The organism is Mesorhizobium sp. WSM4841, assembly GCF_055811515.1.
On record NZ_JBVVQC010000018.1, the window covers coordinates 1 to 42,041 of the forward strand.

At 62.6% G+C, this 42,041-nt stretch carries 42 protein-coding genes and 3 pseudogenes; 10 read left to right on the plus strand and 35 right to left on the minus strand.

Features of this window, described 5'->3' with window-relative positions:
• Positions 1 to 73: 73 nt before the first annotated feature.
• The 3 genes from AC0L14_RS20660 to AC0L14_RS20670 form a co-directional block, all read right to left on the minus strand.
• The gene (locus AC0L14_RS20660; protein ID WP_473488207.1) at positions 74 to 1,279 is read right to left on the minus strand and encodes an NAD-dependent formate dehydrogenase; all 1,206 of its coding nucleotides are present in this window, start codon (positions 1,277 to 1,279) and stop codon (positions 74 to 76) included.
• A 225-nt stretch (positions 1,280 to 1,504) separates the two neighbouring features.
• Positions 1,505 to 2,032 carry a hypothetical protein gene (locus AC0L14_RS20665; protein WP_473527824.1) on the minus strand — a complete coding sequence of 176 codons (528 nt, stop codon included), beginning with the start codon at positions 2,030 to 2,032 and terminating at the stop codon, positions 1,505 to 1,507.
• A 135-nt stretch (positions 2,033 to 2,167) separates the two neighbouring features.
• Positions 2,168 to 2,494 (minus strand): DUF1330 domain-containing protein, encoded by a 327-nt coding sequence (locus AC0L14_RS20670; protein WP_473488209.1) that lies wholly within the window; start codon positions 2,492 to 2,494, stop codon positions 2,168 to 2,170.
• A gap of 178 nt (positions 2,495 to 2,672) precedes the next feature.
• Here AC0L14_RS20670 and AC0L14_RS20675 point away from each other — a divergent pair, with 178 nt between their 5' ends.
• Complete coding sequence (locus tag AC0L14_RS20675) at positions 2,673 to 3,365, plus strand: winged helix-turn-helix transcriptional regulator (RefSeq protein ID WP_473527825.1); 693 nt, start codon at positions 2,673 to 2,675, stop codon at positions 3,363 to 3,365.
• A 75-nt stretch (positions 3,366 to 3,440) separates the two neighbouring features.
• Here AC0L14_RS20675 and AC0L14_RS20680 read toward each other — a convergent pair whose 3' ends face one another.
• Positions 3,441 to 4,040, minus strand: a complete 600-nt coding sequence (locus AC0L14_RS20680) for a YdeI/OmpD-associated family protein (RefSeq protein ID WP_473488231.1) — start codon at positions 4,038 to 4,040, stop codon at positions 3,441 to 3,443.
• A gap of 404 nt (positions 4,041 to 4,444) precedes the next feature.
• On the opposite strand from AC0L14_RS20680, the gene AC0L14_RS20685 reads away from it, so the two are divergent.
• On the plus strand, positions 4,445 to 5,056 hold the full coding sequence (locus tag AC0L14_RS20685) for a hypothetical protein (protein ID WP_473750571.1): 612 nt from the start codon (positions 4,445 to 4,447) through the stop codon (positions 5,054 to 5,056).
• 115 nt (positions 5,057 to 5,171) lie between these two features.
• Positions 5,172 to 5,903 carry an SDR family oxidoreductase gene (locus AC0L14_RS20690; protein WP_473488212.1) on the plus strand — a complete coding sequence of 244 codons (732 nt, stop codon included), beginning with the start codon at positions 5,172 to 5,174 and terminating at the stop codon, positions 5,901 to 5,903.
• Here AC0L14_RS20690 and AC0L14_RS20695 read toward each other — a convergent pair.
• Together AC0L14_RS20695 and AC0L14_RS20700 are read right to left on the minus strand one after the other, a co-directional pair.
• A complete protein-coding gene (locus tag AC0L14_RS20695; RefSeq protein WP_473750572.1) occupies positions 5,854 to 6,801 on the minus strand; it encodes a LysR family transcriptional regulator in 948 nt (315 codons plus the stop codon). The genes AC0L14_RS20690 and AC0L14_RS20695 overlap by 50 nt on opposite strands.
• Positions 6,802 to 6,823: 22 nt before the next feature.
• Complete coding sequence (locus AC0L14_RS20700) at positions 6,824 to 7,726, minus strand: S1C family serine protease (protein WP_095492299.1); 903 nt, start codon at positions 7,724 to 7,726, stop codon at positions 6,824 to 6,826.
• A 262-nt stretch (positions 7,727 to 7,988) separates the two neighbouring features.
• Between AC0L14_RS20700 and yghU the strand changes: the two genes are divergently transcribed.
• Positions 7,989 to 8,855 carry a glutathione-dependent disulfide-bond oxidoreductase gene (yghU, locus tag AC0L14_RS20705; protein WP_473750574.1) on the plus strand — a complete coding sequence of 289 codons (867 nt, stop codon included), beginning with the start codon at positions 7,989 to 7,991 and terminating at the stop codon, positions 8,853 to 8,855.
• Positions 8,856 to 9,525: 670 nt separating this feature from the next.
• Here yghU and AC0L14_RS20710 read toward each other — a convergent pair.
• Positions 9,526 to 9,756, minus strand: a complete 231-nt coding sequence (locus AC0L14_RS20710) for a hypothetical protein (protein ID WP_473750575.1) — start codon at positions 9,754 to 9,756, stop codon at positions 9,526 to 9,528.
• A gap of 285 nt (positions 9,757 to 10,041) precedes the next feature.
• Here AC0L14_RS20710 and AC0L14_RS20715 point away from each other — a divergent pair, with 285 nt between their 5' ends.
• Positions 10,042 to 10,893: a sulfotransferase family protein gene (locus AC0L14_RS20715; protein ID WP_473750576.1), complete on the plus strand. Its 852-nt coding sequence runs from the start codon at positions 10,042 to 10,044 to the stop codon at positions 10,891 to 10,893.
• 239 nt (positions 10,894 to 11,132) lie between these two features.
• Here AC0L14_RS20715 and minE read toward each other — a convergent pair whose 3' ends face one another.
• The 4 genes from minE to AC0L14_RS20735 all read right to left on the minus strand — a co-directional run bounded on the left by minE (position 11,133) and on the right by AC0L14_RS20735 (position 13,693).
• Positions 11,133 to 11,405: a cell division topological specificity factor MinE gene (gene minE / locus AC0L14_RS20720; protein WP_473750577.1), complete on the minus strand. Its 273-nt coding sequence runs from the start codon at positions 11,403 to 11,405 to the stop codon at positions 11,133 to 11,135.
• Positions 11,402 to 12,217 (minus strand): septum site-determining protein MinD, encoded by an 816-nt coding sequence (minD, locus tag AC0L14_RS20725; RefSeq protein WP_095492283.1) that lies wholly within the window; start codon positions 12,215 to 12,217, stop codon positions 11,402 to 11,404. Before minD ends, minE begins: the two co-directional genes overlap by 4 nt.
• 103 nt (positions 12,218 to 12,320) lie before the next feature.
• Positions 12,321 to 13,082, minus strand: coding sequence for a septum site-determining protein MinC (minC, locus tag AC0L14_RS20730; protein ID WP_473527830.1), 762 nt, complete (start codon positions 13,080 to 13,082; stop codon positions 12,321 to 12,323).
• Between the two features lie 167 nt (positions 13,083 to 13,249).
• Positions 13,250 to 13,693, minus strand: coding sequence for a hypothetical protein (locus AC0L14_RS20735; protein WP_473527831.1), 444 nt, complete (start codon positions 13,691 to 13,693; stop codon positions 13,250 to 13,252).
• Between the two features lie 259 nt (positions 13,694 to 13,952).
• Here AC0L14_RS20735 and AC0L14_RS20740 point away from each other — a divergent pair, with 259 nt between their 5' ends.
• Positions 13,953 to 14,666 (plus strand): SOS response-associated peptidase, encoded by a 714-nt coding sequence (locus AC0L14_RS20740; RefSeq protein ID WP_473527832.1) that lies wholly within the window; start codon positions 13,953 to 13,955, stop codon positions 14,664 to 14,666.
• Here the strand turns inward: AC0L14_RS20740 and AC0L14_RS20745 are convergent.
• Together AC0L14_RS20745 and AC0L14_RS20750 are read right to left on the minus strand one after the other, a co-directional pair.
• Positions 14,663 to 14,923: a hypothetical protein gene (locus tag AC0L14_RS20745; RefSeq protein ID WP_292210749.1), complete on the minus strand. Its 261-nt coding sequence runs from the start codon at positions 14,921 to 14,923 to the stop codon at positions 14,663 to 14,665. The genes AC0L14_RS20740 and AC0L14_RS20745 overlap by 4 nt on opposite strands.
• 3 nt (positions 14,924 to 14,926) lie before the next feature.
• A complete protein-coding gene (locus AC0L14_RS20750) occupies positions 14,927 to 15,187 on the minus strand; it encodes a hypothetical protein (protein WP_473750578.1) in 261 nt (86 codons plus the stop codon).
• A 137-nt stretch (positions 15,188 to 15,324) separates the two neighbouring features.
• On the opposite strand from AC0L14_RS20750, the gene AC0L14_RS20755 reads away from it, so the two are divergent.
• Both AC0L14_RS20755 and AC0L14_RS20760 read left to right on the plus strand, forming a co-directional pair.
• Positions 15,325 to 15,504 carry a hypothetical protein gene (locus AC0L14_RS20755; RefSeq protein ID WP_473750579.1) on the plus strand — a complete coding sequence of 60 codons (180 nt, stop codon included), beginning with the start codon at positions 15,325 to 15,327 and terminating at the stop codon, positions 15,502 to 15,504.
• A 272-nt stretch (positions 15,505 to 15,776) separates the two neighbouring features.
• Positions 15,777 to 16,199, plus strand: a complete 423-nt coding sequence (locus tag AC0L14_RS20760; RefSeq protein ID WP_473486091.1) for a VOC family protein — start codon at positions 15,777 to 15,779, stop codon at positions 16,197 to 16,199.
• Positions 16,200 to 16,429: 230 nt separating this feature from the next.
• Here AC0L14_RS20760 and AC0L14_RS20765 read toward each other — a convergent pair whose 3' ends face one another.
• The 14 genes and pseudogenes from AC0L14_RS20765 to AC0L14_RS20830 form a co-directional block, all read right to left on the minus strand.
• Entirely contained in the window at positions 16,430 to 16,870 is a 441-nt protein-coding gene (locus AC0L14_RS20765) for a hypothetical protein (protein WP_473527837.1), read from the minus strand.
• Between the two features lie 605 nt (positions 16,871 to 17,475).
• A pseudogene (locus tag AC0L14_RS20770) lies at positions 17,476 to 17,577 on the minus strand (BA14K family protein); the annotation flags it as partial.
• 402 nt (positions 17,578 to 17,979) lie between these two features.
• Positions 17,980 to 18,129 (minus strand): hypothetical protein, encoded by a 150-nt coding sequence (locus AC0L14_RS20775; protein WP_127204769.1) that lies wholly within the window; start codon positions 18,127 to 18,129, stop codon positions 17,980 to 17,982.
• Positions 18,130 to 18,132: 3 nt separating this feature from the next.
• The gene (locus AC0L14_RS20780; protein WP_473750581.1) at positions 18,133 to 18,462 is read right to left on the minus strand and encodes a DUF2934 domain-containing protein; all 330 of its coding nucleotides are present in this window, start codon (positions 18,460 to 18,462) and stop codon (positions 18,133 to 18,135) included.
• A gap of 124 nt (positions 18,463 to 18,586) precedes the next feature.
• The gene (locus AC0L14_RS20785) at positions 18,587 to 19,249 is read right to left on the minus strand and encodes a BA14K family protein (protein WP_473750582.1); all 663 of its coding nucleotides are present in this window, start codon (positions 19,247 to 19,249) and stop codon (positions 18,587 to 18,589) included.
• A 176-nt stretch (positions 19,250 to 19,425) separates the two neighbouring features.
• A complete protein-coding gene (locus AC0L14_RS20790) occupies positions 19,426 to 20,523 on the minus strand; it encodes a KamA family radical SAM protein (protein ID WP_473750629.1) in 1,098 nt (365 codons plus the stop codon).
• 866 nt (positions 20,524 to 21,389) lie between these two features.
• Positions 21,390 to 21,616: pseudogene (locus AC0L14_RS20795) on the minus strand (integrase); the annotation flags it as partial.
• A 45-nt stretch (positions 21,617 to 21,661) separates the two neighbouring features.
• Entirely contained in the window at positions 21,662 to 22,357 is a 696-nt protein-coding gene (locus AC0L14_RS20800; RefSeq protein ID WP_473750583.1) for a hypothetical protein, read from the minus strand.
• Positions 22,358 to 23,016: 659 nt separating this feature from the next.
• Positions 23,017 to 24,321 carry a mechanosensitive ion channel family protein gene (locus AC0L14_RS20805; protein ID WP_473750630.1) on the minus strand — a complete coding sequence of 435 codons (1,305 nt, stop codon included), beginning with the start codon at positions 24,319 to 24,321 and terminating at the stop codon, positions 23,017 to 23,019.
• A 418-nt stretch (positions 24,322 to 24,739) separates the two neighbouring features.
• The gene (locus AC0L14_RS20810) at positions 24,740 to 24,883 is read right to left on the minus strand and encodes a hypothetical protein (RefSeq protein WP_473750633.1); all 144 of its coding nucleotides are present in this window, start codon (positions 24,881 to 24,883) and stop codon (positions 24,740 to 24,742) included.
• A gap of 1 nt (position 24,884) precedes the next feature.
• A complete protein-coding gene (locus AC0L14_RS20815) occupies positions 24,885 to 25,490 on the minus strand; it encodes a mobile mystery protein B (RefSeq protein ID WP_473750584.1) in 606 nt (201 codons plus the stop codon).
• An 8-nt stretch (positions 25,491 to 25,498) separates the two neighbouring features.
• On the minus strand, positions 25,499 to 25,957 hold the full coding sequence (locus AC0L14_RS20820; protein WP_192360993.1) for a mobile mystery protein A: 459 nt from the start codon (positions 25,955 to 25,957) through the stop codon (positions 25,499 to 25,501).
• Between the two features lie 114 nt (positions 25,958 to 26,071).
• Positions 26,072 to 27,694 (minus strand): ABC-F family ATP-binding cassette domain-containing protein, encoded by a 1,623-nt coding sequence (locus AC0L14_RS20825; protein WP_473750585.1) that lies wholly within the window; start codon positions 27,692 to 27,694, stop codon positions 26,072 to 26,074.
• 264 nt (positions 27,695 to 27,958) lie between these two features.
• Positions 27,959 to 28,255: a hypothetical protein gene (locus AC0L14_RS20830; protein ID WP_473750586.1), complete on the minus strand. Its 297-nt coding sequence runs from the start codon at positions 28,253 to 28,255 to the stop codon at positions 27,959 to 27,961.
• 287 nt (positions 28,256 to 28,542) lie between these two features.
• On the opposite strand from AC0L14_RS20830, the gene AC0L14_RS20835 reads away from it, so the two are divergent.
• Entirely contained in the window at positions 28,543 to 28,872 is a 330-nt protein-coding gene (locus AC0L14_RS20835; protein ID WP_473750587.1) for a hypothetical protein, read from the plus strand.
• 634 nt (positions 28,873 to 29,506) lie between these two features.
• On the opposite strand, the gene AC0L14_RS20840 is transcribed toward AC0L14_RS20835, so the two are convergent.
• From AC0L14_RS20840 to AC0L14_RS20850, 3 genes are all read right to left on the minus strand, one after another.
• Entirely contained in the window at positions 29,507 to 31,522 is a 2,016-nt protein-coding gene (locus AC0L14_RS20840) for an amidase (protein ID WP_473750588.1), read from the minus strand.
• Positions 31,523 to 31,548: 26 nt separating this feature from the next.
• On the minus strand, positions 31,549 to 32,823 hold the full coding sequence (locus AC0L14_RS20845; RefSeq protein WP_473750589.1) for a tetratricopeptide repeat protein: 1,275 nt from the start codon (positions 32,821 to 32,823) through the stop codon (positions 31,549 to 31,551).
• Between the two features lie 81 nt (positions 32,824 to 32,904).
• Positions 32,905 to 34,398, minus strand: a complete 1,494-nt coding sequence (locus tag AC0L14_RS20850; RefSeq protein WP_473750590.1) for a WD40 repeat domain-containing protein — start codon at positions 34,396 to 34,398, stop codon at positions 32,905 to 32,907.
• A gap of 217 nt (positions 34,399 to 34,615) precedes the next feature.
• On the opposite strand from AC0L14_RS20850, the pseudogene AC0L14_RS20855 reads away from it, so the two are divergent.
• Positions 34,616 to 35,079, plus strand: a pseudogene (locus AC0L14_RS20855) (GFA family protein).
• Positions 35,080 to 35,532: 453 nt separating this feature from the next.
• Here the strand turns inward: AC0L14_RS20855 and AC0L14_RS20860 are convergent.
• The 5 genes from AC0L14_RS20860 to ligD all read right to left on the minus strand — a co-directional run bounded on the left by AC0L14_RS20860 (position 35,533) and on the right by ligD (position 41,750).
• Positions 35,533 to 36,303 (minus strand): exodeoxyribonuclease III, encoded by a 771-nt coding sequence (locus AC0L14_RS20860; protein ID WP_473750591.1) that lies wholly within the window; start codon positions 36,301 to 36,303, stop codon positions 35,533 to 35,535.
• A gap of 9 nt (positions 36,304 to 36,312) precedes the next feature.
• Positions 36,313 to 36,957 carry an alpha/beta hydrolase family protein gene (locus AC0L14_RS20865; RefSeq protein WP_473750592.1) on the minus strand — a complete coding sequence of 215 codons (645 nt, stop codon included), beginning with the start codon at positions 36,955 to 36,957 and terminating at the stop codon, positions 36,313 to 36,315.
• 214 nt (positions 36,958 to 37,171) lie between these two features.
• Complete coding sequence (locus AC0L14_RS20870; RefSeq protein ID WP_473750593.1) at positions 37,172 to 38,266, minus strand: tetratricopeptide repeat protein; 1,095 nt, start codon at positions 38,264 to 38,266, stop codon at positions 37,172 to 37,174.
• The gene (ku, locus tag AC0L14_RS20875; RefSeq protein WP_473550895.1) at positions 38,263 to 39,177 is read right to left on the minus strand and encodes a non-homologous end joining protein Ku; all 915 of its coding nucleotides are present in this window, start codon (positions 39,175 to 39,177) and stop codon (positions 38,263 to 38,265) included. The genes AC0L14_RS20870 and ku overlap by 4 nt, the downstream gene beginning before the upstream one ends.
• An 89-nt stretch (positions 39,178 to 39,266) precedes the next feature.
• Positions 39,267 to 41,750: a DNA ligase D gene (gene ligD / locus AC0L14_RS20880; protein ID WP_473750594.1), complete on the minus strand. Its 2,484-nt coding sequence runs from the start codon at positions 41,748 to 41,750 to the stop codon at positions 39,267 to 39,269.
• Positions 41,751 to 42,041: the final 291 nt, after the last annotated feature.

Below are 42,041 nucleotides of genomic sequence, written 5' to 3' on the forward strand. Positions count from 1 at the left end.
CTAACCCTCCCCCTTGTGGGGAGGGTTAGGGTGGGGGGTACGCGCCGGGCAAATGCCTCAAACTTCTGTCGGATCACGCCTTGGCCTTGAAGCGCGCCGCCTCTTCCGAACCGCTTGTGGCGTCGCCCGCACTATAGGAATGCGCGCCGGCACCGGCCAGCTTGCCGCCGTCGACGATCAGGTAGTCCTCGCGGATCGGCCGGCCTTCGAACCAGCACTCCAGGATTTCGCGCGTGCCGGCGGCATAGCGTGCCTGGGCCGAGAGCGACGATCCCGAGATATGCGGTGTCATGCCGTGATGTGGCATCGATCGCCACGGATGATCCTTGGGAGCCGGCTGCGGGAACCAGACATCGCCGGCATAGCCTGCGAGCTGGCCGCTCTCCAGCGCCCGGGCGACGGCGTCGCGATTGCAGATCTTGCCGCGCGCCGTGTTCACCAGATAGGCGCCGCGTTTCATCCTGGCGATCATCGCCTCGTCGAACAGGTTTTCCGTCTCCGGATGCAGCGGGGCATTGATTGTCACCACGTCGCAGATGCCGACCATGGACGCGGCGTCTGGGTGGAAGGTGACGCCGAGGTCCTTCTCGACTGCCTCGGGCAGGCGGTGGCGGTCGGTGTAGTGCAGTGTGACGTCGAACGGCCGCAGCCGGCGCAGCACCGCGCTGCCGATACGGCCGGCGCCGACGGTTCCGATCTGCATGCCTTCGACATCATAGGAGCGCGCGACACAGTCGGCGATATTCCAGCCGCCCTTGATGACCCACTGGTAGGAGGGGATGTAGTTTCGCACCAGCGCCAGGATCATCATCACCACATGCTCGGACACGCTGATCGAGTTGCAGTAGGTCACCTCGGCGACGGTGATGCCGCGGTCCATCGCGGCCTGCAGATCGACATGATCGGACCCGATGCCGGCGGTGATCGCAAGCTTCAGTTGGTTTGCCTTGGCGATCCGTTCCTTGGTCAGATAGGCCGGCCAGAACGGCTGCGAGATGACGATTTCGGCGTCACCGAGCTCGCGTTCGAAAACGCTGTCGGGACCGTCCTTGTCCGAGGTCACGACCAGGCTGTGCCCGGCGCTTTCCAGATATGGCCGCAGGCCGAGTTCGCCCGACACGCTGCCGAGCAGAACGCCCGGTTCGAAGTCGATGGCCTTCGGCGTGGGAAGCGTCTGGCCGCCGGGATAGCGGTCGAGCTTTGGCAGCCCATCCCGTGCGTAATTTGACGGGTAACCGTCAACCGGATCGTCATAGAGGACGCAAACGACCTTTGCCATTTTTGGTTCTCCCTTCGTCTGACAACGAGGAAGACGCTCGATTGTTAAGGCTGCCCGCCAAAACCGAACGGGCGGCCACTCTGGTTTGTCGGAGGCCAGCAACTCCTGGCGCTTCCTCGGAAAGTTGCGCTATTGCGAACTAAATGGAGGAGCCGGACGTGGCTTCAAGGCCAGCGGGAGGAGACCGAACGGCCAGGCGGCAGTAGCGCCGCCCGGCCTGACCGCCTACTGGCTTGGGGCGACCGTCGGGTCGCACGACACGTTCGGGTTCATGTCGGCGAAAGTGCCGGTCGGGTTGCCCTTCCAGGCCCAGACATGCAGTTCGTAGAAAGCACCCAGGCCGTAGCGATTGGGCGCGCCGTTGAAGTTGAACAGATGCCCGTCCAGCGAGGCCGGGCCTTTCGAGGTGATATACTCGACCGCCACCAGCTTCAGCGTTCCATCGGCCATCGGTTCGTACATGACGGCTTCAGGGCGGGCGAGATCGATCTTGTCGTTCTTCAAGTATTCGGCGTTGACATAGTGGATGCCCATGGCGCCGCCGGTGATGCCGCTGGCGCAGGGAATGGGCGAATAGCCCTCGGCGACGGCGACCGAAACATCGAGAAAACGGCTGTCGGCGGCACGCACCTTGTCGGCCAGCGGATTGGCGCCAGGCAACGTACCGGCCTCCTGATGAGCCTGCGCGAATGCGGTGCAGACCGACAGGACGGCGCCGGCCATGAGAAGCTTATTGCAAAGATAGTTTGTCATATTCATTCCGTTCTTGTGATCAAAGCACAGAGCCTGGCCTGAATTTGGCCGGAAAAACCTGCGACTTCTTCTTGCTGGTTGGTTCGGAATTCGACGCATCGAATGCCGGCAAAGCTCGTCGTCCCGCAAAGCTCGTCATCCCTTCGGCAGATAGGAAATCGTGCCAGCCAGATCGGTGTCGTCGATCAACTGGAAACGGCTGTCACTGCCGCGCTGACGGGCCGACACGAAGGACGCGTAGGCAGGATCGTTGGTGAAGGCGCGAGCCGCCGCCTCGGATGGAAACGCCATTAAGGCAATCAGGGTCGTGTCGAGCGGCTTGCCTTCGAGCGTCTTCACATTGCCGCTGCGCGACAGGTATCTGCCGCCATGATTGTGAACGAGGTCGTGGACTGAAGCGGCGTAGGCCGGCATCCACTGCGGGTCCTTCACCTTGATGTCTGCAATGATGTAAGCGGTCATGGGTCATGTCTCCTGGTTAGGCGCACAGGGCTATCCCGTGCACCGGCCAAAGGGCTCGCATGACAAGGCCCGCGCCAGCCAGTCCGCGAACTGAACTGGGCTGATACAGTTTCTGTACTCGCCGCGCTGTCAGGGAAGGCCTATGGTCCGGGCCTAGTTGGAGGGAGAGACCGCAATCATGGCCCAGTCCGGATACAAACAGTTCTGCCCGCTGTCGATGGCCGCCGAGGTGCTGTGCACCCGCTGGACCATGGTGCTGCTTCGCGAACTGGTGGCGGGATCGACCCGCTTCAACGACTTGCGCCGCGGCGTCCCCAAAATGTCGCCGACCCTTCTGTCGCAACGGCTCAAGGAACTCGAGCTGGCGGGGATCGTCGAGCGCAAGGAGGTGCGCAGCGAGAAGGGCATCTTCGAATACCAGATGACGGAGGCGGGCAGAGATTTGCGTTCCGTCGTCGATGCGATGGGTTTCTGGGGGCAGAAATGGGTCGAGTCCCGGCTATCCCTGAAAAACCTCGATCCTTCGCTGCTGATGTGGGATATGCGGCGCAATCTGAACCCCTCCCCGCTGCCAGACGGGCGAACAGTGATACAATTTCTGTATCAGGAGCTACCGGCGTCCAAGCGCTCGTGGTGGCTGATCATCGAAAAGCACGGCGAGGTCGATCTGTGCTGGTACGATCCGGGGTTCGATGTCGACCTGTACGTCTCGACCGACCTGCACACGATGACCGAAATCTGGATGGGGCTGATCACGGTCGAGCGGGCCGGAGCGAAGCTCGCCTTGACAGGCAACCAGGACATCGCAAGGAAGATGCAGGCCTGGCTGGGGCTCAGCCCGTTTGCGATCGAACCGAAGCGAGCGGCCTGACGGCGGCGATTGCTCCCCGGTGACCGTGCGCTATCAGGCGGTCCATCGGGCAGGCGGCGCCTAATCGCCAATAAGCTAGTTCTTCCCTTGCGGGTAGATCGTCTCGCCGCGCTTCAGCATCTCGACGAACGCTGCGATCTTCTTCTTGCGGCCGGCTTCGGTCTTCATGTTATGGATGCGGAAGGCGAGCGCGAAACGGTTTTGCGCGCTGAGCGTTGCCAGCATCGCCTTGGCCTTGGGCTCGCCGTCTATTGCCGCCTGGAGATCGTCGGGGATTTTCATGTCCTTGCCGCTTCCATAGGCGCGCGCCCAGCGGCCGTCGGCCTTCGCCGCCTCGACTTGTTTGAGCCCATGCTCGGTCATCCGGCCCTCCTCGATCAGCCGGGCGACGTTGTCGACGTTGATCTGGCTCCATGTGCTCTTCCTGCCGCGCGGCGTGTAGCGCTGCAAATAGCTCTTGTCGTCGAGCCCCTTGCGCACGGCATCGATCCAGCCCCAGCACAGCACGACGTCGATAGCCTCCTTGGGCGTGATCGAAGGCAGCCCCGAACCGACCTTGTGGATCTTGATCCAGACTTCTGTCTCGGTGTCGTGGTGCTGGCCGAGCCAGGTGTAGAAGCTTTCGGCATCCCCGAATTCGCGCACCTTGGCGGGATCGACCTTAACCGGCGCCATCAGCGGGCCTGCCTTTTTGCGGTCGTCATCGGTTTCCTCCTTGTCGCGCTCAGCTCCGATCGAATGGAGCAACAGTGGCCTTGTTGCAAGGCTGGCGGGACAGCGAAGCTGCCAATCTCCCCCCTTGTGGGGGAGATGTCCGGCAGGACAGAGGGGGGCGCGAAGGATCGCCATCGTCTCGTTACCTCATGACCAACCGAGAATTGACATGAGGTGCAGTTGCAAAGGGTTGAAGGCCGGCGGGACAGCGCCCCCCTCTGCCCTGCCGGGCATCTCCCCCACGAGGGGGGAGATTGGCAGCGTCGCTGTCCCGCGGCGCCCATGGCGGACCTTCGCATCGTGATGTAATAACCCGGCGACGGTCCCGCTCTAGACACGGCGGGCGTCAACTGGGGGATATTGCCATGCGAGCAATGATGTTCGGCCTGATGCTGCTGGCGCCAACCATGGCCCTGGCGGAACCGATCGAAACCCAGAAGGTCATCACCGCGCTGACCGGCGACTGGAATGGCGACGGCGCCGTCGATCTGGTGATGATCGTCGAGACCAAGCCCAGCGACCCGATGGACATGTACTTCTTCCTCAGGGACCGCGAGGCCAATTTTCTCAAACCTGCCGGCATCGTGCGTGAGCAGATCTACGGGGAGTGGAACGGTCACGACAGGCCGGGCTACGAGGCTTCCGACACCGAGCCGGAGCTGACCGCACTGCCCAACGGCTCGATCAAACTGTATCTGCCGGCAATGCCGGTCGGCAGCAAGCGGACCAACCAGACGCTGACGCTCACTTACCGCGACGGCGCCTTCATCGTCGCCGGCTTTGCCTATGACTATCACGACTACCTTGAGGACAATGTCGCAAGTGACTGCGACTACAATGTTTTGACCGGCAAGGGCAAAAGCAGCAAGATGCGGCCGGACGGCACCACCGAGCACGCGACGGTGTCTGTCGAAGGGAAAATCATCCCCTTCGCGGAGTGGAACCCCGGAACCGGCTTCAGCGCCTGCGGCGAGTGAGGCAGCGTCCCGTCGTGCATCGGATTTTCCGATGGCACTATCGATTTCTTCCGTTTCCACTTCGAGCCCAGGCCTGCGACTTACCCGCCGAAGTGGTCGTCTGTGGAAACGAAGGATGGCGGATATGACAAACAGCAAAGTTCTGGTCGTCGGCGGCAGCTCGGGAATGGGTCTGGCGCTGGCAAGGCGGTGTCTCGCGGCTGGCGCCAAGGTCGTCATCGCCGGGCGCAATGAGGACCGGCTGAAGTGCGCCCGCGAGGAGTTGGGCAACCCTGCCGCGCTGAACACCGTCGCGGTCGATATCGCCAGGGAGGACCAGGTCGCCGCTTTGTTCAGACGGATCGGCCGGCTCGACCATATCGTCAGCACCGCAGCCGATATCGAAGGCGCCTATGAGCTGTTGCCCGCGCTCGAGCTGAAGGCGGCCCAGAGGGTCGTTGAAAGCAAGTTCTACGGGCCGTTGCTCTTGGCCAAACATGGCGCGCCGATGCTCTCAGCCACGGGCTCCCTCACCTTCACGTCCGGCATTGCGGCCTACCGGCCGGCGGCGCGAGGCTCGGTCGTCGCCGCCGTCAACGCGGCGCTGGAGGGGCTCGTGCGGGCGCTCGCCATCGAACTGGCGCCCATCCGGGTCAACGCGGTGTCGCCTGGCTGGGTCGACACGCCGATCTGGAATTTCGTTGCCGGCGACAAGAAGGATGACACGCTGAGTGCGATGGCAGACCGGCTGCCGGTTGGGCGGGTCGGACAACCGGACGATATCGCCGACGCTATCTGCTTTTTGATAGGCAACGCTTTCACGACAGGGACGACACTGCATGTCGAGGGTGGGCACCGGCTGGTCTGATCGGCGCGAATTTGTCGCCCGCGGCCGCCAGCAGCAGTTTCAACGCTGGTGGCTGGACCCGCCTGCGGCGCCAGATCATGACGAGGCATGCCGTCCGGACCGCACCCGGCCAGGGCATTTCGATGATCTCGCCACGATCGAGCGCGTCGACCACCGCCAGACGAGGAACCAGACCAAGGCCAGCACCAGCCGACACCAGGCGCGCGATCGTGTCGATGCTGCCGACTTCGGCGGCAAGCTTTGGCGATGCAAGGCCTGCCTCGGCAAAAGCCTTGTCGAACAGGTGGCGATAGACGCATCCAGCTTCGGTGACCACGAAGCGCATGCTGCCGAGTGCCGCAAGGTCGCCTCTCATCGCTGCCTCCCCCGGTGGGACGACAAGGATCAATGGTTCCACCGAAATAGTCCGCCTGGCGAGGCGTTCGTCGAGGGCGCCCTTCTCGAAACCATCCCTGTCGAAGCAGAAGGCGACATCGATCTCGTCGTCTTCCAGCTTCCGCAGCAGATCGCCGCTGCCCGCGACCTTCAGCCGAAGATTGATGTCGGGATGTGAGGCCTGGAAATCCGGAAGCCATTGCGCAAGCTTCGCCGAGGCGATCGTCTCCAGCGCGCCGATCGTCATTGATCCGGCAGCGTGTCCGGCACTGGCGTCCACGGCAGCCCGTGCCTCTTCGGCCAGCATCAGAATCTCTTCGGCGTAGGGCTTCAGCGTGTCGCCTGCCAGCGTCAGTTGCAGGCCTTGCCTCGACCGCGTGAACAGGGCCGTGCCAAGCTCGGTTTCAAGCGTCTGGATCTGATCGCTCACGCTCGATTGCGCGAGGTGGATCTCCTCGGCCGCACGGGTGATGTTTCGACACCGCGCAACCGCGAGGAATGTCTTGAGCAGTCTTGGATGCATCAGGTGACCCGAATCGACTGCTTCACTGCAGCTGCGGTTTCTTGAGAAAGCTGTTGCGGTCGGCCGACTTGACGCGCAGCCAGGTTTCGCGGCCGTCGCGCACAACCCGCAACGGGATCTCGGCGCCCGCCGGGTTCTGCCACAACTTGCGGTAGAAATCGGCGAGCCCGTCGACTTCGCCGTCGCGGACATCCGAGATGATGTCGCCCTGGCGCAGGCCGGCTTCTGCGGCCGGGCTGCCTTCGGCGACGCTCATCACCACAACCTCGCCATTGCTTTCGGCGGAGAAGGCTCCGAGCCATGGGCGCGGTGGCTTGGCAACCTGGCCGCGTGTCAGGAGATCGTCGAGAATGGGCGGCAGAAGGTCGATCGGCACCACCATGTTGATATCGGCGATCTCGCCGGCGCGGCTCATCTGCAGGCGCAGCGAACCGATGCCGAGCAGCCTGCCATCCTGCCCGATAAGTGCCGCACCTCCCCATGACGGATGGGCGGGCGCGGTGAAGATCGCTTCGTCCAGGAGATACTCCCAATAGCCGGCGAATTCCTGCTTGGTGACGATATGCGCGCTGACCGCCTGGCCGATGCCGTCGGCGAGCACCACGGGGTCGCCGGCCATCGCCCTGGCCGCGTCGCCAAAGGCCACCGCAGGCAGGCCGAGCGGCGCCAGCGCCTGCACCAGGCCGAAGCCCGATTCCTGGTCGTAGGCGAGCGCGTGCGCGGGAACCACGCGCCCGTTGTGGTCGGTCAGCCAGACTTCTTCCGCCTCGGTGATGAGATAGCCGATGGTGAGCACCAGCCCGTTATCGCGAATGACCACGCCGCTGCCTTCCCGGCTCGTGCCCAGCGCATTGGCGGTGAAGGCATCGTCCGGGATCGAGGCGCGCACCGCCACGATGGACCGCAAAATCGTATCGATGGTCATGCTCTCAATCCCGGTAAGCGATGCGTGGGCCGGCAAAGGCCCGATATCCCTATAGGTATGGCGCACGTGACGAGGCGCAAGGGCATCGGTGAGCCCTTCTCCCCTGGGAGAATCGGCATGCGGCCTCGACAATAGTTCAATATAAGTTGAACTTCCTGCTGCCCGAACTACCTATATCTATGTGTAGATGAACCTGCCCGACGAATCTCCCGCTTCCATGCGCAAGCTGACCCTCCCCGCTGACATCACAAGGCCTCCCGAGATGAACCAATACACACCGCCGAAAGTATGGACCTGGAACAAGGAAAATGGCGGCGCCTTCGCCAGCATCAACCGGCCGATCGCGGGCCCGACGCATGACAGGGAGTTGCCGGTCGGCAAGCATCCGCTGCAGCTTTACTCGCAGGCGACACCGAACGGCGTCAAGGTGACGATCATGCTGGAGGAGCTCTTGGCGCTCGGCCACAAAGGCGCCGAATATGACGCCTGGCTGATCAGGATCAACGACGGCGACCAGTTCGGCAGCGGCTTCGTCGAGGTCAACCCCAACTCCAAGATCCCGGCGCTGATGGACCGCAGCGGGCCAAAGCCGATCCGCGTCTTCGAATCCGGCTCGATCCTGGTGCATCTGGCCGAAAAATTCGGCGAATTCCTGCCGGCCGAGCAGCCGGCGCGCGCAGAAACCCTGTCGTGGCTGTTCTGGCAGATGGGCTCGGCGCCCTATCTCGGCGGCGGCTTCGGCCATTTCTATACCTATGCGCCGGAAAAGATCGAATATGCCATCGACCGCTTCGCCATGGAGACCAAGCGCCAGATGGACGTGCTCGACCGGCGCCTCGCTGAAAGCGAATATCTCGGCGGCGACGCCTACACGATTGCCGATATCGCCGTGTGGCCCTGGTATGGCGGGCTGGCCAAGGGCCGCATGTATAACGATGCCGGCGAGTTCCTGTCGGTCACGGAGTACAGACACGTGCAGCGCTGGGCCGACGCGATCGACGCGCGGCCGGCGGTGCAGCGCGGGCGCATGGTCAACCGCACCTTCGGCGAGCCGGCGATGCAGCTGCACGAGCGCCACGACGCCAGCGATTTCGACACCAAGACGCAGGACAAGCTGGCGGCGGAGTGAGCTGAGCAGATGACGCGTGGCGCCGGAGGGTTCCGGCGTCCGGAGGGACGGTCACTTGCTGCGCTGCTGTTCAACTCGACCACTGTAACGGCATGGATCCTAGGGTCTCCGCCACGTCGCTTCGCTCCTGCTCCGCCCTAGGATGACGAAGGCATGGTGGCTTGAGGCCAATCGCTGATGGTGAAAATTGGCAATTGCGTCGCCGCGTAGCGGTGGCGGTTGATGCCAAGCGCAAACCTCTAGGATTGGCTGAAACGACACTCCCCGTTCGTCATCCTGGGGCGAAGCGAACGCGAAGCGGAGCGCAGACCTAGGATCCATGCCGTTACGGTGACCGAGAAGTGCAGCGATCCAGTGCTGGCCCCTACGGTCAGCCTGAATCTCAACAAACCTTAGCCTCAACCGAGCAGCATCGATAGAGGCAGGAAGCACTTGGGAGTTCAGGATTGCACAAGCCGCAGGCAGGCTTCCGCGCTGCCCAATCCAGGCATATGTATCCGCAAATATATACTGGTTGGCTAAAGTAACGGAACGTCCAATGCACATTCCCAGAACCGAACAAGTCCGCTTTCAAACGGCTTAGACCATGCTGTCTATCTTATAAACATTATGGTCTAGGCATGTTGATATTGGTGCTGGCCTGACCTGGATCTCGAAACCGCAGACCGTCTCAATGGTCCAGCACTCGCGGGTCGCGGATTACCTGTGTGTCTTTCGCCCGGTTCCATAGATCAGCCGGATGACCAACACAAAATATCCAACCTGCGAAACGATCAAGGTAAGAACCGTCCAGCCCAGCGCCTTCCAGATCGAACCCGTTGCCAAAAAAGTCGAGAGCGCCACGACGAGTGACGCGGTGGCCATCCCCACCAGGAACTGTGGAAAATTCATCGTTTTTCACGGCCGTCCCGGAGCTTCTAACAGCCGCGACGACCACCCTTGCCCATTTACCCCACACCAACGTTTTCACCCTTTCAATGGTTGCGCAAGTGGCAAATGGATCAGAAGTGTGTGCATGATTAATGCATCCTATGGTTGAGACGCTTCGTGGCTGATGCTGTCCATTCAAAAGAGCTGATCTGGTGAGGGAAGGCACGATGGAAATTTGTTGCGTGCCGGGCGCTCCGGGCGCAACGTAGGCGCTACGGACTGCGACAAAACAAGAAGATCAGTCCAGGGAGAATGCATGGCGCTCAAGGTAATCGGCGCGGGGTTCGGACGCACGGGCACATGGTCGACCTTTGCCGCGCTGAACAGGCTCGGCCTCCCCTGCTATCACATGCAGGAAGTGATCCTCAACAAGGCCAACAAGGGCCACCTCGACTTCTGGCGCAAGGTAGCGAACAGCAAGCCTGGCACGCCGCTCGACTGGGACCGGGTGTTTGCCAACTACACGGCGACGGTCGACAATCCCGGCTGCTGCGTGTGGCGGGAGCTGCTGGCCGAATACCCTGACGCCAAGGTGCTGCTGACGCTCCACCCGCGCGGTGCCGAAGGCTGGTACGACAGCACGATCGACACGATCTACTTCACCGAGAATCTCTGGCAGTTCAAGATTTTGGAGTGGCTGACGCCGTTCGGCCGAAAATTCGGCGACATGTCGCGCAAGCTGATCTGGGGCCGCGTGCTGGCCGGCGTGATGGACGACCGCGAGCGGGCGATCGCACGCTACAACGCCTACACCGAGGAGGTGAAGGCAGCCGTTCCGCCGGAAAAGCTCCTGGTGTTCAGGGTGACCGAAGGCTTGGGGCCGTTGTGCCGCTTTCTCGGCGTGGCGGAACCGCAGGAGCCGTTCCCGAACCTCAATGACCGCTCAAGCGTCAAGAAGGTGATCCGCGACGTCATCAAGGGATCCTACATCATGCTCGGGCTGTCGATCGCGGGGGGGTGGCGGTGCTGGGCGGGGTTTTGTGGTGGCTGGGGTAGTGGCCAGGAGATCACGCCAGGCAATCGCTTCAGACAAACCGGGTGTTGGGATGACCACTGTCGATGTCGGCGCCGCCCCTCATTGCCCTGCCGGGCATTTCTCCCCGTATAGTGACGGGGAGAAAGACACCTTCGGCGAGGATTTCGCCAGTCTCCAGCGTTGCAGAAAACGTGCCGAGGTTGCGGCCAGCATCTTCTCCCCGTCACTATACGGGGAGAAGATGCCGGCAGGCAGATGAGGGGCAGCGCAAAGCGGAAGGGATTGCCCTGGGTAAAACCCACCAGCGCTGGCCAGCCGCGCTCAACTCATGGAGCCAGTTTCCGGCGCTTCTCTGGCCGCAACACTGCCGCTCAGGCCGACATGGCCAGCGGCCTTGCGCTCTTGTTGGGGATCTGGATGTCGATTTCCAGCGTCGACATCGTCTCGCCGCGATCCATCGAGACCTGGAGAAAATCCTGGTCGATCTGCACATGCCTGGCGATGACGGCCATGATCTCCTCGCGCAGCACCGAGACGAGATCGGGCTGGCTGCGGTTGCGGCGCTCATAGGCGAGCAGCACCTGCAGCCGCTCGCGCGCCACCGGCGCGCTGCCGCGCCGCTTGAAGAGGTCTAACAGGCTCATGCTGCCCTCCTTCCAAAAAGCCGGTCGAGAAAGCCCTTGCGCTCGAACGGCACGACGACCGGCAGGTCCTCGCCCTCGAGCCGTTTGGCCGCCTCGATATAGGCGCGGGCGGCGGAATTCGTGGGATCGCTGAGCGTCACCGGCGACCCGAGGTTGGAGGCCTTGAGCACGTCCTGGCTCTCGGGAATGATCCCCAGCAGCGGCGTCGACAGGATCTCCAGAACGTCGTCGATCGAGAGCATTTCGCCGCGTGCCGCGCGCGCCGCATCATAGCGCGTCACCAGCACGTGCTTGGCGATCTGCTCGCCCCGCTCGGCCTTGACGGTCCTGGCATCGAGCAGGCCGATGATGCGATCGGAATCGCGCACCGAGCTGACTTCCGGGTTGGTGACGATGACCGCCTCGTCGGCAAAGCGCATGGCGAGCTGCGCGCCGCGCTCGATGCCGGCCGGGCTGTCGCAGAAGACGTAGTCGAACACCGAGCGCAGCTTGTCGATCACCTCGCCGACGCCCTCCTCGGTCAGCGCATCCTTGTCGCGCGTCTGCGAGGCCGGCAGCAGGAACAGCGTCTCGACCCGCTTGTCGCGGATCAGCGCCTGCGAGAGCTTGGCCGTTCCCTGGATGACGTTGACCAGATCGAACACCACCCGCCGCTCGGCGCCCATGATCAGATCGAGATTCCTTAAGCCGACGTCGAAGTCGACCAGAGCCACCTTCTTGCCGGTTCTCGCGACCGCAGCGCCAAGGGCGGCCGTCGAGGTCGTCTTGCCGACGCCCCCCTTGCCGGAGGTGACCACCACTACCTTGCCCATCTATGCCTCCATTATTGTTGGTATTGTTAAGCGTCTGAATTATGCGATGCGATTAAGTCTTTGTTTTTATTCAAAAACCGCTGCGTACTTTCGGGCGACTGCATTAGCTGAACGGCGCGATGCGCAGCGTGTCTTTTTCGAGAAATGCCTGGACGGCTTTTCCACGCAAGGACGGCTCCATCTCCTCGGCGGTGCAATACCAGCCGTCGACCGACAGCAGCTCGGCCTCGTTTTTGCGGCAGAAGATGCGCGCCGCCGAATGGCCGAGCACGCCGGCCGACGCCCGCCCGCGCAGCGTGCCGTAGACATGGATGGAGCCGGCGGCGACGATCTCGGAACCGGAGGCGACGGAGCCGAGCACGATGACGTCGCCATGCGCATGAAAGACCGACTGGCCCGAGCGGATCGGCGTCTTGACCATCAGTGTGGCCGGCGCGTCCGGCTGCCTGTCTTCTGGCTGCTTGCCCTGTTCCGCCTTGCCTTCTTCTGCCTTGCCCGCATCTTCTGGCCTGACCTTGGCGTCGGCCTGCATCAGCAGCCCGGCAGTGGCCTCCTTCGCGCCGATCAGCACCGGCGGCAGATTGGCCTCAAGCGCCGTGCTGCCGTCGAGTTCGATGGCATAAATGCGGATGCCTCGCAGGCCAAGCTCGGCGACCAGCGCTTCGATCTGACGGACCTCAGGCTTCAGCGTGTTGAGGTTAAGCACTACCGGCCGGCCGGCGAAATAGCCGGGAGAATTGCCGATCCAGCGATCGAGGCTCTCCAGCCACTCCGAAAGCGGCGCCTCCGGGGTGAGCGTGAAGGCGACAAAGGAGCGGGCGCGAAAACGAATGGATTTGGTCTCGACGGGGGCGGCGAAGGTCACGGACAGCGATTCCTTACTGATAGGTAAACGCTAGCCAGCCATGGTTAACGAAAGGTTAACGGAGGGGGTGTTCGCGACATTAGGAAGCCATTTACTGACAGGCTCGACGGTGTCAGCAGCCGAGCGGACAGCGCTGGAATTCCTGCCCTTCCTCGACACCTTGCTGGCTAAGTGCCCTTCGCTGCGTCCTCGATCAGTTCTGCAAGCAAGGCAGAGAACCGCTCGTCAGTCCTATCCCCTATGTTTCCCACGTCTCTCGCCACCATCCCGGGCGAAGAGACTGACACTTGCCCACTCAGCTGAACGTTGACCGTGAACGTCCTTCCGACTGGCTCCTTCTCCATTCCTCGCTTCCCGTAGACTTTGAACCGAATGGATGGTGTTGACGCTTTGGCTTGGCGGCGTGGCGCGGTGTCCATGTCGACAGTCACCTCGCCCGCCACCTCAGCCTTGGCCGCTTCCAACGAGGCAACAACGACGTCGTTTAGCCAGGCCCTGGCTTGCGCGCCGAAGTCCACCACACCTCCCTCGGCCTTCTCATTGCGGACCTTCCCCTCTTGCTCACGGGCTTCCTTCCCGCGCTCAAGGGCTTCTTTGAATTTAGACATCATGATTTGCCTCCGATTATAAGCGCATGAGACCAGCCGTCACATCGCTATGCTAATGGGTAGAACGCGCACAGTCGGCGTCCGTTGCGTAAGCGGAGCCCGCGAGTTCGCCGCTGCGCACGGTAGGTGTCCTTCCGCCGGGGTGGCGGCGGTGATCGCGCGCTGTGGTGGTGGCGGGGTAGCGTGTCAGCAGCCAGCCGGACAGCGCTGGAAATTACCTGCCCTTTCCCACAAGATGCCTGAACATCCCCCGGGGCTCGATATGTGCAACCTCTACAACATCACCACCAGCCAGGAGGCGATCCGCCAGTGGACCCGCGCCTTGCGCGATAGTCTCGGCAATCTCGAGCCCTCCATCGACATCTACCCCAACCAGCCCGGCCCGGTGGTGCGCAATGCGCCGGACGGTGAGCGGGAACTGGCCAACCTGCTGTGGGGCATGCCGACGCCGATTGAGCGGGTGAAGGGCAAGGCCGACTACGGCACCACCAACATCCGTAACCCGCAATACGGCCACTGGCAGCAATATCTCGGCGTCGAGAACCGCTGCGTGGTGCCGCTCACCAGTTTTGCCGAGCCGAGTCCGACGCCCGGCGACAAGGATCCGGATACCGGTATCCAGAAAAACTACTGGTTCGCGCTGAACGAGGAGCGGCCGCTGTTCTTCTTCGCCGGCCTGTGGACGCGCTGGCAAGGCGTGCGCAAGGTCAAGGACGGCCCCGGCGAGTTCGAGCTCTACGGTTTTCTGACCACCAGGCCAAACGCGCTGATCGCGCCGATCCATGAGAAGGCCATGCCCGTCATCCTGACAACCCAGGAGGAAACCGAGACCTGGCTGACCGCGCCGTGGTCGGAGGCCAGGCACCTGCAGCGCACGGCACCCGACGACGCGCTGGTGATCGTCGACAAGCCGGCGACGCAGATAAAGTTTCCGCCGCAGGCGCCACAGGCGCCGGTACAGGGTTCGCTGTTCTAAAGCTTGAACTTCTGCAGCACCCAGATGTAGCCCTTCGGCGGATGGTCCTGGTCGATGAACTGGGTCTTCACCGTCGTGTTCGTTCGGCTGCACCGCTTGCACTTGAACCGGATGGTCTCCAGCGGCTTGTTCCAGCCCACCACCTTGGCCACGTCGTTCGCCCTGAAACGTCCGACATGGTAGCAGTGGCCGCACTCCACGATCAGCAGCATGTTGGCCTTCGCGGCACGTCCAACGCTGTCCATCGGCCCGGCCATGGCTCATTTCCGAGTCAAATAGTCGTCGGGAAGCGGGAGCAGGCCAAGATCCGGCATCCGGAAATCGGGCTCCTTCTCCGCTACGCTAGCCATCACCTCATGCAATTTTTCCACAAGCCCGCAAAGCTGCCAAAACAGCTCGCCATGCGCCTTCAGATGCAGCTGCGACGAAAGCACCGTCTTGCGCAGGCTGAGAGCGTCCCTGATGATCGCCTCGGCATGCCTCGTCGACAGCCTGTCAAACCGGCTTTTTCGTCTGCCCATCGCGGCTCTCCCCAGATTGTGAGCATCCGGCCCCACCTACTGACAAATAGGAAGGCATTCCTCGCGGAGTCAATTCACACTTGACATTTTTGTTCCCGTTTTGTTCAATTTGAACAGGAACTGTCGGAGGCATCGCCATGGGCCACATCGTGACGCTGGACAGCCGCCAGGAGGCCGCCCTTCAGGCAGTCACCGACAATTTCATCGCCCAGCACAAGGGCGATGCGGTGAAGGCGCTCAAGGAAATGATCGTGCTGAATGGGCATCTGCAGGAGCGGCTTGATGCCCTGTCGTCACCACGCCGAGCGACGCGCTAAGCGCCCAGAGATGAGGGCAGCAGGACGCGTGTTCAATCGTGCCGTTCGAAGGTCGGCTTAGCGCCACTTCCGGTCGTTCATGACGAATCTCCGAACCGGACGTTCGCGCTAGGCCCGGAATCGACCCCATAGCTGCCGTTCCCGCGATACAAAGAGCTGTTGCAAGCTGGCATCAGCTGGAGCCGACGCTGAGCCGAGCCGTTGCGGAACTCGTCGCGGAACCATAATCTTGGGCACTGATGTGAGCCCGTGATACTGCGCGAGGTCCCGCAATGGCTTACGAGGCCGCCAAAAGACCGTTGTTCCGAAAACTCGACAACTATCTACTGCATGTGAGCGATCTTGACGAAGCCATATCCTTTTATCGGGATCGGCTCGGCCATGCCCTCATCTGGCGGGACGCGGAAGCTGCCGGCTTCGCGTTGCCTGAAGCAGATGCAGAACTAGTAGTTCATCTTCGTATTGGTCCAGAGACTGATATTCTGGTTGATGATGTGGACGCGGCATTTCGAGAATTTTTGGCAGCGGGCGGAACGGCAGTGGAACCGCCGTTCGACATCGCGATCGGACGATGCGCCCGTGTATGTGACCCTTTCGGCAACGTGCTTGTAATATTGGATCAATCGAAGGGAACGTTCACGACGGACGCGGAGCAGAATGTTATCGGCGTAGAGCCCGCGGGTAATCCAACCTGAACGTCGACATTCCACCCGATCGCGACGTAGAACGCTCCGTTGCGGTACAATCCGAGCCGATGCGCCGGCCGGCTCGGTCGCGCCACGAGCGGACGCTTGGCGCGTATTACCCGAGCGTCTCGATTGGGCCGACAGTGGAACGGCCGCTTCCTAGATGGTAGCGCTGAAAGCCGACCTTTGTATTCAGCGTAGTGGGCCGACTGCAGGGACGGCGAACGGAGCGACGGCCCCTACTTCACCGTGATGGCAATACCGCTGAGATCGGCGTTGACTTGCAGGCCTACCTGCTTGCCTGAGAGTTCGAGTTGGGCGCCCTTGTCATTGGTCATGACGATCACCTGGGCCCCTTTGCCGAACGCGCCGCCACCGCCCGCCGCACCGTAGACCCCCGTCACATCTTGGACGCGGCGAATGTGGCGCACGGTACCATGGAAATAGGTCTTAGAAGCCCCGAAGGCGAGGCCGCCCGAGATGCCGCCGACAGAGATGGGATAGCGGCGACCATGGAAGGTCAGCGTGCCCTCGCCTCCAGAGCCACCCACAAAGAAGGCAGCCTTGTAGACTGAGAAGCGGATCGTACCGCTGTCGGCATGCGCGGAGCCGGCAAAGCTGATTCCTGCTGCAGCGACAACCGCAGCCGCGACTGAACGAAATCTGAACGAAATCTTCATGATGCGAGTCTCCTCAAGATCGAGGCTTACCCAGCCAGGAGGGCACGTCAGCGTCATGCCAAAGTCACAGCTGAACAGTCTCGCCCGTCATTAGTTCCAAGCACGCGGCCTGAATCCGGCTGCGAGAAGGCGGCCACGAAACGAGGCGGATGGCAACATAGTCTCGGTGGCAGGGCCGGTGGCAGCCAACGCTCGGCTGACTCAGGATTGCCTGCACGAGATCTAGAGCCACGAAAGCGAGGTGATGCGCAAAGCTGTAAACATTTAACAACCCACAACCTTTGACCGCGTTGCTGAGATGTGCTCGGAGGCTCGTCGCGACGCCAAGTACAGCGCGGTCAAAGGAGATGTCTGCTTCCGAAAATGGTCCCGAAAGGTCCGATCAGGGTCAAAACCGGCCGTTCACGGATATCCGACTTCTCTGCATGCCGTGGCTTGAATAAAGACAGTCCTTAACCGAGGCATTTCTTCTCGATCTCGCGAATCCGCCACGCCTCACCGTCCCGCGCCTCGACATAGCACGACCCGAGCGGCGCCTTCCCTCCGCCTTCCGGCAAGTCCAGCACGTAGTTTGCCTATGCCCGACAGGCGCTCGAGGCGCCTGCCTACTCGCACTGCCTGCGCGGGCCGCCGGAATAGGGTTGGTAGCTGTTGTCTTCCGGCCGATACGAGCGGTAGCGGCTGAAGCAATATTGCACGTGGTCGGGCGAAAGCTGGGCGGCGCCGGTTTCACCCGGCGGAACGTCGCCATCCATTGGCAACGTGTCGCTCGCCTCGACATAGCTGGCGCCATCGTAGGGAGCGGCGCGGTGATGCATTTAGAGAGTACAATAGTCCGCTTGGCCACGTCGCAAGCGAACGCTTCGTCACTGAAAGTTTGATGTCGCTTGCGCGAGGTGCATCAGGTACGGTTCTGAACAATTTGCGTACCGTGCTAAAATCCGCGGGCGACCGCCATGGGCGTCGCTACCTGCTTCCGGACTAAGGCTTGGTGGACGCACCATGTTCTCGAACACTGTCCGGAGCAGAGATGCGTGGCCGCCGACTTCGCAGGCTCAGGTTCCGGCAGGCATCCGGCGCGGCTGCCTGGCAAACGACGGCTCGCCCCCTCAATGCCTCTTGAAATACTGCACCTCGCGTTCGTGCTTCTCCGCAGCCTCGCGGCTGTCAAACGTCCCGAGATTGCGGCGCTTGCCGGTCTTTTCGTCCTTCTTGCGCGAATAGAGGCGGTATTTTCCGTCTTTGAGTTTTCTGATCATCTGTCACTCCCCGAGCCGCTGCTTCCCCTTGAGATTGCGCGCGGCTTGCTCGATCGCCGCCCGGTCGTTTCCCAGCCTGTCGATCAGCTCCTGCGCCTGTTCGCCCGATATGCCGGTGCGCACCGCCAGGGCCTCCACCGTCAAGACGTCGGAGCTCGCGACCTCGCGGGTTTCCGGCAGGGTATCGCCTGCCGTCAGCGGCAGGGCTGCCTCCCTGTCGATCTCGGCCTCGGCCCGGTGCCAGTGCCGCTCGGGATCGCCATGGATCCGGCCTTCACGTTCCCAGATCTGGTATGCGCGCTCACGAATCTTGTCTTCCCGGTCGTCGCCCATGTTGATTCCTCCTTTGGGTATCGGATGAACGCCGCGCCAACCCGAACGATCCAAGAAGTCTGCGTGATCGTTGGTCGCACAAGGCGCCATGCACTGCGGCCGCCAACCCGCCACCCGCCCTGCCCTACTCGCACTGCCGGCGCGGGCCGCCGGAATAGGGCTGATAGCTGTTGTCTTCCGGCCGATAGGAGCGGTAGCGGCTGAAGCAATATTCCACATGGTCGGGCGGAAGCTGGGCGGCATCCCAATACGATGCGCCCTCATCCGACGGAACGTCGCCATCCATTGGCCACGCGTCGGTCGCCTCGACGTAGTCGCCGCCATCGTCGGGGAGCGACGAGATGCGCTCGGCCGCGCCGGCAGCGAAATAGGGCGAGATGCAGGGACGCTGCTCTCCGCTGTAGGATGTGTAGTGGTCGTCGCTTGGCCTGTAGGAGCGGTAGCGGCTTGCGCACCATTCCACATGGGCGGCGGGCACCGCGTGCTGCTCGTCCGCTGCCGGCTGGATAGCGCCGGTAACGATGGGCGCCGAAGCTGCGGCATCGGCAGGTTTCGAGGTGCGATCAACCGGGATCTCCGGGACCTCGCGGGCGGGAAGGCGCTCAAGACCCTGCGAAGCAGGGTCCACCTTCCGCGGCTCCCTCGGCCACAGTTCGGCGACGCTGGAGGTCGGGGCGGCCTGCCGCACCGGCTCGGCGGAAAGAATCCAGACGGCGAAGGCCAGTCCGCTAGCGAAAACCGCAAGCGTCAGGGCAAAGCCGCCAAGTACCGCCGATAAAGCTTTCACCCTGCGCTCCTTTGCCCCGTCATCTCTAGAAATGCGAGGCATTGGATCCGGTTCCAACAGGCGCGGCAGCAAGAGCTTCCGGCGCTGAAAGGAAGGTCTCCATTTCTCGAAGGACCCCTCTCCGTCTCGGCTTCGCCGAGCTTCTCTCCCCGCTTCGCGGGCGAGGAACCAAGCTTTCAAGGGTCGCCGACAAGCTCCGTATAGGTCCTCAGCTCGCCATCCTGCCCGCGAATCCGCCAGGTGTCGCCGTCCTGCGCCTCGACATAGCACGGGCCGAGCGGCACCTTGCCGCCGCCGTCCGGCAGGTCCAGCACGTAGACGGGGTTGCAGATGCCCGACAGGCGCGCCCGCAAGGCGCTGACCAGCGCCCGTCCCTCGGCAATCGTGGTGCGCCGATGCGCCATGCCGCGCGCGAGGTCGCCGTGGTGCAGGTAATAGGGTTTTATGCCGAGGCGGTACATCAGCTCACGGCACAGTTCCTCCAGCACCTCGACCGTGTCGTTGACGCCTTTCAGCAGGACGCTCTGGTTGAGCAGCACGAAGCCGCCCTGCCGCAACGCGCGGCACGCGTCTTCGGTGGCCGGCGTGATCTCCCGCGCGTGATTGAAATGGGTGACGACTGTGACCATCAGCCGGCCCAGCAGCGAGCGAACCAGCCCTGACGTGACGCGCGAAGGCAGCGCTACGGGCACGCGCGTGTGGATGCGTAAGAGCCGCACATGCGCAACCGCCTCGATGCGGGCGCGGATTTCTGCCAGCGCCTTGTCCGGCAGCGACAGCGGATCGCCGCCGGTCAGGATCACCTCGCGGATTTCGGGGTGGGCCTCGATATAGGCGAAGGCCGGCTCCAGCGCCTCGCGCGAAAAACCCCGGCCGATCGAGGTCAGCGACTCCTTGCGAAAGCAGAACCGGCAATAGACCGCGCACTGGTAGGTCGCAAACAGCAGAACCCGGTCGGCATGGCGATGCGTCAATCGCGGCACCGGGCTGAAGGCGTGGTCGGCGATCGGATCGTCGAGCTCGCCTTCCTGCTCTGCCAGTTCGTCTGGGGAAGGGACGACCTGCGCCCGGATGGGATCGGCGGGGTCGCTCCAGTCGATCAGGTCGAGATAGGCTTTTGGGATGCGAACCCTGTGGCGCGTGGCCGCGGCTTGAACCGCCGCGCGCTCGGCTGGCGACAGCGGCAGGGAATCCAGATCGCGCGCCTGCCGCACGCCGGCGCGAACATCGCCCTGCCACGCGGCGTCGTGGGCGTGCTCGTCATCGGCCGCCATGCCGGCTGCATCCACGCCGGCGTCGGGGATGTCGAGGTGTGAGGTCATCGCAGGCTCCTTGAATTCGGGCTGAATACAGCATTGGAGCCAAGGCTTGAACCCTTGCTGGATGCACTCGCGAAAGACCCATACAAGGTGGCTCGGCGAAGCCGAGACGGAGAGGGAAAGCCCCGCTATAGATATGAATCCCCTTGGGCGCCAGTTCCAGAATTGCTTGCCATCGTCATCTCTTCTCTATGTAGATGTTTGAATACATTCTGCACCCGGATGCTTTATCAATATCAATATTATTATCGCCAATATAAAGAGCAACTCGAAATATACTATCGTCAACCCCATTTGCATGTAGATGATACGGTCATTATATTCTTAATAAGATACATTGACTCGTCCCCCATATGCTCAAATGAGCGCGATTTCAAATCAACCCCTGAGCCAACACATACATGCTCATTCCTAAAATTAATGCTCTTGAAATCCGCGTCTGTAACCGTAGAGCAGAATATCCCTCCTGTCGCACTCACGAAACGATCATAGGCCGCGAAAACTGTTAGCGAGATGACACTGACCCCGACTATCGTCAATGTGATTAGGCTGCGCGATGGCATAGTTTCTCCTAAGCAGCGTCCACGGGTCCGACACATCGATTTGCGTTCACAATGGAGGGCCGGCGGCGCGCAATTGTTCTGACGGTTCCATAGTCCGGCTGGCATCGAGATCGCCATTGAGGAACTGGCGTATTTCCGACGGCTGGCGATAAAAGCGCCTGAAATTCTGGTAGTTGCCGCCTGCGGGCAAGAACTTTTAACGTGTGTCCTGCCCCAGCATGCGCCTGTAAGGCATAGATGATGGGAAGGGGGCGTTCCTCAAAGCCCGCTTACCTTGGTGAGATTGACGCGGAAGCGGTCGTGCCGCCGCTGGTAGGCGTGTGTCATTTCGGCGCTGGCGTGGCCGAGCTGTTTTGCAAGTAGCGCTCGTCGACTTCTGCGAAAGAGGCGAGGCCGGCGGGCAGCGAATGTCCCGCGAAGAGATTTTCGCGCTGGCCTTCCGGTAGCTCAGCGCGGATTCTTGCAGCGAGCGCGGTCCGCTTGACCCGGACCCGGTACTCGCATGACCACAATGGTATTTGCGCTGCTAGTCATTTTGTGCCCCCAAAATTACAACGTGTATGAAAAGCTCGCTTCGCCCCGGCCGTATTTGACGTAGCCAAACTGAGCTCCTTTGCGGCCTCCACAATTTGAGGCAGCGTTGACAGGTCCAACGGGAAATCAAACCGATGAGACAGGTAAATTTCGCAGACATTACTTGTGTCATCGGCAACAAATAGATCAGTGTAAAAAATGCATTGCTTCTCGCCGCGAATATTGCATCGTATCCATTGCAATTCATCAGAAGTAACAACAAGGTATGAATTGAATATTCCGGAAGAGCTGTATTCAAGTTCCATTCGTTCAGAGTCCATAAGACGTGAAGCGAATGCAACTTTGTATACAGGACTTTCCCCAGTTTTTTCTATAAAGAAGGATCCAGTTGGGAAAGTTAGCAAGAAATCTGAGAATTCCGAATGGAGAAGCGGCAACCTTCTATGGTGAGCGACGCTCAAATACGGTGTCACACTAGAAGTACCTTCGATAGTAATCTTACAAAGAAGATCATATTTTCCGCTGGAATTAATTACCTGCATTATCCGAGACGAGCATGACGTAATATTTTCCTGATTGCCGTCAGCCAGAGCCGGACTGGCTTTCGCCTGGAGAAAAGCAAGAGAAATTAAAGGAAGGACCAGAGTCCATCTTAGCAGGCCTGTCTGACATCTCATTGCAATCAACGCCATCGTCGCTCTAATTTTAACCTTTCCGCCGCTTTAGGTAGCAATCTCCCGCTGCAGGAGATCGGTTCTTCGCGCGGCCAGCCTCGAACAACCTACGCTCGCGTGGCGGCGGCTCGAGCCGCCGCGCGCTCGGCTGGCGACAGTGGCAGGGAATCCAGGTCGCGCACCTGCCGCACGCGGCGCGAACATCGTCCTGCCAGGTGGTGTCGTAGGCGTGCTCGTCATCGGCCGTGATGCTGCTGGCGTCGGGGATGTCGAGGTGTGAGGTCATCGCAGGCTCCCTTGAACTCGGGGCTGGATACAGCATTGCAGCCGAAGTGCGAACCCTTGCCGGATGCACTCGCGAAAAGACCGCGCTCGGCGTCGAAGCTGCCAATCTCCCCCTTGTGGGGGAGATGCCCGGCAGGGCAGAGGGGGGCGCGAAGGATCGCCAACCTTGTTCGTTCTGAACGCGCAAAGGACTTCTGAGCTAATGCGCGTGAGAGCGGATTGGGATCGGTGAGAGAAGTCGGCGGGACAGCGCCCCCCTCTGTCCTGCCGGACGTTCGTCGTTCGGAAAGCCAAGCAATTGGCTTTCCGTCCGCTGCGCGGACCACTCCTCAACCCCCACGAGGGGGGAGATTGGCAGCTTTGACGCCGCGACCCTGCTGCACCCTACCCCATCAACGCCCGCCTGATTTCTCGGCGCGCCCATCCGGCTTCATGATGATCTCGCGATGCGGATACGGGATGTCTATGCCGTTTTCCCTAAAAGTGTCCCACAGCGCCAGCAGTACCCTGCCGCGCACGTTGGTCAGACCTTGCTGAGGGTCGTGGATCCAGAAGCGCAGGACGAAATTGAGCGAGGACTCGCCGAAGTCCGTGAGCCAGCAGACCGGCCGCCGGTCCGCTTCGACCCGGCCGACGCTCATGGCGGCCGCTATCGCCAGTTCACTGACCTTATGCGGGTCGGCGTCGTAAGAGACCCCGAAATTCACGTCGAGTCGCACAAGGTTGTCGCTGAACGACCAGTTGATGACCCTTTGGGTGATGAAGTCTTCGTTCGGGATCAGGAATTCGCGGCCGTCGCGCGTCACCACCGAGACAAACCGCGCCCGCAATTCGCGTACCCAGCCGAAGGTGCCTTCGAGCGAAATGGTGTCGCCCGGCTTGATCGACTTGTCGAGAAGGATAATCATGCCGGAGACGAAATTTGAAACGACCTTTTGCAGCCCGAAAGCCAGGCCGACGCCGACGGCGCCGGAGAATATCGTCAGAGCCGTCAGGTCGAGACCGACGGAAGACAGGGCGATAGCACCCGCCACCAGCACAAGGCCGATCTTTGCGACCTTGCCGACGAGGACGCGGATCGAAGGTGTCAGCTCTTCGGAGATCCGGACGCGCTCATCGATATACTTGCCGACGACCACCGCAAGCCAAACCGTGGCGATCAGCAGCAGCGCCGCTTTCAGCACGATGAGCGCCGAAAGGCGAACCGCGCCCAACGGTATTGCCAGGCTGTCCAGGAAAGCCGCGGCGTCGTCATCGATGCCCAGGATGACAAGGGCAGCATAGATCCAGGTCAGCCAGCCGAGAGCCCGCGCAACGAGGCGGTTGCGGATGATGCGCGACAGCACCGACGCGAACAGCCACGCGAGGGATAACGAGAGCGCGATATAGATGAAATGGCTCCGGCTTGGCCAGGTGATGGCGCGCATGAGAATGAGCGCGGCAAGCAGGAAGACCGTGAACAGGATCCAGTCGGTGCGCCGCAACAGGGCAACGACGACCCTCAACAGTCCGGGATGCCCCTTGATCTGGCGTGCCCGGTCCTCCACGAGCGGTTCGATGCGCTGCGCCGCGAGCTTCGCGACCAGGAAGAGCACGACGATGATGGCAGCCTGATAGAAAAACCACGGCGTCACGGCGTAGTCGAACCATCGGCTGGCCCAGGCCAGCGATTCATCGAGGGCGTTGCGAAAATCCATTCCCACACGACCGTTATGGACTGGCGAACAGCCATCCACAATGTCGCCGGCCTCGTGAAGGGTCAAGCCGGCGATCGAGACGCCTTCAGCGCCCCCGCTCTGCGCCTCAGCCACGCAGTCCCGGCGCCTCTGGCCGGTGCGCTGGACATGTCAGCCGCCGCCACGGATGCCTTCTGGCGCCAGTTCCATCACCCGGTTTAAGCGCGCGGCCGGGAAGCGGCGGCCGGAAACATCCACCGATTGGAAACAGCCGCTGGAAACCGCTAACGCACAACATTAGCTTGCTCTTATATTAGGTTGGGCGTATGTATCTAAATGGCCGGTGATCTACCCCCCAACCGGTTAGGCTCGGCGCCAGTCCCGCCCCCCTCAGGCCAACGACGCCGAGCCGCTCGGCCCCTGTTACTCTCGCGGCAGCTTAGCTCCGTAACCCAGGCGCCTCCTGCCCCGTCCTCTCGACATATTCCGTATAGCCGCCGCCATAGGTGTGGATGCCCTCGGGCGTCAGTTCCAGCACCCGATTGGAAAGCGCCGCCAGAAAATGGCAGTCGTGCGAGGGCATGTTATTTCGGTTTTTCCGCACTGACAAAGGCCAGCAGCGGCGCGATATCATGGTTGTCGGCTGCCTTGAGGGCTGCAATATAGGCCGCGCGACGCTCATTCATTTTTTGAAGATCCGAGCCGGCAGTCCAGTCAATAGGGCCGGTCCTGAAGATCTTGTCGAGCACGACATCCGCCATGATGCGCGCGTGACGCCCATTGCCATTCGGGAAAGGATGGACCCACACAAGGCGGTGATGCAGCCGCACCGCCGCCTCTACGGGCTGATAGATTCCATGCTCCGCCCAGTAGCGCGCATCGTCTATCGCACCGCGCAGCTGCATTGCGATCTGGGCTGGATCGACGCCGATATTCTTGCCTGTCTTCCTGAAGCTGCCGGCCCAACTCCAGACGTCGCCGAAGAGGCGGCGGTGAAGCTCGATCGCAAAGTCGTCGGTGAGAATATCCCTGCGCCGCATCCGAGCCAGCCAGCGCAGCCCGGATGCGATATTTGCCTGCTCGAGCTCGTCCAATTCGCCCTGATTCGTGACGTGCCTGTGTTTCAGCCCGCCGAGCTCGTTCGGATCGAGAGGCGTCGCGCCTTCGGGATAATCGAGCTTGACCGCCATGCCTGATATCATTTGTCCTGCCAGAAATCAGGCGGCATTTCGTAGATCAGCTCGCGCGTCAGGCGCGAGACTTCCTGCTCGGTCCGGCTGTCGGATACGGTCTGGTCCTCAAGCGCCATGTGCCTGCTTGCCGCGCCGACGATCGCCCTCGCCTTTTTTCGGGCCTGTGCGATGATGACATTCTCGATGTCGTCGGGTGGCTCGAAAGCATAGACGAAGCGGCAGCCCATGGCTTCGGCGGTGGCCTGCATGGACTTCAGCGTGACGCCGCCGTCGAGCTCGGCTCGTTCCGCCTGCGCGATGCGCGCGCGCGAAACCCCCATCCGCCGCGCAAGCTCCGCGCCGGACATGCCGAGCGCCTTGCGCACCGTGCGCATCCAGCCTTCCGGAGGAACATGGATAGCGCCGACCGGAATACGGTTCACCGTCGCCTGATATTGTTCACGGACAGCTTGCTTGACACCCATTGTAAACTCATATGTTGACGCAAATGGTCAGTTCGTCAATATTAACGTATACAAATCCAAATAGAATGGCAACATTTACATTGACATGAACACTGGGGCGATATGCGCGCGCCCCTACCCCCGCAGCCCAGGCGCCTCCTGCCCCGTCCTCTCGACATACTCCGTATAGCCGCCGCCATAGGTGTGGATGCCCTCGGGCGTCAGTTCCAGCACGCGGTTCGACAGCGCGGCGAGAAAGTGGCGGTCGTGCGAGACGAACAGCATGGTGCCCTCATATTGCGAGAGCGCTGTGATCAGCATTTCCTTGGTGGCGATGTCGAGGTGGTTGGTCGGCTCGTCCAGCACCAGAAGGTTGGGCGGGTCGAACAGCATCAGCGCCATCACCAGCCGCGCCTTCTCGCCGCCCGACAGCACCCGGCATTTCTTCTCGATCTCGTCGCCGGAAAAACCGAAGCAGCCGGCAAGCGCCCTGAGCGGCGCCTGGCCTGCCTGCGGAAAGGCGTCCTCCAGCGTCTGGAACACGGTGCGCTCACCCTCCAGCACTTCCATCGCGTGCTGGGCGAAATAGCCCATCCTGACGCTCGGCCCGCGCGCCACTGTGCCGTTGTCCGGCTCAGAAGCGCCGGCGACCAGCTTCAGCAGCGTCGACTTGCCGGCGCCGTTGATGCCCATCACGCACCAGCGCTCGCGGCGGCGCACCTGGAAATCCAGCCCCTCATAGATCGAGCGGCTGCCATAGCCCTTGTGGACGTTCTTCAGCGTCACCACGTCCTCGCCGCAGCGCGGCGCCGGCTGGAAGTCGAATGACACTTTCTGGCGGCGCTTGGGCGGCTCGACGCGGTCGATCTTCTCCAGCTTCTTCACCCGGCTCTGCACCTGGGCTGCATGCGAAGCGCGCGCCTTGAAGCGCTCGATGAAGGCGATCTCCTTGGCCAGCATCGCCTGCTGGCGCTCGAACTGCGCCTGCTGCTGCCGGTCGGCGATCGCCCGCTGCTGCTGGTAGAATTCATAGTTGCCGGAGTAAGCGGTCAGCGAGCCGCCATCGATCTCGACCACCTTGTTGACGATGCGGTTCATGAACTCGCGGTCGTGCGAGGTCATCAGCAGCGCGCCGTCATAGTTCTTCAGGAACTGCTCCAGCCAGATCAGGCTTTCCAGGTCGAGATGGTTGCTCGGCTCGTCGAGCAGCATGGCGTCGGGCCGCATCAGCAGGATTCTCGCCAGCGCCACGCGCATCTTCCAGCCGCCGGAAAGTTTTCCGACGTCGCCGTCCATCATCTCCTGGCTGAAGCCGAGGCCGTCCAGCACCTCGCGGGCGCGGCCATCCAGCGCATAGCCGTCGAGCTCCTCGAACCGCGCCTGCAGGTCGCCGTAGCGGGCGATGATCGCCTCCATCTCATCGCCGCGATCGGGATCGCCCATGACGGCTTCGAGATCGCGCATCTCGGCCGCCACTTCGCTCACCGGCCCGGCGCCGTCCATCACTTCGGCAACCGCGCTGCGGCCCGCCATGTCGCCGACATCCTGGCTGAAATAGCCGATGGTGACGCCGCGATCGACGGATACCTGGCCCTCGTCGGGCTGCTCCTCGCCGTTGATCATGCGAAACAGCGTCGTCTTGCCGGCGCCGTTGGGGCCGACCAGCCCGACCTTCTCGCCCTTCTGCAAGGAGGCGGAGGCCTCGATGAAGACGATCTGGCGGCCGTTCTGCTTGCTGATGCTTTCCAGTCGAATCATACTTTTCACGCGTGCCCAAGGGATTTTCCCCGCGCCAATACGCGATAGGCCGCGCCTGCGGAAGCCCGCAACGTATGAAGGCTGCGTGCCAAATTGTCCGAACCGGGCTGATATATATGGTTGGCTGACCCTGCGGGACGTCCAATGGACATTCCGGAACCGTCCGGTCTCGAACTGATGACCTTCGGTTCGGGTCACAGCTAGAGCGGATGCGTTCAAACTAAAACTGGCATCCCGCTCTATCTGTTTGTTTTAGCCGCATTTCTACGGCGCCAAGTGATTCCACTTGGCTGCAAAACGCGCTAGCCGGACACCAGCTCCATGGTCGAGCCAGGCAATACTCTCACAGGCAATACTCTCAGGGGGGTCAGCTCCTGCGGCTTCCGCGCCGGGCCTATAGGCCGCCCAGAGGAGATAGACAAAATACCCAACCTGCAAAACGATCAAGGCAATGATCATCCCGCCGGTCGCCTTCCAGATTGAACCCGTTGCCCAATAAGTCGAAATCGCCACGACAGACGACATGGTGAGGATGCCCACCAGGAACCGCAGGAGTTTCATGAATTCCCAAAGCCGTCCCGGAACTTACAACAGTCGAGACGCCTTCTCCCTACCCCAACACTCGTTACCCAATAACCCGAAACCAGCATCTCATTATTTTAGGGGTGGCGCAAGTACCATGTCGAGTAACGGCTGCGCCGGTACAACTTTTGGTTTACGAATTACTTGGCTCCTGGTCCGGAAGGACCCGCTGGGCGTTCCGTTTCGAGGTTTGAACTGAATTGGCGGAACCTTGGATACCGCCGGCAGTTTAAAAAAATAGCCTCAAACACCGAAAGGAGGATGAGATGAAGACGCTTACCGCTATTTTGCTCGCCACCTCTATGATCGGCCTGAGCGCCGGCACGGCAAGCGCCACCTGCCATGAGACGACCGCATCGATCGAAGCTCAATCAGGCGTCACAAAAGACGCAACGCGTGCGCCCCTCGAAACCGATGCGAATGCCGGCAACAGGGTAGAGGGCGGCCCGGCCAACAAGACCGGCAACACCATGCCGCTTGCCAACCAGGAAGCCGGTGGCGATAAAAACCTTGCCACCTCGCAGCAGGATGTCGAGGCGCAGCAGGAGGGCGAGAAGACAGCGGCGGCCAAGGCCGACCCCTGCAAGCCGGACTGACGCGGAAAAGCCTGCAGCACAACGCCGCACTGAATGCCGCCGATGGCGCCGAGATCAAGGCGGGCGAGTTGATAACTCTATTCAAGCCCGCCGCTTTGCTGTGCTTGGCGATGTAGGCTGCTGTCCAGCGAGCGTGGCGCCGTTTCTGCCCGATCTATCTGCGCAGCGAGCGCCGGAATTGCTCGTCGAGCCGCTGGAACTCGGCAAACAGCCTATCGCAAGCCCGGCGACCTGCTTCGCAGCGCATAGTTCGTTCTTGGTGCCAGCTGCCTTGCCAATCCCTGCTGACGCGTCTGCACGTTATGGCGGGGTAGGCCTGCTCGCTGGGCCTTGTGAAACTCCATTGCGTCAGCTCGTCAGCAGAAACGAACAGTTCGAAGCGGGATGAAACAGGAACCCGCCGCAGCGCTGGAGATGCCTTCACTTGCCTGATCAAATCCAGTGCGTCAGCACCGTGGAAACCGCACATCGTTGACGGCCCTTGTCCGTCGCGGTGAATGTCTTCGGCCAAGTTCTGAGCGTGCGAGTTGGCGTAGGTTGCGAGCATAATCGCGCCAATTACAAGAGATCTTCTCATCCGAGCTTTCCTATCGCCTGCTGTCTTCCGTCAGCATCCGTACTTGCAGCAGTCCCCTCACCCAATCCCGCCGGTCACCGCGTAGGCGCCGGCGGCGCTCCCGTCCGCTAGCCGCACGACAGCAGTGACGATCGAGCCGTACGCGCCGCGCCAGACGCTGTGAATTCTCTCATGCTCTTTGGCCGGCACAACCGCACGCCCGGTGAATCGCGCGCCGGTCCGCAGCACGCGAATGGGTTCGCCGTTGACATGGACTTTCACGCTGATCTCGGTTCCGGCCTCGCCATGCACGTCAAGCGTGATGGTGATCTCGTCCTGATCATCCGCACGGCGCGTCTCGGCGGCAAGCGCGACGGTGAGCGGCAGCGGCTCGCCGGGCCGGCGGGCGGAAGGCCGGGCGAAAAAAACATCGTCGGGAAGTTCCGGGGTGCGCGGCGGCCGGGTGCGGCGCTGGCCAAAACGCTCGAAGTCGCCGGCCAGCCGAAGCAGCCGGGTGTCGTCATATGCCTTGCCGGCGAAGCTGAGACCGACCGGCATACCGATATCGGCCATCGTGCCCATCGGCACGGTGACAGTCGGAATACCGAGATGGCGCCACACCAGATTGCCGTTGGCGACGCAGGTGCCGTTGCGCCAGGCCAGCGCTGCGGACGCCTCGTTGATATCCGCGTCGGCCGGCCCGACATCAGCGACGGCCGGGAACACCACCGCATCCAACCCTTGCGCGTTCAGCCAGTCTTCGAAGTCGATCCGCCGCATCGCCTCCAGGCCTTTCAGGCCAGCCTCCAAGCCGGGGATATCAGTGAAGGGTGTCACACCGCGCTTGGCCCGCTCGACATATTCCGCCAGATCAAAACTGTCGCCATAGCGGTCCGGCAACGCGCCCAACGGCTGTGGAAAGATTTTTGGGCCGTCGACCGAGGACAGATCGGGGATCGCGGGGTCGGCATTGGCGCGCAGGAAATCGTCCCAGGCGAAGACGCACAGGTCCCATATCTCGCGCTCGGCGAATTCTTCAGGAACCAGCCGGCGATCGACCATGTTTTTTGTGCCCGGCCGGTCGCGCTCGTAGTTGGAGACGACGGGGAAATCGACCTCGACCACATCAGCGCCGAGCCGTCGCAAATCCGCTGCCGCCTGCTGCCATAGGTCGAGCACCGAGGCGCGGGTCTGGATCGGCACGTCAGCCTCCATATCGCGGCCGATATACATGCGGGGCGCGCCGAGCCGCATGCCTTGCAGCGCTCCCTCCACTCTGAGCCCGGCGTAGCGCGGCGGCCGCACGGCCGAGCTTTTTGGCAGCGCCACCCAGGGCTGCGCGCGCCAGAAATCGCCTCTTGTGTCGGGGTCGTCGGCGACAATCACGTCGAGCAGTTCGAGCATGTCGGCCACGCTGCGCGTATGCGGCACCACCACATCCATCGTCGGCACCAGCGGCCAGTTGCCGCGCACCGAAATAACGCCGCGCGACGGCGTGTAGGCGACCAGCGCATTGTTCGACGCCGGCGCCCGGCCGGACGACCATGTCTCCTCGCCGAGCCCGAAGGCGGCGAAACTGGCGGCGGTCGCTGTGCCGGAACCATTCGATGACCCCGACGCGAAGGCGGCGGTCAGGTATTCGGCATTGTAGGGGCTTTCCGCCCTTCCGTAGACGCCGCGCTGCATGCCGCCATTGGCCATCGGCGGCATGTTGGTCAGCCCGATCAGCACCGCGCCGCCGGCCCGCAGCCGCCCGATGGTGAAGGCGTCCTCGTTGGCGACGAGATGCTCGAAGGCAGGCGAGCCGGCGGCGACCGTCAAGCCTGCTACCTTGTAGCTGTCCTTGGCGGTGTAGGGGATGCCGTCCAGCGGCCCGAGCGTCGCACCACTCCGGCGGCGCCGGTCGGACGCGGCGGCCTCCTCGAACATTTTCGGATTGAGCACCGGAACGGCGTTGAGGGCGATGCCATGCCGGTCATATCTGGCGATCCTGCGCAGGCAGGCACCGACCAGCTCGACGCTGGTGACGGTGCCGTCATCGAGCGCCCGCCGCAGGTGTGCGATGGACGCCTCGACGATGTGGAGATTGGTCACTTTGGGAAACCAAACGTGATCTTCGCCTACAATGTCTTGGTGTCCAACAGACCGTCTTCCTTCATCATATCCAGATAGATCTGGACTGCGGGATGGCCATGGGACGAAGCCTTGAGCAGCCATTTGGCGGCTTCCTTGTAGTCCGGTTGTCCATCGATACCGCGATAATACAGCATCCCAAGACTGGCTTCGGCATCGACATTTCCCGTTTTCGCGGCGGCCAGCCACCAGAACTCGGCGGACTTGTCGTCTCTGGCGATGCCTTCACCGTTGGCATAGGCGTACGCCACATGGAGCTGGGCCTGGGTATCTCCCTGCTTTGCGGCCTTGAGCCACCACGAAACCGCGTCCGCCTTGCTTTTGCTAACACCAGCGCCTTTCGAATAGGCGCCCCCCAAGTTCAGTTGCGAACTGACGTCTCCTTGATTGGCCGCCTTGAGCCACCAAGACGCCGCGTCCGCATCGCTTTGGGTAACACCGTTGCCGATTGAATATGCATAGCCAAGCGCGGCTTGTGCCTGGGCGTTGGCCTGTTCGGACGCTTTGCGCCACCAGACCGCAGCCAGACCATGATCATGTTGTACCCCCCAACCCTGTGAATAGGCTTGGCCAACAGCGAATTGAGCGTTGGGATATCCCTGATCGGCCGCCTTCCTGAACCAGGCAAATGCCTGTGCGTCATCCTTGCCCACGCCTTTTCCCAACGCATATGCAGTTCCAACGGCATATTGTGCATCGGCGAGGCCACTGGCCGCGGCTTTCATCCACCATTCGAACGCCCTGCGGTCATCCTTCGCCACCGCCCGGCCTTCCGAATAGTGAACTCCAAGGATGTATTGACCATTTGCGTGCCCATAGTCCGCAGCCTTCCGCGCCCACATAAAGGCCAACTGATCGTGCTTTCCGACACCTCTGCCATAATAGTAAGCTTGGCTGAGGCCGGACGCACCGTTTAGGTTTCCTGCCTCGGCGGTCTTGCGCCAAAAGCTCACTGCCCGCGCGTCATTCTGAGCAACGCCTTGGCCTAACCAATACATCAACCCAATATTGTTCTGCGCATCGGGGTTGCCGGCGTCGGCCACTATCTTCCACTGGCGGAATGCCTCGGCGTAGTCCTTGGCGAGGAATGCCGCTTGCGCCTTCTGGATGGCCGACCACTGAACGAAATAATTGCGAGCTGGCCAAAACAGCACGACAGCAGCCAACACAAGCAAGACGATGGGAAAGATTCTTCTGCGATGTGGCACGGGCAAAATGGACACAGTTCTGTTCGCCTCAAGCGGCCAGTCTTCACTGCTCACGTTCGCCAATCCATTTATCGATAGCGGTAATCATTAGCGCACGCCGCCTCTTCCCGAAATATCCGCACCTTGAAAATCTAATCAATCTGGCGCTCCGGCGAAAAGCACCACCCCGTCTCCGCCGCCTGCCGGCCAGTCCCGGATGGTGCGGTCGTAGCCGCCGGTCAGGACCCTGCCGTCGGCGGCGAATGCCACCGCGTAGACCGGTCCGGACCGGCTGTCGAACAGCGCGGTCTCACTGCCGGTTTCCATGTCCCACAGCCGTGCCGTACCGTCGAGCGAGCCGGACAGCAGCCGCTCGTTGTCGGTCGACAGCGCCAGCGCATAGACCGTGCCCGAATGGCCGTCGAGGCGGCGAACTTCGCGGCCGCTGTCGAGATCCCAGAGCTTGATCGTATAGTCGCCGCTGCCGGTGATCAGATGGCGCCCGTCAGCCATGAACACGATGCCATAGGGGCCGCGCTCATGCCCGTGCCAGCTGCGCAGCTGGTTGCCGGTGCCGATGTCCCATAGTTTTAGCGTGCCCTCGATACTGCCGCTGATCGCGCGTGTGCCGTCGGGCGAGACGGCGACTCCGCTGATCGACCAGTCGTGCCCCGGCATCACATGCAGCACCGAGCCTTTCTCGATATCCCAGACAATGACCCTGCCGGTGTCGTGCCCGCTGACAGCACGTTTGCCGTCGGGGCTGATCGCCAGCTTGTTGACGCCGCCGTTCTGGCCTGACGAGAAGACGTGCAGCACCGCGCCATCGGCGAGCTGGCGCAGCACGATCTCGCCATCGTCGCCCGCCGTCAGCGCCCGCGCCCCATCGGGCAGGAAAAGCGCGGTACGCGCCATGTCCTTGTGGACGCCGAGGGTGCGGATCAGGCGCTTGCCGTCGATATCCCAGAGCTTGACCGTGCGGTCGGTACTGGCGCTTAGGATCGAGTGACCGTCGGGCGCTGCCGCCAGGCAGACCACTGCATCACGGTGGCCATCCGGTTGCGTCGGCTGCGGCGGCGGAGCCTGGGGCAACGGCGCGACGGTCTGCGGTGGCGCGGCCGGGGCTGGAGCAGGCTCCGGCGGTGAGACAGGCGGGGCCAGCGCGACCTCGGATGGCGAGGCAGGCGCCGGCGGCTGTATCGCTTCCGGTTCCGGGGCCGGTGCGCTGGTGACGTCTTGGCCTTGCGGCGCGCTCGGCACGACTTGCTCGGCGGTCAGGCTTTTGCCGGCGTCCTGTGGCTGTCGCGACCAGGGGCCGAGCTGGTCGGCCACCAGAGCGAGGACGGCGAGGAACGGAACGACGGCAAAGAGCCGCCGCAGGCGTGGTCGTCCGCAGGGTTGCGTTTCGGCACCCCTGCCGAACAGCCGCACCTTCGGATCGTGCGTCGATCGGCCCGGCAACAGGCCGGCCCAGAACAGCAGGGCTGCAAGGGCTGAGACAACACCCGCTGTCCCGAAGAAAGCCAGGCGCACCGACGCGAAAGCGTCGCCGGCGCCCTCGCCGCCCAGCGCGAAATACACACGTGTGAAGCAGAGCATGCCGATCGCCAGCAGCAGCATTGCGAGCAGCCTGTCGACAAACCTGTTCATCGGGCTCCCCCCTCGGGCCGCTGTTAGCTTTGCCCGCAATGATGCCGGTCGGCGCCGGGCTTGTCGATGCCCCGGTTCAATTCCACAGATTGCCAGCGAACAGCAGCGCAAAAACGCTCGCCTGCGCCAAAGCGCTGGATGCGCCCGGTCGCCGCAATGTTGCCCCGTCGTGCGCTAGGATCGCTCGGCAGGGCTCAAGACCGATCGAGGCCAAGTTATGGATGATTGGAAATTACCTTGGGACGGCGGCTGCCTGTGCGGCGGGATACGCTTTCGGATAAGTGCGCCGCCATTGCTGACAATGGCCTGTCATTGCACCGGCTGCCAGAAGCTGAGCGCGAGCGCTTATTCCCTGACCATGGCCGTGCCAAGCAATGGCTTCGCCGTTACGCAAGGCGAGCCGGTGGTCGGCGGCATGCATGGCCCGCACCGGCAACTTTACTGCCCGCACTGCAAGAACTGGATGTTCACGCACCCGCACGGCCTGGACTTCTTCGTCAATGTTCGCATACCATGCTCGACGATCACCATTGGTACGTGCCCTTCGTCGAGGTTTTCACGTCGGAAAGGCTGCCCTGGGCAACGACCGCCGCCAGCCACAGCTTCGCCACCCAACCCAACCTTGAGGGATACGCACCTTTGATCGAGGCCTTCGCACGCGAAGGAGCGCGACCGGTGTGACTGGTTGCGAGTGAAGCTGGCGAAAGCGATGGCGACCTGCAATCTTCCCCCTCGTGGGGAGATGTCCGGCAGGACAGAGGGGGCGCTGTCCCGCCGGCCTTCAACAAACGCGACTGCGCCCCTATGTCACCCGATGAACCGGCTGGCGATCCTACGCGCCCCCTTTGCCCTGCCGGGCGTCTCCGCCCTCGTGGCAGGGGCTATCGCAGGTGGAAAGCCGAGGCTTTCGCTCTACGATGGACCCCCACCCCTAACCCCTCCCCACAAGGGGGAGGGAGACTTCCGTTGGCGCTGACCTCGGCAAATCGGCTGCCTTTCGGCGCCAAAGGGGAAGTAAAGGCGCGCGGCAGCGTTCCCTCCCCCTTGTGGGGAGGGCTAGGGTGGGAGTCCATCTTCGTAAGAATCCAAATGCGATTGCCCTGCCCAGCAAGGGGGGAGATTGGCTCTCCGCCCTCACCGCAATTCCACCCACACCGGCGCATGGTCGCTGGCGCCGGTGTGGCCGCGCACGTCGCGGTCGATGCCTGCCCCGATCAGCCGGCGCGCCAGCTTCTTTGAGAGCAATATATGATCGAGACGCAGGCCGGCGTCGCGCTGCCAGCGGTTGCGGCGATAATCCCAGAATGTGTAGAGCGTCTCCTTCGGGTGCTTCTTGCGCAGCGCATCGGTCCAGCCCTGGTCGAGCAGCGCTGCGAAGGCGGCGCGGCTTTCCGGCTGCACCAGCGCGTTATCGTCATAGGAGCGGGTCGGGTAGATGTCGCGCGGCTCGGGCACGATGTTGTAGTCGCCGGCCAGCACCACCGGCAGCCCGGTGTCGAACAGTTCCGCCGCATGCGCGTTAAGGCGCTCGTGCCAGGCCAGCTTGTACTGGAATTTCGGACCGGGCTGCGGGTTGCCGTTCGGCGCATAGAGGCAGGCGACGACGATGCCGTTGACCGCCGCCTCGATGTAGCGGGCCTGGCTGTCGCTGCCGTCGCCGGGCAGCGCCTCGCGGGTCAGAACGGGTTCTGAACCCCGCCCGAGTATGGCGACGCCGTTCCAGGTCGGCTGCCCCACCCACACCGCGCCATAGCCGGCCGCCGCAAGTGCTGTGCGCGGAAACTGCGTCTGCCTCGCCTTCAGCTCCTGCAGGCAGACGATGTCGGGCTTGGCGACAGTCAGCCAGGCCAGCAGGTTCTGCAGCCGGCCGTTGATGTTGTTGACATTGAAGGTGGCGATCTTCATCGGCCTGCTTCAGCGCACAATGCGCTCGGTCCACGCCTTCACCGCATCAGCGAGTGTCTTCAGATGATCGGCAGTGGAGAAGCCGGAGATGCTCCTGCGCGGCTTCAAATCGTGGTCGCCATCCTCCAGCCAGAGGATTTCGATGCGGTCGGAAAGATCGTAGGTCGCGACCTCGTCCCTGGTGCCGAACTCGTCGCGTGTGCCCTGGAAGATCAATGTCGGCGTCCTGAGATCGGCAAGGTGTTTTGTCCGAAGCTGCGTCGGTTTCGCCGGCGGATGGAAGGGATAGCCGAGGCAAAGCAGCCCTGAAATCTCGCCCTTCGAATACATCTCGTCGGCAATCATCGAGGCAACGCGTCCGCCCATCGACTTGCCGCCGATGATGAGCGGCCCCTTCACGCCCTTCGCCCTGAGGTCGGCGATCGCCTTGATGTATTCGGGATTCACCGTCTCGGCGCGCGGCGGCGGCTTGCGATGACCGTAGCGGCGGGCCGCCATGTAGTGGAATTCAAAGCGCGCAACGCGGAACCCGGCTTCGGCCAGCGCTTTTGCCGTGGCATTCATCGACGCCGAGTCCATCGGCGCCCCGGCGCCATGCGCAAGCAGGATGGTGATGGCGGCGGTTTCGGGGCCGTCGAAGAGGAATGTGGTCATGGGGCGGCCCGCTCATGGAGGCCGCGTTCCGTCCCACCCCCCTCTGTCCTGCCGGACATCTCCCCCGCAAGGGAGGAGATCGGCAGTTCTGGCGCCCCGCTCGCTTTGCAACGTTTGAGAAATGACGAAAGCGGCTGAGCGCTTAATCTCCCCCCTTGCGGGGGAGATGGCCGGCAGGACAGAGGGGGGTGTTCAAGCGCGACCATACGAGCCCTCACCCCGCCGACATCCGCGCCAGTTGCAAATCGACGAACTGAATACCCTTGGCCGCCATGCGCGCCCATTCGGAGCTGGCGTCGAGCTCGAGATAGCGCGACCAGTTCCGCCGCGCCTCGGCGAGGTTGCCGGCGTCGAATTCGAGCCGGGCAAGGTTGAACAGCGCATCGGCATAATTGGCATCGAGCGCGATCGCCTTTTGCAGATGCCGGCGCGCCGAGGCGTCGCGGCCCTGCTCGGTCATCAGCCCGGCCAAATTGAACCAGGCCTCGACAAAGCCGGGGTCACATTTGATGGCGCGGGCATAGTCGTGCGCCGCTTCGGCCGCGCGTCCAGCGGCGCGCAGGCAGTTGGCGCGGTTGAAGGCGGCGATGGCGTCGGTCGGTTCGATGGCCAGACAGCGCTGGTAGAGTGCGGCCGCCTGCTCGTGGTGTTTAGCCTCTTCCGCGGCTTCAGCGTCGGCGAACAGTTCTTCCAGCGTGTCATCGTCAGGCGTTCCCAGATCGAACAGCAGCTGGCCGTCGAGTTCGCTCTGGCCGCCCTCGAGATAGATCGCATCGGCGCGCCCATGCTGCGAGCCGACATTGAGCGACTTGGCGGTCAGCGAGGCGACCGGTCCGCAGCGATGCACCGAGCGCGCGATCGCCCCCCATGAGGCGCCGCCGGCAATCAGCCCGGCATATTTGCGGGCCAGGATCAGGTCGCGAAACGAATAGGGCTCGCCATCATGCTCGAAGGCATCGAACAGCGACAACAGATCGAGATCGGCGGCGGCAAGCCGCGACTGGTCAATGAGCGACTGCCTGGGCAGCGCCGAAGCCTCCGGCGCCTTCATCAGCCCGAGCAGGCGCAAAAAACCGTTTTCGCTGATCAGCTTTCGGCCGGTCGCGCGCTCGGCGGCGACGCGGCGCTCGATCTCGGCATCCCCGGCCTTGGCGAGATACAAGCGGCCGAACACGACATGGCTGGTGCGCCTGTTAACGCCGCGCCTCAATTGGCCGTGCTGGCGTTCGACCTCGCGCGCGGCCAGCCTGAGCGGGAACGCCGCCAGCGCGCCGATGGTGCCGAAGACGGTGCCGGCGAGAGCCGTCACGCCTTGCTCTTGCCGACGGCCTTCAGCAAATTGGCCTTAAGCGGATTTTCCTTGGCCGCGCCGGCGCCGGCCTTGGCGGATTTCGCCGCAGGCTTCGCCCCTTCATCGGCCTTGCTCTTGCTCTTGGCCGGCGGCTTGGCCGATTGCGACAGGCTGGCCTTCAGCGCATCCATCAGATTGATCACGTTGCCGCGCTCGGGGGCGGCGGCGATGATCGGCTTGTGACCCTTGAGCTTCTCGCGGATCATCGCCATCAGCGCGATCTCATAGCGGTCCTCATAGTTCTTCGGGTCGAAGGTGGTTTCCTTCTGCTTGATCAGCGCTTCGGCGAGCTGCAGCATTTCCGGGTCGGGCTTGCCGGCCGGGATGTTGCCGAAATATTCAGCCGTGCCGCGCACTTCGTTCGGGTTCCTCAAGGTGCAGACGAACATGCCGTTCTTGCGAGCGCCGATCGTCACCACGCGCTCGCGGCTGGACAGCACCAGCCGCGCGATCGCCAGCTTGCCGGACTTGCGCATGGCTTCGCGCAGCACCGCGAAAGTCTCCTCGGCCATGGCGCCATCTGGCGCCAGGTAGTACGGCGCGTCCTGATAGATGACGTCGACCGAATGCTCGTCGACAAAGGCTTCGATATTCATCGTGTGGTTGGATTCGATGCGCACCGCCTCGAGGTCGGCATCGTCGATGATAATGTACTGCTTGTCCTCGTATTCGTAGCCCTTGACCAGATCCGAGCGCTCGACCAGCCCGAGTTCGGGGTCGACCGGCTTCATGTTGATGCGGTTGTGGGTGTCCTTGTGCAGCTGGTTGAAGCTGATGCGCTCGCTCGCGCTCGTCGCCGGATACAGCCGGACCGGACAGCTGACGAGACTGAGCTTGAGGTAACCTTTCCAACTTGCCCTGGGCGCCATGAAACTCTCCTACGCGGCCGTGCACTGTCGAACTGTTCGCAGCGCTTCGTCCAAAGGACGAACGGCGCTGCGCAAAACCTACATCGCCCTCACAATACCGGCAAATCCCTAGCGAAATCTTCCATGTCGGCCCAGGGGTCGCCGGAGGTGGCCAGAAGGCCCGGCAGCGAAGAATAATTCAAATCTTCCGGAGCGTCGATGGATTCCAGATCGGACCAGCTCACCGGCGTCGAGGCCGGCAGGTTGGTGCGGGCGCGCAGCGAGTAAGGTGCGGCCGAGGTGTGGCCGCGCGCATTGCGGTGATAATCGATGAAGATGCGCCGCTTGCGGTTGTCCTTACCCATGGTGGTGGTGAAGGTGTCGGGCGCGGTGGCGGCCAACGCCGAGGAAATGGCGCTGGTCGCCTGGTGCAGCTTCTTCCAGTTCTGTTTTTGCGTCACCGGCACTGATATGTGGATGCCCTTGCCGCCCGAGGTTTTCGCGAACGGCACCAGCCTCAGAGCCTCGAGCTCGCCGCGGATATGCACTGCGGCTTCGACCACCTCGCGCCAGCTAACCCCCTCGCCGGGATCGAGGTCGAAGACGATCAGGTCGGGTTTGTCGAGCCGCGTGCGATGGGTGCCCCAGGTGTGGAACTCGACGACGCCGAACTGCGCCAGCGCCAGATAGCCCTTGGCGTCCTCGACCGACAAATAGGATTTGGTCTCGCCCTCGGAATTGGTCGCCTCGAAGGTCGCCACCGATGACGGCATGCCGGTGAAGGCATGGCGCTGGAAGAAGCAGTCCTGCGGCTTGCCTGTCGGGCAGCGCACCAGCGACACCGGGCGGCCCAAAATATGCGGCAGCATGAAATCGCCGACCAGCGCATAGTAGACGGCGATGTCGAGCTTGGTCGGTCCGGTCTTGCCGAACAGCCGCCGCGTCGGGTTGGTCACCCAGATCGTGGCGAGGTCGGCCTCGGCGATCAGCCGCTTGCGCTTGGCCGACACCGGCGTCGACAGGCCGACGTCGCGCAGTCCGCGGAACACCGCATGGCGCAGCGCATTATCGGCCGTGCGGTTGGCATAGTGGATATGGGCCGAAAGCAGCGGCCGGACCCAGTTCATTTCGCGCATGATCTCGCGTGGAACCCCTTCGGGCGCAGACGCGCTGGCGCGCAAGGGCTCCAGCCGGGCCAGCAAGTCGGTGGCGGTGGCGGCGTCGAAACCAGTGCCGACCTTGCCGCGATAGTGCAGTTCGCCATCCTCGAATTCGGCGAGGCCGAGTGCGGCCAGTCCCTCGGCTGCATTGGAGACGGTGTAGCCGGCGATGACGAAGTCGCCGTTCTTCAGCGCCTTGACCTTGGTCCAGGTCTTGGTGCGGCCGCTCTGGTAGATTGCCGTGGCGCGCTTGGAGACGACGCCTTCCAGCCCCATCTCGGAAGCCTGGTCGTAGAGCGCCTGGCCATCGCCTTCGACGTGGTCCGAGAACTGGATGGCGGAGTTGGCGCCCAAGCCGGACAGCAATTGCGACAGCAGCGCCTTGCGCCGGCCGAGCGGCGCTTTTCTCAGGTCCCAGCCGTCGAGATGCAACAGATCGAAGGCGTAGAAGTGGAGCTTGTTGCCGGCGCCTTCGGCCAGCGCTTCCTGCAAAAGAGCGAAGCGGCTGATGCCCTTGGCGTCGAGCACGACGATCTCGCCGTCGATGACAGCCTCACGGCATGGCAGCCTGGCGAAGGCATGCGGCAGGTCGCCATAGCGCCTGGTCCAGTCGAGGCCGGCGCGTGTGATCAGCCGCACCTCGCCCTCAGCCAGATGCGCCATGGTGCGATAGCCGTCGAACTTGATTTCGTGCAGCCAGATTTCGCCCGTGCGGCTCGCGGGGTCATCGCCGCCCGGCGGCTTTGCCACGGTCGTCGCCAGTTGCGGCTCGATGCGGGAAGGCGGCGGCGCCTTGACGGCGCCCGGCAAAGCGCCAGGCTTCAGCACGACCGGTTTCGCAGGTTTGGGGGCTGGCTTCGGCGCTTCGACCAGTTCCTCGATGCGCCGTCCCGATTTGACGCTTTCCGGCCGCTCGGCAAGGATGTCGAGCCCTGGATCGGCGGCGAGATCGCGCTCCTTGAACAGCAGCCAGTTTTTCTTCTCGTCGTCGCCGGGCTTGGCTTTTAGCCTGGTCAGCATCCAGCCGCCATTCAGCTTCTCGCCGGCGAGACGGAACTTGAAGGAACCGGTGCGCAGGCTCTTTTCGACATCGTCCATCGGTGCCCACACGCCGGTGTCCCAGACGATCATCGGCCCGCCGCCATATTCGCCCTCGGGAATAACGCCTTCGAAGTCGATATATTCGAGCGGATGGTCCTCGGTCTCGACTGCCAGCCGCTTGTCGGCGGGATTGAGCGACGGGCCGCGAGGCAAAGCCCAGCTCTTCAGCACGTCGCCGACCTGCAGGCGAAGGTCGTAGTGGTCGGCAGTGGCGTGATGCTTGTGGACGACGAAGCGATTGCCTTCTCCGGCAACCAGCCCGCCGACGGGTTCCGGTGTCTTGCTGAATTCGCGCTTGGCGCGATAGGCCTTGAGTTTTGAAGGAGCTGGCATGTCAAAGACCGAAGCGCACGGCAGCCAGGAACCAGCGTCTCATTCCTTCGCGCCCCCCTCTGTCCTGCCGGACATCTCCCCCACGAGGGGGGAGATTGGCAGTGTCACTGTGGGCACCCTCTTTGCAACGTCGGAGATTGGCGAAAGCGTCGCGACATCCGATCTCCCCCCATGTGGGGGAGATGTCCGGCAGGACAGAGGGGGGCGCTGTCCCGCCAGCATCAAAATTCGATCGCAGCGGCGCTCCGATGTCACGGCATGGATCCCAGGGTCTCCGCGACGTCGCTTCGC

Coding starts and splice junctions, on each gene's coding strand:
- AC0L14_RS20660 (WP_473488207.1), bottom strand. CDS start 1,279: ATGGCAAAGGTCGTTTGCGTCCTCTATGACGATCCGGTTGACGGTTAC.
- AC0L14_RS20665 (WP_473527824.1), bottom strand. CDS start 2,032: ATGACAAACTATCTTTGCAATAAGCTTCTCATGGCCGGCGCCGTCCTG.
- AC0L14_RS20670 (WP_473488209.1), bottom strand. CDS start 2,494: ATGACCGCTTACATCATTGCAGACATCAAGGTGAAGGACCCGCAGTGG.
- AC0L14_RS20675 (WP_473527825.1), top strand. CDS start 2,673: ATGGCCCAGTCCGGATACAAACAGTTCTGCCCGCTGTCGATGGCCGCC.
- AC0L14_RS20680 (WP_473488231.1), bottom strand. CDS start 4,040: ATGGCGCCGGTTAAGGTCGATCCCGCCAAGGTGCGCGAATTCGGGGAT.
- AC0L14_RS20685 (WP_473750571.1), top strand. CDS start 4,445: ATGCGAGCAATGATGTTCGGCCTGATGCTGCTGGCGCCAACCATGGCC.
- AC0L14_RS20690 (WP_473488212.1), top strand. CDS start 5,172: ATGGCGGATATGACAAACAGCAAAGTTCTGGTCGTCGGCGGCAGCTCG.
- AC0L14_RS20695 (WP_473750572.1), bottom strand. CDS start 6,801: ATGCATCCAAGACTGCTCAAGACATTCCTCGCGGTTGCGCGGTGTCGA.
- AC0L14_RS20700 (WP_095492299.1), bottom strand. CDS start 7,726: ATGACCATCGATACGATTTTGCGGTCCATCGTGGCGGTGCGCGCCTCG.
- yghU (WP_473750574.1), top strand. CDS start 7,989: ATGAACCAATACACACCGCCGAAAGTATGGACCTGGAACAAGGAAAAT.
- AC0L14_RS20715 (WP_473750576.1), top strand. CDS start 10,042: ATGGCGCTCAAGGTAATCGGCGCGGGGTTCGGACGCACGGGCACATGG.
- minE (WP_473750577.1), bottom strand. CDS start 11,405: ATGAGCCTGTTAGACCTCTTCAAGCGGCGCGGCAGCGCGCCGGTGGCG.
- minD (WP_095492283.1), bottom strand. CDS start 12,217: ATGGGCAAGGTAGTGGTGGTCACCTCCGGCAAGGGGGGCGTCGGCAAG.
- AC0L14_RS20735 (WP_473527831.1), bottom strand. CDS start 13,693: ATGATGTCTAAATTCAAAGAAGCCCTTGAGCGCGGGAAGGAAGCCCGT.
- AC0L14_RS20740 (WP_473527832.1), top strand. CDS start 13,953: ATGTGCAACCTCTACAACATCACCACCAGCCAGGAGGCGATCCGCCAG.
- AC0L14_RS20745 (WP_292210749.1), bottom strand. CDS start 14,923: ATGGCCGGGCCGATGGACAGCGTTGGACGTGCCGCGAAGGCCAACATG.
- AC0L14_RS20750 (WP_473750578.1), bottom strand. CDS start 15,187: ATGGGCAGACGAAAAAGCCGGTTTGACAGGCTGTCGACGAGGCATGCC.
- AC0L14_RS20755 (WP_473750579.1), top strand. CDS start 15,325: ATGGGCCACATCGTGACGCTGGACAGCCGCCAGGAGGCCGCCCTTCAG.
- AC0L14_RS20760 (WP_473486091.1), top strand. CDS start 15,777: ATGGCTTACGAGGCCGCCAAAAGACCGTTGTTCCGAAAACTCGACAAC.
- AC0L14_RS20765 (WP_473527837.1), bottom strand. CDS start 16,870: ATGAAGATTTCGTTCAGATTTCGTTCAGTCGCGGCTGCGGTTGTCGCT.
- AC0L14_RS20775 (WP_127204769.1), bottom strand. CDS start 18,129: ATGATCAGAAAACTCAAAGACGGAAAATACCGCCTCTATTCGCGCAAG.
- AC0L14_RS20780 (WP_473750581.1), bottom strand. CDS start 18,462: ATGGGCGACGACCGGGAAGACAAGATTCGTGAGCGCGCATACCAGATC.
- AC0L14_RS20790 (WP_473750629.1), bottom strand. CDS start 20,523: ATGGCGGCCGATGACGAGCACGCCCACGACGCCGCGTGGCAGGGCGAT.
- AC0L14_RS20800 (WP_473750583.1), bottom strand. CDS start 22,357: ATGGCGTTGATTGCAATGAGATGTCAGACAGGCCTGCTAAGATGGACT.
- AC0L14_RS20805 (WP_473750630.1), bottom strand. CDS start 24,321: ATGGATTTTCGCAACGCCCTCGATGAATCGCTGGCCTGGGCCAGCCGA.
- AC0L14_RS20810 (WP_473750633.1), bottom strand. CDS start 24,883: ATGCCCTCGCACGACTGCCATTTTCTGGCGGCGCTTTCCAATCGGGTG.
- AC0L14_RS20815 (WP_473750584.1), bottom strand. CDS start 25,490: ATGGCGGTCAAGCTCGATTATCCCGAAGGCGCGACGCCTCTCGATCCG.
- AC0L14_RS20820 (WP_192360993.1), bottom strand. CDS start 25,957: ATGGGTGTCAAGCAAGCTGTCCGTGAACAATATCAGGCGACGGTGAAC.
- AC0L14_RS20825 (WP_473750585.1), bottom strand. CDS start 27,694: ATGATTCGACTGGAAAGCATCAGCAAGCAGAACGGCCGCCAGATCGTC.
- AC0L14_RS20830 (WP_473750586.1), bottom strand. CDS start 28,255: ATGAAACTCCTGCGGTTCCTGGTGGGCATCCTCACCATGTCGTCTGTC.
- AC0L14_RS20835 (WP_473750587.1), top strand. CDS start 28,543: ATGAAGACGCTTACCGCTATTTTGCTCGCCACCTCTATGATCGGCCTG.
- AC0L14_RS20850 (WP_473750590.1), bottom strand. CDS start 34,398: ATGAACAGGTTTGTCGACAGGCTGCTCGCAATGCTGCTGCTGGCGATC.
- AC0L14_RS20860 (WP_473750591.1), bottom strand. CDS start 36,303: ATGAAGATCGCCACCTTCAATGTCAACAACATCAACGGCCGGCTGCAG.
- AC0L14_RS20865 (WP_473750592.1), bottom strand. CDS start 36,957: ATGACCACATTCCTCTTCGACGGCCCCGAAACCGCCGCCATCACCATC.
- ku (WP_473550895.1), bottom strand. CDS start 39,177: ATGGCGCCCAGGGCAAGTTGGAAAGGTTACCTCAAGCTCAGTCTCGTC.
- ligD (WP_473750594.1), bottom strand. CDS start 41,750: ATGCCAGCTCCTTCAAAACTCAAGGCCTATCGCGCCAAGCGCGAATTC.